At 65.5% G+C, this 55,829-nt stretch carries 51 protein-coding genes, 1 pseudogene and 1 riboswitch (1 of these 53 only partly in view); of the genes and pseudogenes, 32 read left to right on the plus strand and 20 right to left on the minus strand.

The features are described from left to right. Window positions 1-268: the beginning of a UPF0149 family protein gene (locus OU995_RS04435; protein WP_267834267.1), read on the minus strand. Its footprint begins 563 nt before the window's first position; only the first 268 of its 831 coding nucleotides appear in the window; its start codon is at window positions 266-268; its stop codon lies beyond the left edge, outside the window. Window positions 269-463: 195 nt separating this feature from the next. Here OU995_RS04435 and OU995_RS04440 point away from each other — a divergent pair, with 195 nt between their 5' ends. Then, window positions 464-709, plus strand: a complete 246-nt coding sequence (locus OU995_RS04440; RefSeq protein WP_058933298.1) for a hypothetical protein — start codon at window positions 464-466, stop codon at window positions 707-709. Window positions 710-964: 255 nt separating this feature from the next. Here the strand turns inward: OU995_RS04440 and OU995_RS04445 are convergent, their stop codons facing one another. After that, window positions 965-2,836 (minus strand): phosphoenolpyruvate carboxykinase (GTP), encoded by a 1,872-nt coding sequence (locus OU995_RS04445; RefSeq protein ID WP_267834271.1) that lies wholly within the window; start codon window positions 2,834-2,836, stop codon window positions 965-967. Between the two features lie 380 nt (window positions 2,837-3,216). Here OU995_RS04445 and OU995_RS04450 point away from each other — a divergent pair, with 380 nt between their 5' ends. Together OU995_RS04450 and OU995_RS04455 are read left to right on the plus strand one after the other, a co-directional pair. Further along, a complete protein-coding gene (locus OU995_RS04450) occupies window positions 3,217-4,287 on the plus strand; it encodes a type IV toxin-antitoxin system AbiEi family antitoxin (protein ID WP_267834274.1) in 1,071 nt (356 codons plus the stop codon). Next, entirely contained in the window at window positions 4,287-5,150 is an 864-nt protein-coding gene (locus OU995_RS04455) for a nucleotidyl transferase AbiEii/AbiGii toxin family protein (RefSeq protein WP_267836174.1), read from the plus strand. The genes OU995_RS04450 and OU995_RS04455 overlap by 1 nt, the downstream gene beginning before the upstream one ends. Before the next feature lie 72 nt (window positions 5,151-5,222). On the opposite strand, the gene OU995_RS04460 is transcribed toward OU995_RS04455, so the two are convergent. Beyond that, window positions 5,223-5,588: a helix-turn-helix domain-containing protein gene (locus OU995_RS04460; RefSeq protein ID WP_267834276.1), complete on the minus strand. Its 366-nt coding sequence runs from the start codon at window positions 5,586-5,588 to the stop codon at window positions 5,223-5,225. Between the two features lie 100 nt (window positions 5,589-5,688). On the opposite strand from OU995_RS04460, the gene OU995_RS04465 reads away from it, so the two are divergent. Then, window positions 5,689-6,255 carry a GNAT family N-acetyltransferase gene (locus OU995_RS04465; protein ID WP_267834279.1) on the plus strand — a complete coding sequence of 189 codons (567 nt, stop codon included), beginning with the start codon at window positions 5,689-5,691 and terminating at the stop codon, window positions 6,253-6,255. Here the strand turns inward: OU995_RS04465 and OU995_RS04470 are convergent. Next, a complete protein-coding gene (locus OU995_RS04470; protein ID WP_267834281.1) occupies window positions 6,223-6,921 on the minus strand; it encodes a PEP-CTERM sorting domain-containing protein in 699 nt (232 codons plus the stop codon). The two genes, OU995_RS04465 and OU995_RS04470, sit on opposite strands and share 33 nt — an antisense overlap. A 242-nt stretch (window positions 6,922-7,163) precedes the next feature. Beyond that, complete coding sequence (locus OU995_RS04475) at window positions 7,164-8,531, minus strand: voltage-gated chloride channel family protein (protein WP_267836175.1); 1,368 nt, start codon at window positions 8,529-8,531, stop codon at window positions 7,164-7,166. Between the two features lie 109 nt (window positions 8,532-8,640). Then, window positions 8,641-8,717: riboswitch (Fluoride riboswitch) on the minus strand. A gap of 208 nt (window positions 8,718-8,925) precedes the next feature. Between OU995_RS04475 and OU995_RS04480 the strand changes: the two genes are divergently transcribed. Next, window positions 8,926-10,602 (plus strand): GAF domain-containing protein, encoded by a 1,677-nt coding sequence (locus OU995_RS04480; protein WP_267834282.1) that lies wholly within the window; start codon window positions 8,926-8,928, stop codon window positions 10,600-10,602. Then, window positions 10,583-11,152, plus strand: coding sequence for an MOSC domain-containing protein (locus OU995_RS04485; protein ID WP_267834283.1), 570 nt, complete (start codon window positions 10,583-10,585; stop codon window positions 11,150-11,152). The genes OU995_RS04480 and OU995_RS04485 overlap by 20 nt, the downstream gene beginning before the upstream one ends. A 92-nt stretch (window positions 11,153-11,244) precedes the next feature. On the opposite strand, the gene OU995_RS04490 is transcribed toward OU995_RS04485, so the two are convergent. Then, a complete protein-coding gene (locus OU995_RS04490; protein ID WP_267834284.1) occupies window positions 11,245-12,321 on the minus strand; it encodes an alkene reductase in 1,077 nt (358 codons plus the stop codon). A gap of 454 nt (window positions 12,322-12,775) precedes the next feature. Here OU995_RS04490 and OU995_RS04495 point away from each other — a divergent pair, with 454 nt between their 5' ends. Beyond that, on the plus strand, window positions 12,776-14,059 hold the full coding sequence (locus OU995_RS04495; RefSeq protein ID WP_267834286.1) for a hypothetical protein: 1,284 nt from the start codon (window positions 12,776-12,778) through the stop codon (window positions 14,057-14,059). A gap of 88 nt (window positions 14,060-14,147) precedes the next feature. After that, window positions 14,148-15,002, plus strand: a complete 855-nt coding sequence (locus OU995_RS04500; protein WP_267834287.1) for a 23S rRNA (adenine(2030)-N(6))-methyltransferase RlmJ — start codon at window positions 14,148-14,150, stop codon at window positions 15,000-15,002. A gap of 45 nt (window positions 15,003-15,047) precedes the next feature. On the opposite strand, the gene OU995_RS04505 is transcribed toward OU995_RS04500, so the two are convergent. Continuing rightward, entirely contained in the window at window positions 15,048-15,689 is a 642-nt protein-coding gene (locus tag OU995_RS04505) for an NAD(P)-dependent oxidoreductase (RefSeq protein ID WP_267834288.1), read from the minus strand. Window positions 15,690-15,802: 113 nt separating this feature from the next. On the opposite strand from OU995_RS04505, the gene OU995_RS04510 reads away from it, so the two are divergent. Both OU995_RS04510 and OU995_RS04515 read left to right on the plus strand, forming a co-directional pair. After that, entirely contained in the window at window positions 15,803-16,693 is an 891-nt protein-coding gene (locus OU995_RS04510; RefSeq protein WP_324288706.1) for a LysR family transcriptional regulator, read from the plus strand. Between the two features lie 28 nt (window positions 16,694-16,721). Next, on the plus strand, window positions 16,722-17,393 hold the full coding sequence (locus OU995_RS04515; RefSeq protein ID WP_267834289.1) for a CAAX prenyl protease-related protein: 672 nt from the start codon (window positions 16,722-16,724) through the stop codon (window positions 17,391-17,393). On the opposite strand, the gene OU995_RS04520 is transcribed toward OU995_RS04515, so the two are convergent. Beyond that, on the minus strand, window positions 17,375-18,163 hold the full coding sequence (locus OU995_RS04520; protein WP_267834290.1) for a helix-turn-helix domain-containing protein: 789 nt from the start codon (window positions 18,161-18,163) through the stop codon (window positions 17,375-17,377). The two genes, OU995_RS04515 and OU995_RS04520, sit on opposite strands and share 19 nt — an antisense overlap. A gap of 273 nt (window positions 18,164-18,436) precedes the next feature. Between OU995_RS04520 and OU995_RS04525 the strand changes: the two genes are divergently transcribed. The 4 genes from OU995_RS04525 (at window position 18,437) to OU995_RS04540 (ending at window position 22,906) form a co-directional block, all read left to right on the plus strand. Beyond that, complete coding sequence (locus tag OU995_RS04525) at window positions 18,437-19,618, plus strand: amidohydrolase family protein (protein WP_267834291.1); 1,182 nt, start codon at window positions 18,437-18,439, stop codon at window positions 19,616-19,618. A 140-nt stretch (window positions 19,619-19,758) separates the two neighbouring features. Continuing rightward, window positions 19,759-20,226, plus strand: coding sequence for a YiaA/YiaB family inner membrane protein (locus OU995_RS04530; RefSeq protein WP_267834292.1), 468 nt, complete (start codon window positions 19,759-19,761; stop codon window positions 20,224-20,226). Window positions 20,227-20,325: 99 nt separating this feature from the next. Beyond that, the gene (locus tag OU995_RS04535; protein ID WP_267834294.1) at window positions 20,326-20,802 is read left to right on the plus strand and encodes a hypothetical protein; all 477 of its coding nucleotides are present in this window, start codon (window positions 20,326-20,328) and stop codon (window positions 20,800-20,802) included. 160 nt (window positions 20,803-20,962) lie between these two features. Next, complete coding sequence (locus tag OU995_RS04540) at window positions 20,963-22,906, plus strand: MFS transporter (protein ID WP_267834295.1); 1,944 nt, start codon at window positions 20,963-20,965, stop codon at window positions 22,904-22,906. Between the two features lie 120 nt (window positions 22,907-23,026). On the opposite strand, the gene OU995_RS04545 is transcribed toward OU995_RS04540, so the two are convergent. Beyond that, window positions 23,027-23,554, minus strand: a complete 528-nt coding sequence (locus OU995_RS04545; protein WP_267834296.1) for a hypothetical protein — start codon at window positions 23,552-23,554, stop codon at window positions 23,027-23,029. 134 nt (window positions 23,555-23,688) lie between these two features. Here OU995_RS04545 and OU995_RS04550 point away from each other — a divergent pair, with 134 nt between their 5' ends. Both OU995_RS04550 and OU995_RS04555 read left to right on the plus strand, forming a co-directional pair. Beyond that, the gene (locus tag OU995_RS04550) at window positions 23,689-24,186 is read left to right on the plus strand and encodes a MarR family winged helix-turn-helix transcriptional regulator (RefSeq protein WP_267834297.1); all 498 of its coding nucleotides are present in this window, start codon (window positions 23,689-23,691) and stop codon (window positions 24,184-24,186) included. 196 nt (window positions 24,187-24,382) lie between these two features. Further along, window positions 24,383-25,369 (plus strand): alpha/beta fold hydrolase, encoded by a 987-nt coding sequence (locus tag OU995_RS04555; protein WP_267834298.1) that lies wholly within the window; start codon window positions 24,383-24,385, stop codon window positions 25,367-25,369. Window positions 25,370-25,557: 188 nt separating this feature from the next. On the opposite strand, the gene tgt is transcribed toward OU995_RS04555, so the two are convergent. Then, a complete protein-coding gene (gene tgt / locus OU995_RS04560; protein WP_267834300.1) occupies window positions 25,558-26,685 on the minus strand; it encodes a tRNA guanosine(34) transglycosylase Tgt in 1,128 nt (375 codons plus the stop codon). 68 nt (window positions 26,686-26,753) lie between these two features. Here tgt and OU995_RS04565 point away from each other — a divergent pair, with 68 nt between their 5' ends. Together OU995_RS04565 and argG are read left to right on the plus strand one after the other, a co-directional pair. Further along, the gene (locus tag OU995_RS04565; protein ID WP_267834301.1) at window positions 26,754-27,371 is read left to right on the plus strand and encodes an IMPACT family protein; all 618 of its coding nucleotides are present in this window, start codon (window positions 26,754-26,756) and stop codon (window positions 27,369-27,371) included. A gap of 109 nt (window positions 27,372-27,480) precedes the next feature. Continuing rightward, the gene (gene argG / locus OU995_RS04570) at window positions 27,481-28,821 is read left to right on the plus strand and encodes an argininosuccinate synthase (RefSeq protein ID WP_267834302.1); all 1,341 of its coding nucleotides are present in this window, start codon (window positions 27,481-27,483) and stop codon (window positions 28,819-28,821) included. 102 nt (window positions 28,822-28,923) lie between these two features. Here the strand turns inward: argG and OU995_RS04575 are convergent, their stop codons facing one another. Both OU995_RS04575 and queA read right to left on the minus strand, forming a co-directional pair. Further along, on the minus strand, window positions 28,924-29,613 hold the full coding sequence (locus tag OU995_RS04575; RefSeq protein ID WP_267834304.1) for a PEP-CTERM sorting domain-containing protein: 690 nt from the start codon (window positions 29,611-29,613) through the stop codon (window positions 28,924-28,926). A gap of 422 nt (window positions 29,614-30,035) precedes the next feature. After that, the gene (gene queA, locus OU995_RS04580; protein WP_267834305.1) at window positions 30,036-31,076 is read right to left on the minus strand and encodes a tRNA preQ1(34) S-adenosylmethionine ribosyltransferase-isomerase QueA; all 1,041 of its coding nucleotides are present in this window, start codon (window positions 31,074-31,076) and stop codon (window positions 30,036-30,038) included. 267 nt (window positions 31,077-31,343) lie between these two features. Here queA and recG point away from each other — a divergent pair, with 267 nt between their 5' ends. Further along, window positions 31,344-33,371: an ATP-dependent DNA helicase RecG gene (gene recG, locus OU995_RS04585; protein ID WP_267836177.1), complete on the plus strand. Its 2,028-nt coding sequence runs from the start codon at window positions 31,344-31,346 to the stop codon at window positions 33,369-33,371. Window positions 33,372-33,458: 87 nt separating this feature from the next. Here recG and panC read toward each other — a convergent pair whose 3' ends face one another. Next, window positions 33,459-34,292 (minus strand): pantoate--beta-alanine ligase, encoded by an 834-nt coding sequence (panC, locus tag OU995_RS04590; RefSeq protein ID WP_267834306.1) that lies wholly within the window; start codon window positions 34,290-34,292, stop codon window positions 33,459-33,461. A gap of 5 nt (window positions 34,293-34,297) precedes the next feature. Then, complete coding sequence (panB, locus tag OU995_RS04595) at window positions 34,298-35,104, minus strand: 3-methyl-2-oxobutanoate hydroxymethyltransferase (protein ID WP_267834308.1); 807 nt, start codon at window positions 35,102-35,104, stop codon at window positions 34,298-34,300. An 85-nt stretch (window positions 35,105-35,189) separates the two neighbouring features. On the opposite strand from panB, the gene OU995_RS04600 reads away from it, so the two are divergent. The 3 genes from OU995_RS04600 to OU995_RS04610 all read left to right on the plus strand — a co-directional run bounded on the left by OU995_RS04600 (window position 35,190) and on the right by OU995_RS04610 (window position 38,833). Beyond that, complete coding sequence (locus OU995_RS04600) at window positions 35,190-36,110, plus strand: hydrogen peroxide-inducible genes activator (RefSeq protein WP_267834309.1); 921 nt, start codon at window positions 35,190-35,192, stop codon at window positions 36,108-36,110. Between the two features lie 327 nt (window positions 36,111-36,437). Then, entirely contained in the window at window positions 36,438-37,922 is a 1,485-nt protein-coding gene (locus tag OU995_RS04605) for a catalase (protein ID WP_267834310.1), read from the plus strand. A 362-nt stretch (window positions 37,923-38,284) separates the two neighbouring features. Then, the gene (locus OU995_RS04610) at window positions 38,285-38,833 is read left to right on the plus strand and encodes a Dps family protein (protein ID WP_267834311.1); all 549 of its coding nucleotides are present in this window, start codon (window positions 38,285-38,287) and stop codon (window positions 38,831-38,833) included. A gap of 44 nt (window positions 38,834-38,877) precedes the next feature. Here OU995_RS04610 and OU995_RS04615 read toward each other — a convergent pair whose 3' ends face one another. After that, window positions 38,878-39,819: a phosphate acetyltransferase gene (locus tag OU995_RS04615; protein ID WP_267834312.1), complete on the minus strand. Its 942-nt coding sequence runs from the start codon at window positions 39,817-39,819 to the stop codon at window positions 38,878-38,880. A gap of 55 nt (window positions 39,820-39,874) precedes the next feature. On the opposite strand from OU995_RS04615, the gene OU995_RS04620 reads away from it, so the two are divergent. The 3 genes from OU995_RS04620 to OU995_RS04630 all read left to right on the plus strand — a co-directional run bounded on the left by OU995_RS04620 (window position 39,875) and on the right by OU995_RS04630 (window position 43,749). Further along, the gene (locus OU995_RS04620) at window positions 39,875-41,146 is read left to right on the plus strand and encodes an acetate/propionate family kinase (RefSeq protein ID WP_267834313.1); all 1,272 of its coding nucleotides are present in this window, start codon (window positions 39,875-39,877) and stop codon (window positions 41,144-41,146) included. A gap of 181 nt (window positions 41,147-41,327) precedes the next feature. After that, window positions 41,328-41,987 carry an AraC family transcriptional regulator gene (locus OU995_RS04625; RefSeq protein WP_267834315.1) on the plus strand — a complete coding sequence of 220 codons (660 nt, stop codon included), beginning with the start codon at window positions 41,328-41,330 and terminating at the stop codon, window positions 41,985-41,987. Window positions 41,988-42,108: 121 nt separating this feature from the next. Further along, window positions 42,109-43,749 carry a peptide chain release factor 3 gene (locus tag OU995_RS04630; protein WP_267834316.1) on the plus strand — a complete coding sequence of 547 codons (1,641 nt, stop codon included), beginning with the start codon at window positions 42,109-42,111 and terminating at the stop codon, window positions 43,747-43,749. A 57-nt stretch (window positions 43,750-43,806) separates the two neighbouring features. On the opposite strand, the gene OU995_RS04635 is transcribed toward OU995_RS04630, so the two are convergent. Both OU995_RS04635 and OU995_RS04640 read right to left on the minus strand, forming a co-directional pair. Further along, the gene (locus OU995_RS04635) at window positions 43,807-44,352 is read right to left on the minus strand and encodes an outer membrane beta-barrel protein (RefSeq protein WP_267834317.1); all 546 of its coding nucleotides are present in this window, start codon (window positions 44,350-44,352) and stop codon (window positions 43,807-43,809) included. Window positions 44,353-44,514: 162 nt separating this feature from the next. Further along, window positions 44,515-45,471, minus strand: coding sequence for an MBL fold metallo-hydrolase (locus OU995_RS04640; protein ID WP_267834319.1), 957 nt, complete (start codon window positions 45,469-45,471; stop codon window positions 44,515-44,517). Between the two features lie 235 nt (window positions 45,472-45,706). Here OU995_RS04640 and OU995_RS04645 point away from each other — a divergent pair, with 235 nt between their 5' ends. The 5 genes from OU995_RS04645 to OU995_RS04665 are packed head-to-tail and all read left to right on the plus strand — an operon-like array spanning window position 45,707 to window position 50,389. After that, window positions 45,707-46,480 carry an ABC transporter ATP-binding protein gene (locus OU995_RS04645; RefSeq protein ID WP_267834321.1) on the plus strand — a complete coding sequence of 258 codons (774 nt, stop codon included), beginning with the start codon at window positions 45,707-45,709 and terminating at the stop codon, window positions 46,478-46,480. After that, complete coding sequence (locus tag OU995_RS04650; RefSeq protein ID WP_267834322.1) at window positions 46,477-47,190, plus strand: ABC transporter ATP-binding protein; 714 nt, start codon at window positions 46,477-46,479, stop codon at window positions 47,188-47,190. Before OU995_RS04645 ends, OU995_RS04650 begins: the two co-directional genes overlap by 4 nt. A gap of 52 nt (window positions 47,191-47,242) precedes the next feature. After that, window positions 47,243-48,463, plus strand: a complete 1,221-nt coding sequence (locus tag OU995_RS04655) for an ABC transporter substrate-binding protein (protein ID WP_267834323.1) — start codon at window positions 47,243-47,245, stop codon at window positions 48,461-48,463. Window positions 48,464-48,487: 24 nt separating this feature from the next. Then, the gene (locus OU995_RS04660; protein WP_267834325.1) at window positions 48,488-49,375 is read left to right on the plus strand and encodes a branched-chain amino acid ABC transporter permease; all 888 of its coding nucleotides are present in this window, start codon (window positions 48,488-48,490) and stop codon (window positions 49,373-49,375) included. 24 nt (window positions 49,376-49,399) lie between these two features. After that, window positions 49,400-50,389: a branched-chain amino acid ABC transporter permease gene (locus tag OU995_RS04665; RefSeq protein ID WP_267834327.1), complete on the plus strand. Its 990-nt coding sequence runs from the start codon at window positions 49,400-49,402 to the stop codon at window positions 50,387-50,389. Window positions 50,390-50,516: 127 nt separating this feature from the next. On the opposite strand, the pseudogene OU995_RS04670 reads toward OU995_RS04665, so the two are convergent. Continuing rightward, window positions 50,517-51,050: pseudogene (locus tag OU995_RS04670) on the minus strand (IS5 family transposase); the annotation flags it as partial. Between the two features lie 39 nt (window positions 51,051-51,089). Continuing rightward, window positions 51,090-53,564, minus strand: coding sequence for a hypothetical protein (locus tag OU995_RS04675; protein WP_267834328.1), 2,475 nt, complete (start codon window positions 53,562-53,564; stop codon window positions 51,090-51,092). Window positions 53,565-53,976: 412 nt separating this feature from the next. Here OU995_RS04675 and ubiA point away from each other — a divergent pair, with 412 nt between their 5' ends. Continuing rightward, window positions 53,977-54,894 (plus strand): 4-hydroxybenzoate octaprenyltransferase, encoded by a 918-nt coding sequence (gene ubiA, locus OU995_RS04680; RefSeq protein WP_267836178.1) that lies wholly within the window; start codon window positions 53,977-53,979, stop codon window positions 54,892-54,894. A gap of 121 nt (window positions 54,895-55,015) precedes the next feature. Here ubiA and OU995_RS04685 read toward each other — a convergent pair whose 3' ends face one another. Further along, the gene (locus tag OU995_RS04685; protein ID WP_267834330.1) at window positions 55,016-55,633 is read right to left on the minus strand and encodes a DUF4337 domain-containing protein; all 618 of its coding nucleotides are present in this window, start codon (window positions 55,631-55,633) and stop codon (window positions 55,016-55,018) included. Between OU995_RS04685 and OU995_RS04690 the strand changes: the two genes are divergently transcribed. After that, the gene (locus OU995_RS04690; RefSeq protein WP_267834332.1) at window positions 55,626-55,754 is read left to right on the plus strand and encodes a hypothetical protein; all 129 of its coding nucleotides are present in this window, start codon (window positions 55,626-55,628) and stop codon (window positions 55,752-55,754) included. The genes OU995_RS04685 and OU995_RS04690 overlap by 8 nt on opposite strands. Window positions 55,755-55,829 lie beyond the last annotated feature (75 nt).

Genomic DNA, 55,829 nt, shown 5'->3' on the forward strand with positions numbered 1-55,829 from the left:
GGTTCAGCGACGCATAACGGCGCTCCACCAGCGAGCGCACCCGAGCCAACCAGGCGGGGTCCACCGTGTCCGGCAGTGTCTGGCCTTCGAAGTCGAAAATCGGCGGCAGCCATTCTTCGATCGGAATCAGGCGCGGTTGCACCAACACGCCGCACAAATAGCCGTCCAGCATGGACGTGTCCAGCGCCTGCAGGGGCGCGGGAGTCTGGGCAAGAAGGTCGTCGAGTTCGTTGAACTCGGCGTCGGAAAGGTCGTGGGCAATGCTCATGGCGTGATTGTCGCTGCGAATGCTGGCCGCAGCCGCCCCCGCCGCCAGCCGGACGCCTGCCGGTACAAGTTCACGTGATATTCACGCGGCTTATGGAGCCGATTCCCCCCTTTCATTGGCGGGTCGTCTAGGGTTAACCCTAAACTTCGGTCCGTTGGTTCTACAGAGCCATCACCACTCAAAAAAGGAATCGCCATGAGCGTCGCTACTCAAACCTTCGGTCTGCCTGTGAGCCGCACGGTGCGTCGCGGCGGCACGTTTGCCACCATCGGTGCCCGTGTCTGGGCCCGCAGCATCAGCAACATCAAGGCCCGCCTGGAAGCCGCCCGCATCGCCCGTTCGGAGCGCGAGCTGCTGTCCCTGGCCGCCCAATACGAAGAGAGCATGCCCTCCTTCGCTGCTGAACTGCGCGCCGCCTACGCCCGCCGCAACAACGGCTGAACCCAGCCTGGATACCGGTCCGCAGCGGGACAACGGTGTTGTGATGTGAGCACCGGCTCTTGTGCCGGTCGTTGCCTCCGCTGCTAGCTGGTATCCGCCAAATTGAAAAAGCCCGCCATGCGCATGCACGGCGGGCTTTGTTTTTCTGGGCTACGGCGGAAGGCCCCTCTGCCGCCTCCCGTTTGCCTCGGTTGGCCCCTCCATGCAAGCAGCAACTCGCCCGGCGCTCTTCTCCTGCCTCGCCGGGCAGGCGGCTTATTGCTTCGCAGCCAGGCGGGTCTCGATGCGCGCCTTGGTGGCGGGCAGTTCGGCCGGCAGGTGGTGGGCCAACTGCGTGAACAGGTCGTCGTGCAGCTTCAGTTCGGCGGCCCAATCGCTGTCCGAGATGTGGGTCACGGTGTGGAACTGCTCCGGCGTGAAGGCCAGGCCCTTCCAGTTCAGGTCTTCATACCGCGGGCTGGTGCCGAAAGCGTGCTCTTCGCCCTGCCCCTGACCTTCCACCCGTTCCAGCATCCACTTCAGCACGCGCATGTTTTCGCCATAACCCGGCCAAACAAACTTGCCGTCCGCGCCCTTGCGGAACCAGTTCACGCAGAAGATCTTGGGCAGGGTGGCGCCGGACTGGGCCAGCTTGGCGCCCAGGCTCAGCCAGTGCTGGAAATAGTCGCTCATGTTGTAGCCCATGAAGGGCAGCATGGCGAAGGGGTCACGGCGCACCACACCTTGTTGACCCGCAGCGGCGGCGGTGGTTTCGGAGCCCATGGTCGCGGCCATATAAACCCCTTCCACCCAATCACGCGCTTCGGTCACCAGCGGCACGGTGGTCGAGCGGCGGCCGCCAAAGATGAAGGCGTCGATCGGCACGCCGGCCGGGTTGTCCCATTCCGCATCCAGCGCCGGGTTGTTGATGGCCGACACGGTGAAACGCGCGTTCGGATGGGCCGCCTTGGCACCCGTGCTCTTGGCGATCTCGGGAGTCCAGTCCTTGCCTTGCCAGTCCACCAGATGGGCGGGCGGGGTGTCGGTCATGCCTTCCCACCAGACATCGCCGTCATCGGTCAGGGCGACGTTGGTGAAGATCACGTCCTTGTCCAGGCTGGCCATGCAGTTGGGGTTGGTCTGCACATTGGTGCCGGGCGCCACGCCGAAATATCCGGCTTCGGGGTTGATGGCGTAGAGGCGGCCATCCTTGCCGGGCTTGATCCAGGCGATGTCATCACCGATGGTGGTGACCTTCCAGCCCTCGAACCCCTGGGGCGGGATCAGCATCGCGAAATTGGTCTTGCCGCAGGCGCTGGGGAACGCAGCAGCGACGTGATGCTTCTTGCCTTCGGGCGAGGTGACGCCCAGGATCAGCATGTGTTCGGCCAGCCAGCCCTGGTCGCGGCCCATGGTGGAAGCAATGCGCAGGGCGAAGCACTTCTTGCCCAGCAGCGCGTTGCCGCCGTAGCCCGATCCGTAGGACCAGATTTCGCGGGTGGCGGGGTAATGAACGATGTATTTGGTCTTGTTGCAAGGCCACTTCACATCGGTCTGGCCGGATTCCAGCGGAGCGCCGACGGTGTGTACGCAGGGCACAAAGTCGCCGTTGTCGCCCAGCACGTCCAGCACGGCACGGCCCATGCGGGTCATGATGCGCATGTTCACCGCCACATAGGGGCTGTCCGACAGTTCCACACCGATGTGGGCGATGGGGGAACCGATCGGGCCCATGCTGAAGGGCACCACATAAAGCGTGCGACCGCGCATGGCGCCCTTGAACAGGGCCTGTTCGCCGGTCTGCAGCAACTGCCGCATCTCCTGCGGTGCCATCCAGTTGTTGGTGGGCCCGGCGTCTTCCTTGCGGTCGCTGCAGATGAAGGTGCGGTCTTCCACACGGGCGACGTCGCTAGGGTCGCTCCAGGCGAGGTAGCTGTTGGGGCGCTTGGCCGGGTTCAGCCTCTGGAACGTGCCGGCGTCCACCAGTTGCTGGCAGAGACGGTCGTACTCGGCCTGGCTGCCGTCGCACCAATACACGTCCTTGGCTTCCGTCAGGGCAGCGATCTCTGCCACCCAGGCGATCAGACGCTGGTGTTTCACATAAGCGGGCACGTTCAGGCGCAGCCCTTCCATCACGGGTTGGTTCATGGTGTTTCCGATCTGAGGATATGAAAAGCGGGATTGGGTCAGCGCCTGGGGCACCCCTCGTCAACCTGGCTGGAGACCGGTTTTCAGAGGAGAACCCGCGACGCTGACCCAATGCCGCGCACCATGGAGAGGCGTAGGAATGGCTACGCAGCCAATGTAATCACGCCGTAACTCGAATGGGGAGGTTATGTGCAGAACGCATAGATTGATGCGGAAAGTGCGCGTTCGGCGGGAGACGTCCGGCGGGGTTGGGGGGGATGCGGCGGGGTCAGTCCTGTGGATCACGGAATTTCACTGAAAGCAGCCTTTTCAGCGCGCGTTGAAAATGGCGGTTCTGCTGAAATTCGATCGATTTTCAGTAGATGTGCTATGTTCAGCAAATGCTGAACACCCGTAAATTGTTGAACTTTGAAGCCGAGGCTGAATCGCTTCTGCGAGGTGTGCTGGCGAAAGCTCCAGGGCTGAAAGTACAAGCGCTGCGCACATCGCTCGATCTTCCCGACACGGGGATCGACATCGTCTGCAGCATCTCCGTACTAGAACGCCAGCACGAGCTCGTATGCGAAGTAAAGACCACAGGTCAGCCGCGTCACGTTCGAGAAGCGATCTTTCAACTGAAGCGTTACGTTGCGCAGCGCGACGGCATTCCCATTTTCATCGCCCCCTACCTCTCTGAAGACGCCCGGGCGCTGTGTATCGAAAGTGGGGTGGGTTATCTCGACGGCTACGGCAATGCACACATTGCATTCCCGGGCTTCTTTGTCTCATGCACGATGGCTGGAAAGCCGACTGCAGAACGTCGCGACTTGAAGTCGCTTTTCAAGCCGAAGTCCGCGTCGGTACTGAGGACCCTGCTCAGAGAGCCAACCACTCCATGGCGCGTCGCGGACCTCGCAAAAGCTGCCATGGTCAGCGTTGGACACGTCAGCAACGTGCGAAACAGTTTGGTCGAGCGCGGGTGGGCCGAGATCGCCGACGGCGGCGTCTTTCTGTCTAAGCCGAATTCGCTCCTTGACACTTGGCGAGATGAGTACTCACCTCCTGCCGGGGAACGACGTTCCTTCTACACGACGCAACATGGATCCAGGCTGATCGAGACCCTTCGCGACCAGTGGGACGGCCTGCTCCAGCACGGCATCGTCACCTTTGCGTCCTTCTCGGCCGCCAACTGGATTGCCCCCTTCGCCCGCACCGGAACGCACATTTTCTACGCCGATGAAGAGGGCCTCGAGCATCTGTGCGAGATCCTTGGCCTGGCCCCTACCGCCCGCGGCGAGAACGTGGCTGTCACTGTCGTTGACGACCTGGCGCTGTTACGTGACTCGATCGAACCGGCCCCCGGCATTCATTGCACTAGTCCCGTCCAGACTTATCTTGACCTCTACGTTTCTGGAGAACGAGGACGAGAGGCCGCCGAACACCTTCGCCGGGAGACGCTGCAATGGTCATGATGCCCCCGAATGAGCCGCAGCGGGCGGACGACTATGACAGCCGCACAACCGCAGCCGTGAAGTCGGTGCTCCTTGAGATCGGGCAGATCCTGGGTAGCTACAAGGGGAAGTACACCGTTGTGGGTGGTGCCGTCCCGTGGTTGCTGCTGGATCCAGACAGCGAAATGCGGCACGTGGGCACCACGGACGTAGACCTGGGCTTGGACGCAGAAGCGCTTGGCGACGGCGAGTACGCCAGTCTGGTGAGCTCCCTCATGGAACATGGCTACCAGCAACGCGAGAACCTCCGACGGTTTCAATTGGTTCGGCAGATTGCGATGGACGACGGAGGCCCTTCGATCGACGTGATCGTCGACTTCCTCATGCCCAAGGATGCCGTCATCGAGAAGAACAAGCCGCCGTTGGTGGACGCGTTCGCCGTCCAACGAGCGAGCGGCGCCGAGCTCGCCATTCAGTACAACGAACTCATCGCGATCACAGGCGCAATGCCCCGGGGCGGTAGGAATCGCGTCGAGATCTCCGTGTGTTCGATACCTGCGTTGCTCGCCATGAAGGGACACGCCATCGAGAACCGCTACAAACAAAAGGATGCCTACGACATCTACTACTGCATCCGTAACTATCCTGAAGGCATCGACGGCTTGGCCGAAGCATGCCGGCCCCTGATGGCACACAGAGGCGGATTGGAGGGATACACGTATATCGCCGGGAAATTCGATTCGCTGGTCGGTTTCGGGCCTACATGCGTGCGCCGATTTGTCGAAGAATCGCAGGTGCTGGACGGTCGAACGCCGGAACAGTGGCAACAGGATGCCTTCGGTCAGGTGGACGCGTGGTTACGTGCGCTGGGCTTGAGGGAATGAGCGAGAAGCGCAGAGCCAGCAGGCCACGGCTGCCGATCGGGCTCACAACAGCCGATGACCTGGGGCGGGGCCTCACCATGCCCCCGGCGGTACCCCCATCGCGCCTTTGAAGCGACGGCTGAAGTGGCTCGGGTCGGCGAATCCACAAGCGACAGCCACCTCGGACGCACGTTCCCCCGCCAGCAACATCCGTCGCGCCTGCGACAGCCGCACTGCATTTAGCCAGACGGGCGGTGGGACCCCGCACTGGCGCGTAAAGGCGCGGGTGAGGTGCGCTCGGGACAACTGGGTGACGTCGGCAAGCTCCTCAATCGCCACATCGCGATGGAAGTTGGCAGCCAGATAGTCACGCGCCTGCGTCATGCGGCGCTCGCCGGCCCATAGAACGTCACGGGTGGTGGGCGCTGGTTCCGCATACCGACGCACCATCTTGCTCATTGAGCCGACCGGGACACCCAACAGCGGTGATGCGGCCACCGCTGCGCCACGCCGGCTGATCTAATCGGCTCCCATACTCCCTGGGTCGCCGATCACCTGCATGCCTGCCACTCTCCGCCAAGCCGCCGCGCACGACGCCGACACCCTCTCCGCATTGGGGATTCAGGTCTTCTTGGACACCTACGCCACGGACGGCATCCGCCCAGACCTCGCTCGGGAGGCGCTGCAAGAATTCAGCAGCGCGGAATGGCTGGACAGGCTGAGCCAACCCCAGCGGCGGGTGGTGCTGGCCGAGGTGGGTCGCGGGCTGATCGGTTTTGCTGAAGTGCAATTGGCGCCGACCCCTGCGCCGGGCACGGACACCCTGGGCGCAGAGCTGGTGCGGCTGTACGTGCAACCCGCGTTTCAGCGCTCCGGCGTTGGCACGCAACTGATCGCAGCGGCCGAGCAAATGGCACAGAGCGCTCGGCTGCCCTCGCTCTGGCTGACGGCCTGGGAAGGCAATCACCGCGCACTGGCCTTCTACGCCCGACGCGGTTACGCCGACCGGGGCGACACCTTCTACGAGATCGAAGGCCAGCGCTATGTCAACCGGGTGCTCCAGAGGATGCTGGGCAGCCCTCCGTCCCTGGGCTCAGACGGCAGCACCGCTCACCCCGCCGCGTGAGCGGCTCACCCGCCAGGCCGCTACCACCGCCACCAGCCCCACCAGCATCAACGCATAGCTTCCTGGCTCCGGCACGAGCGCAACGGTCCACACGCCGCCCAGCTCACCCGGCGCCACCGACGTGGCACCGGCGTTGCTGTAGTAGGAATTGGCAAAGCGTTCAAGGCTGCTGCCCTGCTGGCTGGAGGCGAGGTGGAAGGACTCGGTGAAGCCGGTCACCTCGAACTGCCGATCCAGCCAGATGTTCCAGGTGGTCGGCAAGCCATTGGCATCGAGCGAGCCCACGGTGAAACCACTGCTGGAGGTGTAGCAGCCCCCGGGGATCGAGCATCCGGACGGCAGCGGTGTCGACAGGCCAAGCAGATTCGCCGGCCCACCGCCCCATATCGTCATCTTGTAGGAAATGATGTCGTCTGCCGTGGCGGGGCCGGTCAGCGGCGTCCAGGTGTAGAACTCGATCCGCAGCTGACCCGGCACATCCCATTCGTTGTCGCCCGGGGCGCGGAACGAGATCGAATGGATGTTGAACACATCCGACATGAAGGTGTATTGATACCAGTCCGCCCTGGCGGGAGAACTGCTGATGAGCATGCCAAGCCCCAGCATGCCGGCCGCCAGATGGCGCAGCCGTGTCGCGAGGAAGGCCATCACTGTGCTGATAGTCATGTTGTCTCTCCCTTGATGCGCCGTGGCCGAGCAATGCCCCGGCGTGCCGATCGGCCCGGAGAGATTAGGTGACGCATCGGCCATGATTCCAGCGGCCAACGCGATGGATTCGGGTGACAGGACTATCCCAAACGGGCATCCCGTTTGACACCGCTGGCCCGCCCTGCCGCTCGCCTGCCCCCGTCTGTGACAACACCTGTGCAGCCCTGCGGCCGCCGCTGGCCGGCGTCAATACAAGACGATCATTCCAGCCCACCGCGAGGGTCGGTGTCATGCGCCGCGCGAGCGGAAGCGGAAGCAGGATCGGACCTCGTCACCGCGCCTCGCTCCGCCGCCTGCTGCCGGAAGGCCGGCACCTCGCCCAGCGTCAGCCCGGACGGCACCAGCGGGTGCTTCGCCTGCCCTACCCGCTGCGACTTGTAGATGCCGGTGTGGCCCGAGCACAGATAGCTCACACCACACGCCACTGCGGCATACACGCCCATCTCGGCGCCAAACAGTTCAATGGCCATCAGCGTGCAGGCCATGGGTGTGTTGGACGCTCCGGCAAACACCGCCACAAAGCCCAGCCCGGCCAGCATGGGGAACGGCAGATCCAGCAGGGGCGCCAGTGCATTGCCCAGGGTGGCGCCGATGAAAAACAGCGGCGTCACCTCGCCGCCCTTGAACCCGCTGGCCAGGGAGCCCGCCGTCAGCGCCAGCTTGGCGGCGAAATCACCGGCCGACAGCGGCTGCAGAAAAGCCTGCTGGATCACCGGAATGCCCAGCCCGGCGAAGCGCCACGCGTCCAGGCCCCAGATGACCAACGCAATCACCACCCCGCCGACCAGCGGCCGGGCCGGTGCATAGGCAATCCGGCGCTTCATGAACGCCTGGCCGGCATGGGTGACCGTGGCAAACACCATCGCCACCAGCCCGAACAGCATGCCTGCCAGCACCACCGCCACCAGCGGCCACCAGGAGAGCGCCGGCAGCAGACCCACCGCATAGTGGGTGTGATGCGCGCCCCAGGCCGTGGTGACCTGGTCCGCCACCACCGCCGCCACGAGGCACGGCCACAGTGCGTCATAACGCAGGCTGCCGATCACCAGCACTTCCATGCCAAAGACCGCACCCGCCAGCGGTGTACCGAAGACCGACGCAAATCCCGCGCTGATGCCCGCCATCAGCATCACGCGCCGGTCCTGGTCGTCGAGCTTGAAACGATGGGTCAGTTGATCGGCCAGGGCGCCGCCCATCTGCACGGCGGTGCCTTCCCGCCCTACGGATGCGCCAAACAGGTGGGACAGCACGGTACTACCCAGAATCAGCGGCGCCATGCGAAGCGGAACCACCTTTTTGGGGTCGTGAATTTCATCGATCAGCAGGTTGTTGCCGGCTTCCACGTCCCGGCCCAGCTTGAGGTAGACCCAGCCCACCGCAAAGCCAGCCAGGGGCAGGCCCCACAGCAGCCAGCGATGGGCTTCGCGGGTCCGGGTGGCCCAGTCCAGGGCCAGAAGGAACAAGGCGGAAGCGCTGCCGGCCAGGACGGCCACCAGACTGGCGAGCACCAGCCAGCGGAGCAGCGAGGGGATGAGGTGGAAAAGTTCGAATTGGCGCAGGCGGTTCATCAGTGACCCAGCAGTTTCAAGAGGGGTGCCGTAGCGGCGGCTCTCGAGGTGCAATAACGACTGGTTGACGAAGGCCAGGGCGAACACCCACACGGCCCTGGTCTCCCAGGACGATGTAGGCATCATCAGCGTCACGACACAGCGTCGTAAGGCGGTTCGCGGAGGAATGCCATCTCCGTGGCGGAATTTTAGCCCCGGGTGTCGGAAATGTCCCGCCGACGTTCCCCGCTGCCCGTCGTTGCGGCAAAGTTGGCACAGCTGCCGATATTCCCGCGCCTGGGGCGTGAAACATGCCCAGAAGCCCCTGATCTGGGGGCCTTCCTTGCCCATGCGTCCTCCACGGCGCGAGGACAATCTCGGGCTCCCCACGCTCCCCTTGTCGAAGGTAAGACTGATGCCCTCCGCCTTGACCGGCCTGTCCATGCGCCATCGCCTGTTACTCACGCTGGCGTTGTCGCTGGTGCTGGTCGCGGCTTCGGCGCTGCTGGGCCTGTGGCAGACCCAGCGCCTGGCCGACACCGCCGAGTCGCTATACGCCGAACGGCTGGTGCCCCTGAGCCTGCTGCGCGAAATGGCGCGGGACCTGGGACCGCAGGGTCTGGGCGGCGTGCTCAACCCAGTGGCGGGCCTGCGCACCCAGGGGTCCGACCGCGATGCCCAACGGCTGGCCGACGGCCTGCGTCGCCAATGGCAGGCTTATCTCGGTACGCGGCTGGACACGACCGAAGAGGCGCTGGCCCAGCGTCTTCAGCCGCAACTCGACACCCTGCTCCAGGCGGTGCCCTCCGCCAGTCAGGCCTCGCCCGAGCAGGTGCGTGCCCTCAACCAGCAGCGCTTGGCCGTGATGCGGCAGATTGACGACCTGGCCGGCTTCCAGCTGAGCCAGGCACAGCTGGATACGGAACGGACCCGGGAAGCCACCGGGGAGGCCGCCCAGTTGGGCGTGCTGCTGGTGTCCATCACCGCCCTGCTCTCCGGGCTGATGATCTGGACCATCTGGCACCGCTATGACGAGGAACGCCGCGCCGGGGACGACGGCCGCGAACGGCTGCACCGGATGTACCAGGCTTTGTCCCGCACCAATCAATTGATCGTCCAGCGCGAGGCCGTGTTGGAGCTGGGGCCGACGTCGGAGCTGACGCTGTTTGACGGCCTGTGCCGCATCTGTGTGGAAACCGGCCACGCTCGAGTGGCTACGGTGGTGCTCCACGAGGGCGGCAGTTACGTGCGGGCTGCGACGGCCGGGGACATCGAGCGCTGGATGCCCGGCGCCCCTCCGCGCTGGACCCATGACTCCAGCTTCGGCCAAAGCTCCATGAGCACACGGGCCATCCTGTCCGGCACGCATCAGATCAGCAACCGCCCGCTGCAGGACCCCAGCGTTGGCGGCCCGGGCGCACCGGTCATTCCGCCCGGGGTGGAAGCGCTGGCGGCGTTTCCGCTGCGTCGCAACGGTCAGGTGGTGGGCGCGCTGAGCATCCGGGCCGACGAGCAGGACTTTTTTGACGACACCGTCACCCGGCTGTTTGACGAGATCACCAACGACCTGTCCTTTGCGCTCGACAACCTCACCCGCGAACGCGAACGCGCACAGGCCCTGCTGCATGCACGGGAAGCCAGTGAGGAGTTGCGCAACCTGATCCAGGCCATGCCCATCCATATGGTGCTGACGCGGCTGCCCGATGGCGCCGTGCTGGTCATCAACGACGCGATGTGCCGCCGCTACGGCATCAGTCACGACGAGGTCATCGGCCGGCGCTTGATGGATCTGGGGGTGGGCATGCTGCCGGCCTATCGCAAGCGCTACTACGAGCTGCTGAAAGATCACAAGGACGTGGTGGGCTTTCCCGTGCAGGCCTCCACACGTGATGGCCGGGTGCTGTCGTCCTACGTCTATGCCCGACGGGTGCGTTATCACGGGCAGGACTGCATGATCGGCTGCAGCGTGGACATGGACGGCAGCACGACCATCCCCGAAGCCCTGGACATCGTTACGAAAGAGATCAGGAAGGCGGAGGCCGGCAGCGAGCAAAGTCCGGGAGAATCGGTGCATGCAGATCCTCAGTCTTAATGTGGCCCGCACCGCCCCGCTGATGGTGGGTGGCAAACAGGTGCTCAGCGCCATCCGCAAGCGTCCGGTGGACGGGGCCGTGGCGGTCGAGGCCCTGGGCCTGGCCGGCGACGAGCAGGCGGACCCGCGCTACCACGGCGGCCAGTCCAAGGCCGTGTACGCTTACCCCGCCGAACACTATGCGTTCTGGCAGACAGTGCGTGCGCAGGCGCAGGTGGCGCAGTGGAATGAGCCGCTGCCCTTTGGCAGCATGGGCGAGAACCTGAGCATCGAAGGCTTGCTGGAAAGCGACGCCTGGATCGGCGATGTGCTGGTGTTTCCGGACTGCGCGCTGGCAGTCAGCGAACCCCGTGAGCCGTGCAGCAAGTTCAATGCGGTGATGGGCTTCAACAAAGCCGCCAAGATGATGGTGCAAAGCGGCTGGTGCGGCTTTTATCTGGCGGTGCGACAGCCCGGCACGATTGCGGCGGGGCAGCACTTCGAGATCCGCCCCGGGCCCCGGGAAGTCTCGATTGCCGAGGTGTTCCGCACGAAAATGTCCCGGGGCTGAATCAAAGCCGCTTCAACGCTGAATCAACGCCGATGCCGTCAGCGTGGCGGCAAGCCCGTGCCCGGCGCAGAGCCGGGCACGAAGACCTGGGCTCAGTCGGCCAGCGCCGGATAGTCGGTATAACCTTGCGCACCACCTCCGTACATGGTGGCCGAATTGGCCTTCTGCAGCGGAGCATTCAGGCGCAGGCGGCGCACCAGATCCGGGTTGGAGATGAAGCTGCGGCCAAAGGCCACGGCATCGGCCTGACCGTCCGCCACCGCCGCCAGCGCCATCTCACGGGTGTAGCCGTTGTTGGCGATGTAGGGGCCCTTGAAGCGCTCACGCAGCGCCGCGTAGTCGAACGGGGCAACATCGCGCGGGCCGCCCGTCTGGCCTTCGATCACATGCAGGAAGGCCAGCTTCAGCGGTGCCAGTTGCTCCACCACGTAGTTGAACAGCGCCTGCGCGTTGCTGTCCTGGCCCGCATCGTTCACCGGGGTGACCGGGGACAGGCGCAGGCCGGTGCGGTCGGCACCGATGGCGTCAGCGATGGCGCGCATCACCTCCAGCAACAGACGGGCGCGGTTCTCGATGGAACCGCCATAGGCGTCGGTGCGGTCATTGATGCTGTCGCGCAGGAACTGGTCCAGCAGATAGCCGTTGGCGCCATGCACTTCCACCGCATCAAAGCCGGCTTCCATCGCCGAGCGTGCGGCATGCACATACGACTGCACGAGGCCCGGCAGCTCTTCGGTCTTCAACGCGCGCGGCGCGGCCACGTCCACAAAACCTTCCTTGGTGAAGGTCTTGCTCTGGGCGGCACGGTCGGTGGAAGACAGCGGCTTGGCACCGTCCGGCTGGAAATCGGCGTGGGAAATCCGGCCCACATGCCACAGCTGCACCGCGATCTTGCCGCCGGCTTCATGGACTGCGTCCGTCACCCGCTTCCAGGCGTCGACCTGCTCCGGCGAATAAATCCCCGGGGTGTCCAGATACCCCTGGCCTTCCGGCGCGATCTGCGCACCTTCACTGATGATCAGACCGGCCGTGGCGCGCTGGCGGTAGTAGTCGACGGCCAGCGGGCCGGGCAGCAAGCCTTGCGAACGGTTGCGGGTCAGCGGAGCCATCACGATACGGTTGGCCAGGGAAACAGCACCCAGTTGCAGCGGGTCAAACAAACTCGGCATGGTTGGTCACTCAAAAATTGGGAATCAAAGCCGCTCCCATCGGGGCCGAGCCACACTGCGAAGTGCCGGCCTCGCCCGATCGGAACCGCGACGGATTGGGGATGTCTGAAGCTTAGCGGCGGGCAAGGACGCTTGCTGAACTTAGGCGACAGCCCGGACTGGGCCTGGGGGCTTGCGCCGTCGTCTGCAAGGCCGGCGCCGCTTGGCTACACTCGCGGGCCCTGGCGGGTGTCCGGTCGGGTGCGCGGTCGGATGCATGGTCGGGCATGAGCCGCCCTCAGCAGTCCTGAGCCGGCATCGCCAGTGAATCACGGCGCGGCTGATGGCTCTTGTTCGTCATGGTGCGCTGTTGTTCGTCCGCAGAGGTCTGCGTCCCTGGGCGCCGATCGGCCGCTGTTGGTGTCGTCCGAGATCGTCTGATAGCGTCGGTGACCCGCGACCCGCCTGACTCACCATGCGCCCATCCCCTCCCGACCGCGCGCCGTTCAACAGCCGTCCATCGGATTCCCCTGCACGTGACGACCGCTCGTTTGCGGGGCCCCTCAGCCGCCGTCGCCTGCTGCAGGCCGGCATGCTGGCCGGGGTGCCGACGGGCAGCTCGTGGATGGCCGACACCAGCCTGGCGCAGCCCCAGCCGCCGGCAGCGGCCATCACAGCGACGGATCGGCAGGTCCTGCGGGTGGGGCCCGGCCTGCGCCTGCGCACGCTGGCGGCTGCGGCCGCCGAGGCCCGGCCGGGTTGCACCATCGAGGTGCTGGCGGGGGACTATCGCGCCGACGTCGCCACCTGGACACAAGACGACCTGACCCTGCGCGCCGTGGGTGGCCGCGTGCGTTTGCTGGCCAACGGCGCCCATGCGCAAGGCAAAGGCATCTTTGTGTGCGCCGGCCAGCGCATGTCCATCACCGGCTTCGATTTCATTGGCGCCCGGGTGCCGGACCGCAATGGTGCCGGCATCCGGCTGGAACGGGGTTCACTCACGCTGCGGGAATGCCGTTTCGAGGACAACGAAAACGGCCTCCTGTCCGCCAACGACCCCGCCATCTCCCTGGACATCGAACGCTGCGAATTCGGCGCGATCGCTCCGGGGGAGGGGCGCACCCACAACTGCTATGTGGGCAGCATCGGCCGATTGCGGGTGGTGGGCAGCTACTTCCATCACGGCCACACCGGCCACCTGCTCAAGACGCGGGCGGCGGTGAACCACCTGTTCTACAACCGCCTGACCGACGAGACCGGGCGCGCCAGTTTCGAGCTGGAGTTTCCCAACGGTGGCCTGGCGCTGGTGGTGGGCAATCTCATCCAGCAGAGCGCAGCGACGGAAAACTACCACCTGGTCGCCTACGGCAGCGAAGGGCTGGTGGGGCCACGGCATGAACTGCATCTGATCAACAACACGCTGGTGGATCTGCGGCCTGCCGGCGGGGTCTACCTGCGCATGGCGGCGGGTGTGCAGAAGGTGCGTTTGATCAACAACCTGCTGTGCGGCAAGCGGGAGCTGCCACCGGGCCCGGGCTGGGAGCAGCACCACAACTACTTTGTTGATCCTGGCGCCCTGGTGGCGCCGGAGCGGTATGACTTCGCCCTGCGGCCGGGTTCGCCACTGCTGGGCCGGGCGGTGGAGCCCGGCGTGGTGGACGGGCAGCCGCTGCGGCCGGTGGCGCAGTACCGCCACCCCTGTGACACCGCCCCGGTGCCGGTGGACGGCCTCTACAGCCCGGGCGCCCTGCAGATCTGAGCCGCCGCCGTGAACTCGGGCCTTCCGGCACTGCGTTGGCGGGCGGGTGGCATGCCTGGGCAGGCGTGATCGCAGGTACAGTGCCGACATGCTCGCTTATCGACACGCTTTCCACGCCGGCAACCATGCCGACGTGCTCAAACACCTGGTTCTGGCCGAAGTTCTCCGCTACATGGGAGAAAAAGACAAGGCTTACACCGTGGTGGACACCCATGCCGGCGCCGGCGGCTATGCGCTGGATGGACGGTATGCCCAGAAGAACGCCGAGCACCTGGGTGGCATTGCGGCGCTTTACCAGCGCAAGGACCTGCCCGAGCCGCTGCAGCACTATGTGCAATTGGTGCGCGACTTCAATGCCGGCGGCCCGCTGGAGCAATACCCGGGCTCTCCGGCCATTGCCCGCCTGCTGATGCGGGAGCAGGACCGTCTGCGCTGCTATGAGCTGCATCCCACCGATCAGCGCATTCTGGAGAGTTACCTGTCGGACCGGCCCAACTCGCAGGTCCAGAACTCGGACGGCTTTGCCGGGCTGAAGGCGGAACTGCCGCCGCCGTCCCGCCGGGGCGTGGTGCTGATCGACCCGCCCTATGAAATCAAGACCGACTATGCCAAGGTCATCGGCGCGCTTCGGGAGGCTCTGCAACGCTTTCCGGACGGCACCGTCGCGATCTGGTACCCGCAGCTGCAGCTGCTGGAATCGGCCCAATTGCTGCAGCGGCTGAAGGCCGTGGGCGAATCCACGGCCAAGAAGGGCTGGCTGCATGTGCGACTGACCGTGGCGCAGCCGGATGAACGCGGCTTCGGCATGATGGGCAGCGGCATGTTTGTCATCAACCCGCCGTACGTGCTGCACGACCGGCTGGCGGCATGCCTGCCGATGCTGGTGGACGTACTGGGACAGTACGACGGCGCGAACTATCTGCTGGAACAGCAGACGGTCTGACGCGTCCCAGCCGCCGCAGCGGCGTCCCCGTGATCGTCCCCGTGATCAATAGCCGACCGTGAAACGGCGGCGAATGTGCTGCGGCCGCTCCAGTTCGTCCACGATGGCCACCGCCAGGTCGGCGGTGGAGACATGGGCGGGGCCGTTGGCATCCATCACCGGTGTATCCAGGCTGACGCGGTAGCTGCCCCGGCGTTCGCCCGGCTCCAGATGCACGGCGGGAGACAGGAAGGTCCAGTCCAGCGAGGTTTCTTCGCGGATCAGGTTGAGCGCTTCACGTGCGGCCAGCGCGCCGGACTTCCACGCCTGCGGGAATTCCGGCGTGTCCACCAGTTGCACGCCCGGTGCGGCATACAGGCTGCCGGCACCGCCCACCACCAGCAGGCGCTTCACGCCCGCCTGACGGGTACCGGCATAGATGGCGCGGGTGCCCGCCAGGAACTGGTCGTAGAGGTCCGGCACGCCCCAGCCCGGGTTGTAGGCATTCACCACGGCATCAGTGCCTTGGACCGCGCCGGCCACCTGAGCGGCGTCCTGCACATCGGCCTGGACCACCGTCAGCCCGGACTGGGCTTCCAGCTTGGCGGGCGTGCGGGCCAGCGCCACGACTTCATGACCACGCGACAGCAGTTCCTTCAACACTTCACTGCCCACAAATCCGGTGGGGCCGATCAAGGCGACTTTCATGGAGATCCTTTCAAGGGTGCCCGGGGGGATGCCGGGGTGGATGAACTTTAGAAACTTCATAATCCGCCGTGAAGTCATCCATTGAAGCTTTCATTCTTTAGAAATTCTTCACAATGTTGGATCAACTCCGCCGCATGGCCGTGTTGGCCACCGTGGTAGACCAGGGCAGCCTGGTCGCTGCGGCACGCCAGTTGCAAACCACCACCTCCGCCGTGAGCCAGCAGTTGCGGGCCCTGGAGCGGGACATGGGGGTGACCTTGTTGCATCGCTCCACCCGTCGCATCAGCCTGACCCCAGCGGGCGAGCGCTTTGTGGAGGGCTGCAAGGCCATGCTGGCCGCCGCGCAGGACGCTCAGGTGCAGTTGCACCGGCTGCGGGATGCGCCGGAGGGGGAACTGCGCATCAGCGCCCCGGTGGGCTTTGCGCGGCAACTGGGGCCGGCACTGGCGCCGCTGATGCATGCGCATCCCGGCTTGCATCTGCATCTGGAGGTGGACGATGGCTTCACCGACCTGGTGGCCAAACGCATCGATCTGGCCGTGCGCTTCGGGCGTCTGCCGGACAGCGCCTGGGTCGCCCAGCGGATCGGCGCCAAGAGCATGGCGTTGTATGGCGCGCCGGCTTATCTCGCGCGACGGGGCGTGCCCGCAACGGCGACGGATCTTGGCCGGCATGACTGGCTCGCGCTGCGGCCCGACACCTCCCCCTTCCAGACCTTGCCGCTGCGCAGTCCTCAGGGGGAGGAGCAATGGCTGCGGGTGACGCCGCGGGCCAGCAGCAACAACCAGCTCAGCCTGCAGCAGTTGTGCGAGGCCGGGCTGGGACTGGCGATGCTGGGCACGGATGATGTGGATGAATCGGTGGCGCAGGGCCGGTTGTTGCCGCTGCTGAGCGACTGGCAGCTACCGTCGCTGCCCGTGCATGCCCTGACCCCGCAGCGGGATGCGCAACCGGCCAAGGTGCGCCATGCCATCGATGCGCTGCGTCAGGCCTTCAGCCAATGACGGGCGCGAATGACGCCACAATCCCGCCATGCTGAATGCCGCCGCGTGGGCACGGATTGTTCCGTTTGCCCTTTTCATGGGTCTCCTTGCGCTGCGAGGAGCTGTTCCTGCTGACAACGCCTGGGGCTGGGACCCACGTTGGCTGTATGCGCTGAACCTGGTGGTGGTGGGTGGCGCACTGGTCTGGTTCTGGAAGCAGTACGGCGAGTTCTCGCGCCAGAACCTGCCGACAGCGCGGGAGGTCGGGCTCAGTGTGGTGCTGGGTCTGGCGGTGTTTGGCCTGTGGATCGCGCTGGACGCCCCATGGATGCAGCTGGGGACACCCACCGCGTCGTTTGTCCCGACACGGCCGGACGGCGGTCTGGACTGGCCCTTGATCGTGGTGCGCTGGCTGGGGGCGGCCTTGCTGGTCCCGGTGATGGAAGAACTGTTCTGGCGCAGCTTCCTGATGCGCTGGATAACCAGCCCCCGGTTCGAAGGGGTGGACCCGCGCGAGTCCGGCCTCAAGGCGCTGATCCTCTCCACCTTCCTCTTCATGCTCGCACACACGTTGTGGCTGGCGGCCATCGTGGCCGGTCTCGTGTATGGGTTGCTGTACCAACGCACCGGCAAGCTCGGTTGCGCCGTGATTGCGCATGCGGTGACCAATGGGGTGTTGGGGATCTGGGTGCTGGGGTCCGGTCACTGGGAGTTCTGGTAACTGCGCTCCGCCGTCATCGCACGTGTCACCGTGGCTGGGCGTTGCAGATGAGCGAATCGCTCGAACAGCCAGCAGCGCATCCCCATCACCAGGGTGAACTGGCGTTTTTCGGCATCGGGCAGCTTCTGGTCCAGCAGATGCTGGCGGGCGAAATCTTCAGCCACACGCTGGAGCCGGTCCCGCAGCTCGCGCGCCATGCCCGGGCTCAATTGGCCATGCACGAGCATCATCAACTCACCGTCACCATCGAAGCCGCCGTTGAAGAAGTCCTGCATGACGCTGTCCCGGAAGAACTGCATCACCGGCCCGTGCGGCCGCCAGCGGAAGGTCTTGGCCACCTGGAGGCGGTAACGGTTCAGGGGCCGCAGTGCGATGATGCCCAGGCGGTCCAGATGCGCCATCGCGCGGGTGGCGTCGGCCTCGGACAGCCGGTAGGTGGCCACGATCTGCTCATAACTCCATTGGCTCAGGCAACAGATCGCCATCAGCAGCAGTTTCTCGTCGGCCACCACCTCCCGCTCCTGCTGCAGGGAGAGCTCCAGCCGCAGCGGCTGGCTTTGCGAGAGCCGCTGGGACAGCTCCGCAAAATCCGTCTTCAGGACCCGGCAGAGTTCATCAATGCGTGACAAGGGCATTTCGCCGCCGGCGGCAAACATCCGCTTCACGCTGGATTCCGACAGGCCCAGCTCGCGGGCGAGCTGGGCATAACTGATGCCGGCGGTCTTGAGCTCCGCCTTGATGAGGTCGATGAGAGTCTGGGTGCTGGCCATGCCACAACGGTAGCGCAGTTTGAGACCGGTCGGGTCGTCCGGCGCTACCGCCTCAGCGGCTTCGCCACTTCAAGCGCCACCACGCCGAGCATCACGCCGTCTTCATCACCGGGCCGCAGCGGCAACGCCATCGGCCCCCACATCGTGCGACGACGTCATTGGCTGTGTTGCGGTGGCCTGGCGGGCGTGGGGCTGTTCAGTGCCCTCGCCGCCCACGAGGCCGGACCTGTGCTGAATCCCTGTCCCCCCCTTGCGCCGGGGTCGGCGGGAGGCTTGGCGCATGCGTCCGTCCGAAGTTCCAGCCCGGAGGGTGTCCCACAGGACTGGCTGGATGCCATCTGGGACGGGCTGGATCCCCCACAGCTCTGGGATGTCCATGCCCATCTGCTGGGCACGGGCGACAGCGATTCTGGTTGTTGGGTGAATCCGCATCTGTCCCAGTGGTGGCATCCCGTGGAGCATCTGCGCAAGCGCATGATCCTCAACGGGGCCTGTGTGTCGCCGGATAGCCTCACGGTCGACCAGGCCTATGTCTCTCGCCTCACGCAACTGGCGGATGCATTTCCCGTGGGCGCCCGCTGGCTGCTGTTTGCCTTTGACGAGGCTCGGGATGCCACCGGCGCCCGGCGCCCCGACTGGACCACCTTCCACGTGCCGGACGCTTATGCCCAGCAGGTCGCGGCCCAACGGCCCGACCGTTTTGGCTGGGTGGCCTCGATCCACCCGGGGCGGGAAGACGCGCTGGAACGGCTGGAGCGGGCGCTTCAAGGCGGCGCACTCGCGCTCAAATGGCTGCCCAGCGCCATGGCGATCGACCTGCGCGACCCGCGCCTCACGCCCTTCTATCAACGCCTGGCGGCCGCCCGCTTGCCGTTGATTGTTCACGTGGGAGAAGAACATGCGGTGCCCGGCGCCGGGCAGCAGGGGCTCGGCAACCCGCTGCACCTGCGCACCCCGCTCAGCCACGGCGTGCGGGTGATTGCCGCCCACTGTGCCTCCCTGGGCATGGCCCTGGACACCGACCTGCCTCGCCCCCGCCAGGTCCCCGCCTTCGAGCTGTTTGCCCGGCTCATGGATGAGCCCGCCTGGGCGTCGCTGCTGCTCGGCGACATCTCCGCCGTGTTCCAGTTCAATCGCCGCCCGGAGGTCTGGCACACGGTGCTGCGGCGGCAGGACTGGCAGGACCGGCTGCTGCACGGTTCCGACTATCCACTCCCCGGCGTGATGCCGCTGGTGCGCCTGCCTGGGCTGGTCCGGGCTGGGGTGCTCGATCCGGCGGACCTGCCGGCGCTGGAGGCGCTGCGCCGGCATCACCCGCTGATGTTCGACCTGGCCCTCAAGCGCAGCGTCCGCTCCGGTGGCGCACGACTCTCCACGGGGGTGTTTGCCACGGCCCGCCATTGGGCCCCCCACGGGTCGGTATCACACCGCGATACCCGCCCCGTCACGGCGTGATACCCCCCGAAAGATGGAAGGGTCGCCGGGCCCTCCGCTCAGAAAATTCGCCTATCGCCTCCCGCCTGGGAACGGCGACACCCACAAAGCCTCAGAGAGGCAAACACCCGGGCGCTTCGACTGTGAGCAAAGGAACTGACATGAACCGCATCCAACGTGACACCAAGGCCTGGCGCTACCAGGTGTGGGCCTCCTTCGGCATCAGCGTGGCCTTGTGCGCCACCGGCCTGGCCTACCTGCCCGGTGCCGATCTGGACCGCGCCTTCATGGTGATGGGTTACGTGTTCTGCCTGACCACGGCCTTCGCGTTGTCCAAGTTCATCCGCGACAACCAGACGGAGCGCCGCGACACCCCGATGTGGGGCCTGGTGGTCTGGAGCGGCTTCGGCCTGGCCATGGGCTTGACCGCCTGGGGCCTGTGGCGCATGGACATCCAGCCGGTGTGGAAGGCGTATCTGCTGGTGTGCTGGCTGTACGTGATCTCCAACGTCTTCACGCTGGCCAAGATGCTGCGTGATGCCCATGACGCCGACGTGCTCGACGCCCGCCTGCAAGGCCGTCGGGAGGCTGCCCGCGGCGCGGTGCAGCCCTTGGACCAGGCGGCTTGATGGCGCAACACGCCTGAACTTCACCCGGGCCGCTGTTCCTTCGCTTTCGTGGATGCGCGGCCCATTTACCCATTGATTGTCTCGACAACGGTTTTCATCATGACGCACTCCCTGCTGATGTCTTTCATCCGTCGGCCGCAACACCTGTTGCTCACCGCCGCCCTGGCGGCCACCTGCACCTTAATGACGCCGCTCACGGCCGCCGCCCACGGTGATGGCGGCAGCGAGGCCAGCGCTGCGTTGTCACTGCTGCCGGTGGCGGTGTCGGTCGCTGCGCCCGTGGCGGTGCTCTCGGCCGGGGCCTCGCTGGTGGTGGTCGCGGTCGAGGTGACGGCGTCCGGGACGGTCTGGGTGCTCAAGCGCGTTTCGGATGGCGTGAAGGTCAGCGTGCGTTTTGCCGGCAAAGTGGCGGTGGGCGCCTCGGTGGCCGTGGGCACGGCGGTGTCAGTGGTCGTGGTGGGCACCGGCGTGTTGCTGTCGGCTGCTGGTGAGGCCATTGCCTTCATCCCCAACGAGGTCGGGGCTTCCCTGATGCACAACGAACGTGTCACCTTGCGAGGGCGGGCCGTGCGCTGAGCGCGGTGCCGTCCAGGCCCCATGGCTCTGGGTTATCCCGTAGGTCCGCGGGGAAGACGCCACAGACAGGCCCTTCACCGCTCTAATCACTCCTTGCGCAGGACGGTCTCTCACCGACACTCCGGTTTGGACGTCCCGATCCCCACCCACACGAAGCCGTATGAGCGAAACCCAACATTCCAGCCAGTTTGCCCTGTTGGGCCAGCGCCGATTTGCGCCCTTCTTCGTCACGCAGTTGGCCGGAGCCTTTAACGACTCGTTCCTCAAGCAGTTGGTGATCCTGTTGGTCACCTTCCATGCGACCGAGTACACGACCCTGTCGGCCGGTTTGGTGGCCAACCTGGCGGCAGGTCTCTTCATCCTGCCCTTCGTGCTGTTTTCTGCCTACGCGGGTCAACTGGCGGACCGCTTTGACAAGGCCCGGGTCATCCGGGCGATCAAGGCTGCCGAAGTGGCCATCATGGTCGTCGCCAGTGCGGGCTTTTACATGAAGAGTCTGCCGGTGCTGCTGGCGTCGATCTTCACCATGGGCTGTCACTCGGCCTTCTTCGGCCCGGTCAAGTATTCGCTGCTGCCCAGGGTGTTGATGAAAGACGAGCTGACCGGCGGCAATGGCCTGCTGGAAATGGGCACTTTCCTCAGCATCCTCCTGGGCACGCTCGTGGCGGGCGTGCTGGCTGCCGTGACGACCCATCCCCTCTGGCTGTCCCTGGCACTCCTCGGGTTCGCGACCTTGGGGCTGATCTCCAGTCTGTTCATTCCGGCCACCGGTGAGGCGGCACCCGACCTGAAGCTGCACTTCAGCGTGGTGTCCGAAACCGTTGCCACGGTGAAAATGGGGAAGCGCGAAGGTGAAGGCGTTTGGAACAGCCTTCTGGCGATCTCCTGGTTCTGGTTCGTTGGCGCGGTGGTGCTGTCTCAGATCCCGGCGCTGGGGAAAGATGTGCTGCACGGCGACACCACGGTGGTGACGGTCCTGCTGGCAACCTTCTCCATCGGCATCGCGGCGGGCTCCCTGTTGTGCGAGCGCCTGTCCGGACATCGGGTGGAAATCGGGCTGGTCCCCATCGGCTCTATCGGCCTGTCACTGTTCACGGCAGACCTGGCATGGGCTTGTGATGCCTTCGCCGCCACCGTCCAGTCCTCGTCCGCGCCCTTGGCCTGGTCACAGTTCCTGGCGATGAGCGGCAGCGTTCGTGTGCTGGCTGACGTGGCGCTGCTGGGTCTGTTTGGCGGCATCTTCATCGTGCCGCTGTATGCCTTTGTCCAGTTGCGCACGGCCCCGGAACGTCAGTCTCGCATCATCAGCGCCAACAACATCCTGAACGCGGTGGCAATGGTCATCGCTGCTGGCATGTCCGCAGGTCTGCTGGCGTATGGCCTCTCCGTGACGGGGCTCATTCTGGTCTGTGCTGGATTGAATGCCTTGGTCGCGATCTACATCTACCGGACCGTGCCGGAATTCTTGTGGCGCTTCCTGAGCTGGTTCGTGGTTCACGCCATTTACCGACTCCGCGCCACGGGCCAGGAGCACCTGCCGGAGGAAGGCCCCGCGCTGATCACCCCCAATCACGTTTCATACGTTGATGCGCTGGTGCTCAGCGCACTGTGCCCGCGGCCCATTCGTTTCGTGATGGACGCCAGCATTTTCCGGGTGCCGGTGTTGTCGTGGTTGTTCCGGCAGGTCAACGCCATTCCCATTGCATCGGCGAAGAAGGAGCCCGCAACCTTGGAGAAAGCACTCGCGGCGATCGACACTGCGTTGCGCAATGGCGAGTTGGTGTGTGTCTTTCCTGAGGGTGCGCTCACGCGCGATGGTCAGTTGGCCGAGTTCAAGCCTGGCATTCGTCGCATGCTGGATGCCAATCCCGTGCCGGTCATCCCTGTGGGCCTCAGTGGCTTGTGGGAGACGGCCTTTGCGCGAAATGGCAAGAGCGTTGGTGGCCGCCTGGTCAGCCTGCGTCCGGGGCGTCGGCTGGATGTTCAGGTGGGGGCGGCGCTGCCCCCAGAGGTGAGCATCGAAGAGCTTCGGGCGAAGGTTCAGGGGCTGATTGGCGCAGCGCCGGTGGGGGGCCAGACACATACGTCGACTGCACGTGGGTAGCGGCCCGCCCCGCATCTGCAGATGCATTGGCCATTTGCTTCACCAGTTCCACAACGGGGGTGCTGGTGGATCCAGGTCGCTTATCCCATTGACCTTGGTCACTGGCCTTTGTGGGCCACCTCACTGCGCGCGTCGCGCTTCGCTGCGGCGCCACACCCGGCTCAAACGCCGCAGGCGCAGCTTCAGGGCGCGGGCCGTGCGCCACACGCCGCTGCTGCGCACCCAGGCCAGCAGGCCCGCCTTCCATTCCACCCATCGCGCATACAGGCGCCGGAACCAGTCCAGACGCAGGAGTGCCGGCTGGGTCAATGCAAACAAATGGGCCACCACCGCCGTGCCCACCAGCTTCGCCGAAAGGATCACCCCCAGCCCCATCGCTGCATGGCCTTGGCCGATCAACCACAGCGCCAGCAACTTCACCGGCAGCAGGAACAGGCTGGGCACCAGCAGCACCAGCAGGGCCAGATAGGGCGGGAGGCGGCGGACCGCAGCTTCCAGATGCCTGATGACCGGCAAGCGCCCGAGGCGGGCCATCACCCGCTGCAACGGCTCCCATCCCCATTCTTCGAAGAGGATGACCAGCGCCAGGACAAATCGAAGGGTCCATCGCAGCGGCGATAGCAACAGCTTGAGCATGGCAGCGATCATCTCCCCTCAAACCAGCATGTGCAAACTGATGCTGAGGCGGAACTGGTTCGAAATTTACGAACTTTTGGCTCAAGCTTCGTGCTCGTCACTTATTTTGCTTGCAATTAGTTCGCGTGCGAGTTAAATTCTCGTCCATGGCACACAACAACACTCCCACCCCTGCGAAGCCCACTGGCGGCACCGCTGATGCGTCGGCGTGTGTGGCTCTGGATATCGACCAGCAGCTCTGCTTCGCCGTCTATTCGACGATGCTGGGGCTGAACAAGATCTACCGCGATCTTCTGAAAGAGCTGGGCATCACCTACCCGCAGTACCTGGTGCTGCTGGTGCTGTGGGAGCGAGATGGCCTGACGGTCGGCGAGATCAGTGAGCGTGTGTTCCTGGATTCGCCCACCCTCACCCCCCTGCTCAAGCGGCTGGAAGCGGCCGGCCTGCTCATCCGTACGCGTTCGGCGCAGGATGAGCGGCAGGTGCTGATCACCTTGACCGATGAAGGGCGCGGTTTGCAGCAGCGTGCCTCGCATGTGCCGCAATGTATTGCGGAGGCGGCGGACACCGACATGGCCGAGATCATCGACCTGCGGGACCGGTTGCTGGCCCTGCGTGGCCGGATGGCGCGTCACGCCGGCTGAGCCCGGCACGACCGGAACTGACCCATCCCATCCGATCCCATCCCCATTGACTGAACGATTTTTGCCCCCATGCCACACGCCAAATACCTCGCACACGAAGTACTAGCAAGCTAATCAAACCACTTCCAACAAGCTGTTCTTTTCATTGGTCGTTCACCCACCCTGCCCTTTCTCACCCACCACCAAGGAGCCACTCATGTCCACACTCTCGACCCTCGCTCGTTCCTCGCGTCGTCAACTGCTGGCCATCTCCACACTGGCCATTGCCGCCGCCAGCGCCATCGCGACACCGGCCCTGGCCGCTGATGCCGCCAAGCCTGCTGCGGCCCGCGTGTCCGCCGCCCAGCCCTCGGGCAGCTACATCACCACGAAGGACGGCGTTCAGCTCTATTACAAGGACTGGGGTCCCCGCAACGGTCAGCCCATCGTCTTCAGCCACGGCTGGCCGCTCGATTCGGACAGCTGGGAATCGCAGATGATCTTCCTGGCCGACCACGGCTACCGCGTGATCGCCCATGACCGCCGGGGTCACGGCCGTTCCAGCCAGCCCTGGGAAGGCAACGACATGGACCACTATGCCGACGACCTGGCCACCGTCATCGAGACGTTGAACCTGAAGAACGCGGTGCTGGTGGGCTTCTCCACCGGGGGCGGTGAAGTGGCGCGCTACATCGGCCGCCATGGCACCTCGCGAGTGGCCAAGGCCGTGCTGGTGTCGGCGGTTCCGCCGATCATGGTGAAGTCGGAACAGAACCCGGGTGGCGTACCCAAGGAAGTCTTTGACGGCCTGCGGGCCGGCCAACTGGCCAATCGCGCCCAGCTCTACAAGGACATCGCCTCCGGCCCGTTCTACGGCTTCAACCGGCCGGGCGCCAAGGTGTCCCAGGGCCTGATCGACAACTGGTGGCAGCAAGGCATGCTGGGCGGCCACAAGAACACCTATGACTCGATCAAGGCGTTCTCGGAAACCGACTTCACCGCCGACCTGAAGAAGTTGGACAAACCCACGCTGGTGATCCATGGCGACGACGACCAGATCGTGCCGCTGGACATCTCCGGCCGCGCTTCCGCCCGCCTGATCAAGGGTGCGCAGCTGAAGGTGTATGAAGGCGCCCCACACGGCCTGACCGATACCCACAAGGACCGCCTGAATGCGGACCTGTTGGCCTTCATCCAGCAATAAGTCCGGCAATCAGCCGGGCAATCCGTCCGTCGGTCCGGCAATCGGCCCGCCAGACAGCCCGCCAATCCGCACGGCGTGCGGGAGCGGGATGCAAAAAAGGGAGCGCCTTGGCGCTCCCTTTTTGAATGGCCCAATCAGAGGGTTGACGACGGTTGACGGCGGTTCGCCACGATTCCGACGACGAAACGTCAGACCCCGCGCGCCCGGTCCGCCTGAAAGCGCTGACGGAAGCCTTCGAAGTCCCCGGCATCCAGCGACTCCCTCACTTCCTTCATCAGGTTGAGGTAGTAATGCAGGTTGTGCACGCTGGTGAGCATCGGGCCCAGCATTTCGCCGCAACGGTCCAGGTGATGCAAATAAGCGCGGCTGAAGTTCTGGCAGCAGTAGCAGCTGCAGGTCTCGTCCACCGGCCGCTCATCCGACTTGTAGCGGGCATTGCGCAGCCGCAGGTCGCCAAAGCGGGTGAAGAGGTGGCCGTTGCGGGCATTGCGGGTGGGCATGACGCAATCGAACATGTCCACACCCTGGCGAACACCTTCCACCAGGTCTTCCGGTGTGCCGACGCCCATCAGGTAACGCGGCTTCTGGTCTGGCAGTTGGTGGGCGATGTGATCCAGCACGCGCAGCATGTCAGCTTTGGGCTCTCCCACCGACAGCCCGCCGATGGCGTAACCCGGCAGATCCAGATCCTTCAGCCCCTGCAGCGATTCGTCCCGCAGGTGCTCGAACATGCCGCCCTGCACAATCCCGAACAGCGCATTGGGGTTGTCCAGCCGGGCGAATTCGTCCTGGCAGCGTTTGGCCCAGCGCAGGCTCATCTCCATGGACAGCCGTGCTTCCTTTTCCGTGGTGATGTGGCCCTTGGTCTCATAGGGCGTGCATTCGTCAAACTGCATGACGATGTCGCTGTTGAGCACGGTCTGGATCTGCATCGAGATCTCGGGGGTGAGGAAGAGCTTGTCCCCGTTCACCGGAGAGGCGAACTTCACCCCCTCTTCGCTGATCTTTCGCATCTCGCCCAGGGACCAGACCTGGAAGCCGCCGCTGTCGGTGAGGATCGGCTTGTTCCAGCTTTCAAAGCGGTGCAAGCCGCCGAACTGCTTCATGATGTCCAGGCCAGGACGCATCCACAGATGGAAGGTATTGCCCAGAATGATCTGTGCGCCCATCTCTTCCAGCGAGCGCGGCATGACCCCCTTGACCGTGCCGTAAGTGCCCACCGGCATGAAGATGGGCGTCTGCACCACGCCATGGTTGAGCGTCATCCGGCCACGACGGGCCCGACCTTCGGTCTTGAGCAATTCGAACTTCAACATGGCGCGGATTGTCGCAGGCCCGGCCACTTCACGGTTCGGGCCGCCGAACCAGCCGCAATAATCCCGCCATGCCCTCGAGTCTCGCCGCGCCGGTCCACGCAGAACTGATCATCAAGAAAAGCCGATTCATCGCCTGCGTCGAGGCGGTACCCGATCGGCCGGCCGCGCTGGCCCGGGTGGAGCAACTGCGGGCCGCGCATCCCGGGGCGGCCCATGTCTGCTGGGCGCTGATGGCCGGCGGGCAGTCGGCGGCCAATGACGACGGGGAGCCGGGCGGCACCGCCGGCCGGCCGATGCTGGAAGTGCTGCGCCATCAGGACCTGGAAGGCGTCCTGGCCACGGTGGTGCGCTACTTTGGCGGCGTCAAGCTGGGCGCTGGCGGCCTGGTGCGGGCCTACACGGACGCCGTGGCCCAGGCCCTGCTGACCGCCGACAAGGTGCCAATGGTGCGCCTGCGCCGGCTGCGCTGCACCCTGCCCTACGCCCAGGAAGGCCTGTTGCGCCGGGAAGCGGAACGCTTTGGGGCGGTGCTGGGCGAGGTGGTGCATGGCGCGCTGGTGGACGTCACCTTGCGCCTGCCGGACGTGGTCGCGGCCGATTTCATGCACCGGCTCAACGAGGCCGGCCAGGGCCGGATCGGTTGGTTGACGCCCGACGAAGGCAGCCCCGGCGAATCCGGCAACTGAGCCGGGAGCCTGGCGGCCTAGAATTGGCGATTGCCTCATCGCCGGAGCCCTTTCGGTTCCGGTCGGTTGGGGCGGCATCTTTTCCCCCTTAACTGCGCGAGACGTCCCCGTGGCCGCAACCATCCTCCAAAAGATTCCCGCCGGCGAGCGCGTCGGCATCGCCTTCTCCGGCGGCCTGGACACCAGCGCCGCGGTCCACTGGATGCGCGGCAAGGGTGCCATCCCCTGCGCGTACACCGCCAACCTGGGCCAGCCGGACGAAAGCGACTACGAAGACATTCCCCGCAAGGCCAAGGCCTACGGGGCGGAGATCGCCCGGCTGGTGGACTGCCGCGCACAGCTGGTGGCCGAAGGCATTGCCGCCATCCAGTGTGGTGCCTTCCACATCAAGAGCGGCGGCGCCACCTACTTCAACACCACGCCGCTGGGCCGGGCCGTGACCGGCACGGCGCTGGTGGCCGCCATGCGTGAAGACGGCGTGAACATCTGGGGCGACGGCTCGACCTTCAAGGGTAACGACATCGAGCGCTTCTACCGCTACGGCCTGCTGGCCAACCCGTCGCTCAAGATCTACAAGCCCTGGCTGGACCAGACCTTCATCGACGAGTTGGGCGGCCGCAAGGAGATGAGCGAATACCTCATCGCCAATGGCTTCGACTACAAGATGAGCGTGGAGAAGGCCTATTCGACCGACTCCAACATGCTGGGTGCGACGCATGAGGCGAAGGACCTGGAGTTCCTGAACAAGGGCATGAACATCGTCAACCCGATCATGGGCGTGGCCTTCTGGAAGGAAGACGTCGTGATCAAGCCGGAGACGGTGTCGGTGCGCTTCGAGGAAGGCGTTCCGGTGGCCATCAACGGGCAGATCTACACCAACCTGGTGGATCTGTTCATGGAAGCCAACAAGATCGGCGGCCGCCACGGGCTGGGCATGTGCGACCAGATCGAGAACCGCATCATTGAGGCCAAGAGCCGCGGCATCTACGAGGCGCCGGGGATGGCGCTGCTGCACATCGTGTACGAGCGTCTGGTGACCGGCATCCATAACGAGGACACCATTGAGCAGTACCGGATGAACGGCATGAAGCTGGGCCGGCTGCTGTATCAGGGCCGCTGGTTCGACCCGCAATGCCTGATGCTGCGCGAAACCGCCCAGCGCTGGGTGGCAAGCGCCATCACGGGTGAAGTGACCCTGGAACTGCGCCGGGGCAACGATTACACGCTGCTGGACACGGTGAGTGCCAACCTGACGTATGCGCCGGAGCGTCTGTCGATGGAGAAGGTGGAAGACGCCGCCTTCACCCCGGCCGACCGGATCGGCCAGCTGACGATGCGCAACCTGGACATCGCGGATACGCGGTCCAAGCTGCAGGTCTACAGCAACACCGGCCTGCTGGGCGGACAAAGCGCCGGCAGCATCGGGCTGCTGATGCCGCCGAAGGAATAAGGGCACCTCGGGTCGTGGGCCGCAGGGCGGCCCACCCCGCAAAAAAGGCCGCTGAATCGTTTCAGCGGCCTTTTTGTTGGCAACTACACGCCAGTGGTGAGATCAGCTCCGGCGACGAGCCAGGAAGCCCAGGGCCGCGATGCCGGCGATCATCAGCGCATAGGTCTGCGGTTCCGGCACAGGGCTGGTCAGCGGCGTCGTGCTGGGCAGCGCGTTGGCCACGGCGCTGGCAAATTCCACGCGCACACCGGTGTAGTTGTAGACCGAGTTCGCATCGTCCGTCACCACAAAGCTCAGCGTGTTCACGCCGGTGGTGAAGTAGCTGGTGATGCTGCTGAAGTCGGTCCAGCCGGTGTAGCCATTGCCTTCAATCGTCGAGATGGCCTGGCCATTGAGCAGCAGCACACCGCTGTTGTCCGACGCCCAGCGACCGGTGATGGAAGCGCTGGAGATGTCGTAGCCGGTCAGGTCAAAACTGAGCGACCAGGTGACGACACTGTCCGAGCTGGAGCTGTAGTTGGTCTGCTGGTCACCCCCCAGAATCAGCCAGGACGACGATTCGGTGTTGGCAATCCAGTGCGGGAACGGATCGGTCGAGCCGCTGCTCACCACCCCATAACCGGTCTGACCGGAATAGTCGCCGCCCGACACGGTGTAGGCGTAGTTCTTGTCCGTCGCGCCAGAGCTCAAGCCGCTGCCGGTATTGACCAGGCCTTCAATCGTGTCGGCCATCGCCACACCGCCCATCAGGGTGGCGGCCAGCGCGAAGGGGGTAAGTGCAAGCAGCTTCATGAAGTTCCCGAATGGATGGATGTGCGAAACCTGGCAAGCGCCTGGCCCGTTGTTCTGCAGTCCATTGTTCCAAAATGCGTGACTTATTGCCCCCCGTGGCCGTGGGGGTCAGGTCTGTTCTTTGGTAACGCTGGGGTAACGACCGTAGCGGCCCCCTCAATTCGGGCGACCATCGCACCAATAGGTTGGCGTTCGCACACAACAGGTGCAGCCCCTCACGATGCGGGGGATAGGCGTCGGCATGCCGCGCGGGGGGCTGGTCCACGCCAGCCCAACGTCACCCGCCTTCGGCGGCAAGGTCCGCCGCTTCCGCCCGGGAAGCGAGCATGCAAGACGCCTGCGACCGCCACCGGCGCGGCCTGCCCACGATCAACGCGCAGGGCGGCCCGTTCGGTCGGAGATGGGTGGCCCCGTTGCGCCGCTCAGGCGCGCCGATCCAGCAACATCGCATCCCCATAGCTGAAAAAGCGGTACCGCTGCTCGATGGCATGCCGGTACAGCGCCATGATGTGCTCATACCCCGCCAGGGCCGACACCAGCATCATCAAGGTGCTCTTGGGCAGATGGAAGTTGGTGATCAGCCGGTCCACCACCTGAAACTGGAAGCCCGGGGTGATGAAGATGTCCGTCTCGCGGGCCCCGGCCTGCAACGCCCCCCCCAGCGCCGCCGATTCCAATGCGCGCAAGGTGGTGGTGCCCACGGCCGTCACCCGCCCACCGGCTGCACGGCAGCGCTCGATGGCGGCCACGGTCTCTTCCGGCACCTGGAACCACTCGCTGTGCATCTTGTGCTCGGCCAGCGTTTCCACCCGTACCGGCTGGAAGGTGCCGGCGCCGACATGCAGGGTGACATGCGCGGTCTGCACACCACGGGCCGCCAGGCGTTCCAGCAGCGCTTCATCGAAATGCAGCGCCGCCGTCGGCGCCGCCACCGCACCCGGCTCGCGGGCAAAGACGGTCTGGTAGCGCCGGACGTCATCGGCCGAATCGTCGTGGGCGATGTAGGGCGGCAGCGGCACATGGCCGTGCCGCTCCAGCAGGTCAAACGGCTCTCCGGACAAGCGCAGATGGAACAGGCCGTTGTCCGGCCCGCAGCGGCCCAGCACCTCGGCATCAAATGCATCGGCAAAGCGCACCATCGCCCCCGGCTTGGGACTCTTGCTGGCCCGCATGTGCGCCCAGACCTCCTGTGTGCCGGGCAGCACCCGCTCCACCAGGGCCTCCACGGCCCCGCCGCTGGCCTTGGCGCCATACAGCCGCGCCTTGATCACCCGGGTGTTGTTGAACACCAGCAGGTCTTTGGGATCCAGCAGCTCGGGCAGTTCACGGAACACACGGTCCACCGGTTCCACCGCGCGGCCGTCCAGCAGGCGGGAGGCACTGCGTTCAGCGGCGGGATGCTGGGCGATCAGTTCGTCAGGCAGAGCGAAGTCGAAGTCGCTCACGGAAAAGAGTCGGGACATGGGAAACGAGGGCCGGACAGACCCGTGCCGATCAGAATGAGGAAGGTCTGAATTCTCCCACCCGGAACGGAGGCAGAATTCCGACCCATGTCCGAGGTCCCGCCCGTGCCGTCCGCCCCCCCACCTGCGACCCCGCCTGCGTCCAAACCAGCGCGCAAGGCCGCCGCCAGGAAAGGAACGGCGGGGGCGGCCGCTTCCTCCAGCGGCGGCTCCTCCACGGGCGCGACGGCCACGGGTGCGCCGCCCAAGTCCGCACCGCAAAAGGCCATGGAACGGATGGGCCTGACCCGGGACATCGACCTGGCCCTGCACCTGCCGCTGCGTTATGAGGACGAAACCCGGCTCACGCCGCTGGAAGCCGCGCGTGATGGCGACACCATCCAGTGCGAAGGCGAGGTGATCGAAAGCCGCATCGAGATTCGCGGCCGGCGGCAGTTGCTGGTGAAGCTGCGCGACGACCACGGTGGGCAGGTGCAACTGCGCTTCCTGCACTTCTACCCGGCCCATCAGAAGACCCTGGCCGTCGGCGCCCGGGTGCGCGCCCGGGGCGAGATCCGGGTGGGGTTTTTCGGCCGCGAGATGGTGCATCCCAACTTTCGCAAGGTGGACGGCGACACCCCGCTGGCCACCTCGCTGACGCCGGTCTATCCCACCAGCGCCCAGTTGCCGCAGGCCTATCTGCGCAAGGCGATTGCATCGGCCCTCAAGCGGGCGCCGCTGGAGGAGGTGCTGCCTGCTGCGCTGCTGCCTGCAGGCCTGCCCAGCCTGCGCGAGACGCTGAATTTCCTGCACCATCCGCCCCCGTCGGCCGGCCACTCGACACTGGAAGACCACACCCATCCCGCCTGGCAGCGATTGAAGTTTGAAGAGCTGCTGGCCCAGCAGCTCAGTCAGCAGCGCGCGCAGCGGGAGCGAGCCCATCTGCGCGCCCCGGTGCTGCGCGGCGCCAAAGGCGGCCTGCATGAGCGGCTGCTGGGCGCCCTGCCCTTTGCCCTCACCGGCGCGCAGCAACGCGTGACCGAAGAGATCGCCGCCGACCTGGCATTGCCCCAGCCGATGCACCGCCTGCTGCAGGGCGATGTGGGCTCCGGCAAGACGGTGGTGGCGGCCCTTGCCGCAGCCGTGGCCATGGATGCCGGCTGGCAGTGCGCGCTGATGGCGCCGACTGAAATCCTGGCCGAGCAGCATTTCCGCAAGCTGATCGGTTGGCTGGAACCGCTGGGGGTTCAGGTGGCCTGGATCACCGGCAGCGTCAAGGGCAAGGCCCGCCAGAAGATGCTGGATGCGGCTGCTTCGGGCGAGGCCCGCCTGGTGGTGGGCACGCATGCGGTGATCGAGGACAAGGTGAAGTTTTCCCGCCTGGGGCTGGCGATCATCGATGAGCAGCATCGCTTCGGTGTCGCCCAGCGGCTGGCCTTGCGCAAGAAGCTGGCGGACAGCCTCGTGGACGAGTCCCCCGGCGCGGTGCCCATGGAGCCGCATCTGCTGATGATGAGCGCCACGCCCATTCCCCGCACGCTGGCCATGACCTACTTTGCGGACCTGGCCGTTTCCACCATCGACGAGCTGCCTCCGGGGCGCAGCCCCATCGTGACCCGCGTGTTCGCCGACGGGCGGCGAGACGATGTGATCGAGAAGATTGCCAGTGCCGTGCAGGACGGCCGGCAGGTCTATTGGGTCTGCCCGCTGATCGAGGAATCCGAGGCTCTGGACCTGAAAAACGCCACCGAGACCCATGAGGAACTGAGTGCCGCCCTGCCCGGCCGCAGGGTCGGCCTGCTGCACGGGCGCATGCCCCCGGCGGAAAAGGCGGCGGTGATGTCCCTCTTCAGCAGTGGCGAGATGAGTGTGCTGGTGGCCACCACCGTGATTGAAGTGGGTGTGGACGTGCCCAACGCCAGCCTGATGGTGATCGAGCATGCCGAGCGCTTCGGCCTCTCGCAGCTGCACCAGCTGCGGGGTCGGGTGGGCCGGGGGTCGGTGGCCAGCGTCTGTGTGTTGCTCTACACCGGGCCGCTGTCGGACACCGGCAAGTCCCGGCTGCGGGCGATGGCGGAGACCACGGATGGCTTCGAGATCGCGCGCCGCGATCTGGACATCCGCGGTCCCGGCGAATTCATGGGCGCCCGCCAAAGCGGCGCGCAGCTGCTTCGGTTTGCAGACCTGCAGGAGGATGCGCCGTTGCTCAGCGCTGCCCGGTCCCTGGCGCCGCGCCTGCTGGATCAATATCCGCAGGCGGCCGAGCGCCAGGTGGAGCGCTGGCTGGGGCACAAGACGGAATACCTCAAGGCCTGACCTTCAAGGCATGACCGCCGAGGCCTGGGCCTTGCCGGTCCAGGCCCGTCCCCACCGGCCAGTCCGGTGAGAGACGGTGGGCCGCCATCAGGCTTCCAGGTTGTCGATCAAGCGCGTCTGGCCCAGCTTGGCCGCGCCCAGGGCCACCAGCGGTTCCCCGTCACGCGGGGTGCCCAGGTCGTGCTGGCGGCGCAACGTCATGTAGTCCGGCAGCCAGCCGGCGTCGCGCAGGGTCAACATCGCAGCGGCTTCCAGGCGCTCGATGTCACGCGCCCCGCCCTGCCACGCCTGGATCAGGCCGCGCAGGGTCTGGGACAGCAGCAGGGCACGCTGTTTTTCAGCGTCGCTGAGATAGCCGTTGCGGCTGGACAGGGCGAGGCCGGTGTCGCTGCGACGGGTTTCACCGGCCAGGATGCGGATGGGCAAGGCCATCTGATCCACCATCCGGCGGATCACCATCAGCTGCTGATAGTCCTTCTTGCCAAAGACCGCCACATCCGGCTGCACGATGTTGAACAGCTTGGCCACCACGGTGCAGACACCGATGAAGAAGCCGGGACGGAAGTGCCCTTCCAGGATGTCCGCCAGCTCGACCGGCGGATGCACCTTGTAGCCTTGCGGCTCGGGGTACATCGTCGCCTCATCCGGCGCAAACACCAGGTCGCAGCCGACACCGGCCAGCAGCTCCGCATCACGCTGCAGGGTGCGCGGATAGCGGTCGAAGTCTTCATGCGGCGCGAACTGCAGCCGGTTGACAAAGACCGACGCGACGATGCGCCCGGTCGGGCCCACCGCTTCGCGCGCCTGGGTGACCAGGGCCAGATGGCCGTCATGCAGATTGCCCATGGTGGGCACAAAAGCCACCGGTGCGTCCCCCTGGAGGGCGGCGCGCAGGCCGGCGATGTTGTGATGGATCTGCATGATGCTCAATAGGTGTGTTCAGGGGCCGGGAAGGCGCCGGACTTCACATCGGCCACATAACGGCCCACAGCCTCCTGGATGGACGCTGAGCCCTGCATGAAGTTGCGGACGAAGCGCGGACGGCGGCCCGGGGTCACATCCAGCATGTCGTGCAGCACCAGCACCTGGCCGGAGCAATCCGCCCCGGCGCCGATCCCGATCACCGGAATGCCCAGGCTCCGGGTGAGCTCGGCGGCCAGCGCGGCCGGCACCATCTCCAGCACCAGCATTTGTGCACCGGCATCGACCAGTTCGCGGGCATGCGCCTTGAGCTGGGCAGCCCCCTGCTCGTCGCGGCCCTGCACCTTGAAGCCGCTCAGAGCGGTCACCGTCTGCGGCGTCAGCCCCAGGTGGGCGCAGACCGGAATGCCGCGTTCGGTGAGAAAGCGCACCGTCTCGTTGGTCCAGCCCCCGCCTTCCAGCTTCACCATATGGGCGCCGGCCTGGGCCAGCTGCATGGCGTTGTGCCAGGCGTCCTGGGGCGAGGTGTGATAGGTGCCAAACGGCAGGTCGGCCACGATCCAGGCATGGCGCCGCGCGCGGGCCACACAGCGGGTGTGATAGACCATTTCTTCCAGGCGCACCGGCACGGTGGTCTCCTGCCCCTGCAGCACATTGCCCAGCGAATCGCCGATCAGCAGCGCGTCCACACCGGCCGTGTCCAGCAGATGGGCGAAGGCTGCGTCATAGCAGGTAAGCATGGCGATTTTCTCGCCGGCGGCATGCATATCCAGCAGCCGCTGAAGGGTCATGGGTTTTCTGTCAGTCGTCATGCGTCTCCCCTGGTGATGTCCCACGGGTGGGGCGGCAGTGTACCGGGCGCTGCCAGGATGCCTGCTTTCTGAGGACAATGGCGCCATGACCCTGACCGAACTGCGCTACATCGTTGCCGTGGCCCGCGAACGCCACTTCGGCCGCGCCGCCGAGGCCTGCTTCGTCTCCCAGCCCACCTTGTCGGTGGCGATCAAGAAGCTGGAGGAGGAGCTGGACGTCAAGATCTTCGAACGTGGTGCCAACGAAGTCACCATGACGCCGCTGGGCGAAGACATCGTCCGCCAGGCCCAGTCGGTGATCGAACAGGCGAGTGCCATCAAGGACATTGCCAAGCGCGGGAAGGACCCGCTGGACGGCCCGCTGCGCCTGGGCATCATCTACACCATCGGACCCTACCTGCTGCCGGAGCTGGTGAAGCACTGCATTGAGCTGTATCCGCGGATGCCCCTGATGCTGCAGGAAAACTTCACCACCAAGCTGCTGGACATGCTGCGCACCGGGGAACTGGACTGCGCCATCATGGCCGAGCCCTTCCCCGATGCCGGCCTGGCGGTCGCCCCGCTCTACGACGAGCCGTTTGTGGTGGCGGTGCCCGCCAGCCATGCGCTGGCCAAGCGGGAGCGGATCTCGGCCGAGGAGCTGAAGGCCGAAACCATGTTGCTGCTGGGCAACGGTCACTGCTTCCGGGACCACGTGCTGGAAGTGTGTCCGGAGTTCGCCCGGTTTTCGACCGACGCCGAAGGCATCCGCAAGAGCTTCGAAGGCAGTTCGCTGGAGACCATCAAGCACATGGTGGCCTCCGGCATGGGCGTCACCGTGGTGCCCGCCTTGAGCGTGCCGGCCCAGGTGCCGGACCATCTGCGCTACATCCCCTTCGAAGCCCCCGCACCCACCCGTCGGGTGGTGCTGGCCTGGCGCCGGACCTTCACCCGCTATGAAGCGGTGGCGGCCCTGCGCAATGCGGTCTACGCCTGCAAGCTGGACCGGGTGACGCTGCTGTCCTGAGGCGGCCCGTCGGTTCAGCGGCACGGCCGCACGGCAGCCCCGGCAGCACTTCCACCAGGCTCACCGGTGCGCTGGCAGCGGGGACTGCGGATCAGCGCGGCTGCCGGCATCCCCCGAAGTACCGCCCCTTGGGCCCTCCATTCGGCACCCACCCGCTATTCCGTTTGGGGAATCGTTTTTTTCTATCGCCGCGCTTAAGCTATTTGCGTTGATCTATTGGCTGGCGGTTTTTACAGTCTCCTCCACGTCGCGAAACGACAAAGACCAAGCGCCAGCGCCGCCCCGGGCCTGGCCCGGTTTTGAATGTTCCCCCGAGGAGTTGATCCCATGAGTGCGAAACCTGCCCACCCCGCCCAGTGCCCGGTCATGACGACCACGGCTGGTGCCCCCATTGCCGACAACCAGAATTCCCTCACCGCCGGCCCCCGTGGCCCGGTGCTGATGCAGGATTACCAGCTGATCGAAAAGCTGGCCCATCAAAACCGCGAGCGCATTCCTGAGCGCGTGGTGCATGCCAAGGGCTGGGGCGCCTTCGGCACGCTGACCGTCACCCACGACATCAGCCGTTTCACCCGCGCCAAGCTGTTTGGCGAAGTGGGCAAGAGCACCCCGATGCTGGCCCGTTTCTCCACCGTGGCCGGCGAACTGGGTGCGGCGGACGCGGAGCGGGACGTGCGCGGTTTTGCGCTGAAGTTCTATACCGAAGAAGGCAACTGGGACCTGGTGGGCAACAACACGCCGGTGTTCTTCATCCGCGACCCGCTGAAGTTCCCGGACTTCATCCGCACCCAGAAGCGCCATCCGGTGAGCCATCTGCGGTCGGCCACCGCCGCCTGGGACTTCTGGAGCCTGTCGCCGGAAAGCCTGCATCAGGTCACCATCCTGATGAGCGACCGCGGCATCCCGGTGAGCCCGCGTTTCATGAACGGGTACGGCTCCCACACCTACAGCTTCTGGAACAACAACGGTGAGCGCTTCTGGGTGAAGTTCCACTTCAAGACGCGGCAAGGCCACCGCACCATGAGCAATGCCGATGCCGCCAAGGTGATCGGCGAGACCCGCGAAAGCTATCAGGAAGACCTGTTTGGCTCGATCGACCAGGGCGACTATCCGCGCTGGACGATGTTCGTGCAGGTGATGCCGGAGCTGGACGCCGACAAGACGCCCTACAACCCCTTCGACCTGACCAAGGTGTGGCCGCATCAGGACTACCCGCTGATTGAAGTGGGCGTACTGGAGCTCAACCGCAACGCGGACAACTACTTCGAAGAGATCGAGCAGGCCGCATTCTCGCCCAGCAACATCGTGCCGGGCATCGGTTTCAGCCCGGACCGCGTGCTGCAGGCTCGCATCTTCAGCTATGCCGACGCCCACCGTTACCGCCTGGGCACCCATTACGAAGCCCTGCCGGTGAATGCGCCCAAGTGCCCGGTGCATCACTATCACAAGGACGGCTCGATGAAGTTCTTCCGCACGCCGACCGGCAATGCCAACGCCTACTACGAGCCCAACAGCTTTGGCGGCGCCACGCAGGACCCGTCCGTGGCCGAACCGCCGCTGCGTCTGCAAGGCGACGCCGACCGCTACAACCATCGGGACGGCAATGACGACTACAGCCAGCCCGGCGCGTTGTTCCGCATCCTCGGTGCGGACCAGCAGGAACGACTGGGACGCAATATTGCCGCGTCGATGAAGGGCGTGCCGGCGTTCATCATCGACCGCCAGCTGGGCCACTTCGACAAGGCAGATCCCGACTACGGCCGCGTGGTGCGCACCGCCCTGCGCGAGCTGGACATCGAGTTCACGGCCTGAGGCGACAGCCTTCGGACATCCTCACGGGGCACTTGTGGCCCCCCTCACAACAGGAGAACACACCATGACGCTCAGAACAGGCCAACGACTGCTGGGACTGGTCCTCGTCGCCGCGGGGGCCGCACTCAATGCCCAGACCTTGGTGGACTGGATGCGCCACGGCACTGCCTGAGCGCCATCCGGTTCCATCCCTTGCGCAGGCGGGGCCAGGCAACGCCTGGCCCTTTCTGCTTGGCGCGTCCACTGACCTCCCCCATGCCACTGACACCCGAATCAGTTAGGCTTGCGCTATTGCAAGGGCGCCGCCAGCGCCCATCTATTTCATTGCCTCATCGCTTTACCGACACTCCAGGAGTCCGCAGATGGCCAAGAAGTCCCCCGTCGCACCCGTCACCCCCGTGGCCCCCACCTCCACCAAGGGGTCCAAGGGCCAGCCCTCCATCAACATCGGCATCAGCGACAAGGACCGCGCCGCGATCGCCCAGGGCCTGTCCAAGCTGCTGGCGGACACCTACACGCTGTACCTGACCACCCATAATTTCCACTGGAACGTGACCGGGCCGATGTTCAATTCGCTGCATGCGATGTTCATGACCCAATACACCGAGCTGTGGAATGCGGTGGACCCGATTGCCGAGCGCATCCGTTCGCTGGGCCATGCGGCCCCGGGCTCCTACGCCCAGTTCGCCGCGCTCAGCTCGCTGCCGGATGCCCCCAGCACCCCGCCGAAGGCGCTGGACATGGTGCGCATCCTGGTGGAAGGCCATGAAGGCGCCGCCCGCACCGCCCGCTCGCTATTCCCGCTGCTGGACAAGGCCAGTGACGAGCCCAGCGCCGACCTGCTGACCCAGCGCCTGACGGTGCATGAGCAGACCGCCTGGATGCTGCGCAGCCTGTTGGAAGATCGTTGATCCTCTGCTGATCTTCTGTTGATCAGCCGTTGATCAACCGCTGATCAAGCCACGGCCTTGATGCGCCCGGAGCGGCGCGCCTGCACCAGCATCGTGGCCAGTGCGCAGGACGCCAGCCGGGCGGCCTGCGAATCGGCCCGGCTGGTGAGGATGATGGGCACCTTGGCGCCCAGCACCACACCGGCCGCATAGGCCTTGGCCAGGAAGCTCAGGCTTTTGGCCAGCATGTTGCCGGCGTCCAGGTCCGGCACGATCAGCACATTGGCCCGCCCCGCCACCGGGGACACGATGCCCTTGATGCGGGCCGCCTCGGCATCGATGGCGTTGTCCATGGCCAGCGGCCCGTCCAGCACCGCACCGGTAATCTGGCCGCGGTCCGCCATCTTGCACAGCGCCGCTGCCTCCAGGGTGGACGGGACCTTGGGGTTGACCGTCTCCATCGACGACAGCAGCGCCACCCGCACCTCCGGCAGGCGCAGCGCATGGGCCAGATCGATGGCGTTCTGGACGATGTCGACCTTCTCTTCCAGGGTGGGCACGATGTTGATGGCCGCATCCGAGATGATCAGCGGCTGCGGATGACCGGGCACATCCATCACGAAACAGTGGCTGATGCGCCGGGCTGTGCGCAGGCCGCCTTCGCGGCGCACCACCGCGCCCATCAGCTCATCGGTGTGCAGGCTGCCCTTCATCAGCGCATCCACCTGCCCACGCAGCGCCAGCTGAACCGCCAGGTCGGCGGCGGCATGGCTGTGGGGCACGTCATGCTGTTCAAAGGGGGAGATGTCCACCCCGGCCTGGGCTGCCGCTTCGGCCACCTTGGCCGCCGGCCCGACCAGCACCGGCTGCATCAGGCCCAGCGCGGCGGCTTCCACAGCCGCGTGGATCGCCACATCGCTGCAGGGGTGCACCACCGCCACCCGCAGGGGCGGACATTGACGAACCGCATCAATCAGGCGGTCGTAGTGGGGGTGCGCGGACAACATGGATCGACTCCCTGGCTGGACCCAGGCATCCTACAGGTGGGCGCAGCTCCAGCAGATGAGCAAGCGCAAGAAGGAAGACATGGATCCAAGACTGGAAGGTGAATTCATTGCGGTGGTGAATGCGGGGTCGTCCAGTGTGAAGCTGTCGATGTTCTCGCTGCATGCGGGTGGGGCGCCGGCGGGCACGCCGCCCTTGCGACTGGAGCTGCATGCGCAGGTGGAAGGCCTGGGTGGGCCGGGCACCACACCGCACTTCGAGGCCCGCCATGCCGACCGCAGCCCGGCAGGCACGCGGGACTGGCCGAGGGAGCCAATCACCCATGAACGGGCCATCGACCATCTGGCGGCGTTCATCCAGCACGAGTACCCGCAGATCGAGATGCTGGGCATCGGCCACCGGGTGGTGCATGGGGGCACGGGATTCCACCAGCCGGTGGTGGTCACACCCGCCCTGCTGGAACAACTGGAGGCGCTGGTGCCCCTGGCCCCGCTGCATCAGCCGCACAACCTGGCTCCGATCCGTCGGGCGCTGGAGGGCTTGCCCGGCCTGCCGCAGGTGGCCTGCTTCGACACCGCCTTCCACCAGTCACAGTCGGTGGTGGCACAGACCTACGCGCTCCCCTACGAGCTGTATGACGCTGGCGTACGGCGATATGGCTTTCATGGCCTCAGCTATGAATACATCGCCTCGCGGCTGCCCCACGTGTCGCCCGCCCTGGCCGACGGGCGGGTGGTGGCCCTGCATCTGGGCAATGGCGTCAGCGCCTGCGCGTTGCGGGCGGGGCGCAGCGTCGCCAGCAGCATGGGGTTCACCGCCGTTGAAGGTCTTCCGATGGGGACCCGCAGCGGCTCGGTGGATCCCGGGGTGCTGCTGTATCTGATGGACGAGCGCGGCATGGGCACCCGGGCGCTGGAGCGGCTGCTGTATCAGCAGTCGGGATTGCTGGGGCTGTCTGGCGTCTCCAGCGACATGCGAACCCTGCTTGCCAGCGAGGCCCCGAAGGCGCAACTGGCCATCGACGTATTCGTTCACCGCATTGCCCGGGAAATCGGCGCGCTGGCCGCCGACCTGGGCGGCTTGGACGGATTGGTGTTTACCGCTGGCATCGGCGAGCATGCGCCGCTGATCCGGCAACGTGTCATGGAGCGCTGCGCCTGGCTGGGCCTGGTGCCGGATGACGCGGCCAATCGTCTCGCCTCGTCTGGCCCCCAGGGCGAGCGTCGGATCAGCGCCAGCAGCAGCCGCTGCGAGGCTTGGGTGATCCCCACCGATGAGGAGCTGATGATGGCTCGCCATACCTATCGGGCGCTGGCGGGTCGGGACTGACCGCGCTGCGGGCGCTGGGGGCGAGCGACCCATGGCAAGGGCTTTGGCGGGCAGTTGGGCGAGGGGCTGAGCGGACGGTTGAGCCGGCGGCTCGGCTGGTTTTTTGGCGGGATTTCTGGCTGGGTTTTGCTGGTTTTGCTTGGGCCCGGAGCCGGGCAGCGCTACATTTGCCGCAGACGCCATGCATATCGCCATCCTCTCCTTCGATGGGTTCAATGAGCTTGACTGCTTCGTGCCGCTCGGCCTGCTGAACCGTCTCAAGCCGATGGGCTGGTCCGCCGAACTGTGCGGCCCGGGCGGCATGGTGACGTCCATGAATGGCGTCAACGTCCAGTTGCAACGCCCGCTGGAATGGGCCAATGAAGCGGATGCGGTGTGGTTTGGCTCCGGTCTTTACACCCGTGCCATTGCCGAAAACTCTGCCCTGCTGGACCGTCTCCAGCTGGACCCCACCCGCCAGCGGTTTGCCGCCCACGGCGCCGGCGCATTGCTGCTGGCCCGGCTTGGCCTGCTGGGGGAGGTCCCGGCCTGCACCGACGGGGCCGCCCGGCCGTGGCTGGTGGAAGCCGGAGTGCGGGTGCTCAGCGAGCCGTTTTATGCCCGCGGACCGGTGGCGACCGCCGGTGGCGGGCTGGCGTCGCTGTATCTGATGGCCTGGATGATCTGGAACCGTGCGGGGGAACCGACCGCCCGGGACGTCCTGGGGCATGCCGCCCCGGTGGGGCAGAAAACCGAGTACATCGACAGCCTGCTGGCACAGGTTCGACCCTTCATGGCAACGCTCACAGCTTCGGGGCCGCCCACCAGTCCGCCCCCCAGTCCGCCCACCAGTCCGCCTTGACCTGCGGCCATCGTCGATAATCGCGGGTTCGCCGCTTCGGCACCCCTTCGGCCATTGATGGCCTGTCCAGCGCGCCTGACCGGGACACTCCCGGCCCTAGGTGCGAGTTCTCATTCGCGCCATGTCCACCGACCAACCCAGCCGAATCCAGTCCGAAGTGCGCCGTCGTCGCACCTTCGCCATCATTTCCCACCCTGACGCGGGTAAAACCACCCTCACCGAGAAGCTGCTGCTGTTCTCGGGCGCCATCCAGATCGCCGGCTCGGTGAAGGCCCGCAAGGCCTCCCGCCATGCCACTTCCGACTGGATGGAAATCGAAAAGCAGCGGGGCATTTCCGTGGCGTCCTCGGTGATGCAGATGGAATACCGCGACTGCGTCATCAACCTGCTCGACACCCCCGGCCACCAGGACTTTTCCGAAGACACCTACCGCGTGCTGACGGCGGTGGATGCGGCCCTGATGGTGATCGATGCCGCCAACGGTGTGGAACCGCAGACCCGTCGCCTGCTGCAGGTCTGCCGGGCACGCAACACGCCGATCCTGACCTTCGTCAACAAGATGGACCGGGAGGTTCAGGAGCCCCTGGCGCTGATGGACGAAATCGAGCGGGAATTGGGCATGACGGTGGTGCCTTTCACCTGGCCGGTGGGCATGGGCAAGCATTTCCACGGTGTGATGGACCTGCGCCAGAAGCGCATGCGGGTGTTTGCGCCGGGTGAGGACCGGGTGGCAGGCACCGAAGAGGTGCTGGATGGCCTGGACAATCCGGCCTATGCCGAGCGCTTTGGCATGCAATATGAGAACGCCCAGGGTGAAATCGAACTGGTGAACGAGGCGGCGCCCACGTTCAAGCTGGACGAATTCCTCGATGGCCGCCAGACGCCGATGTTCTTCGGCTCGGCCGTCAACAACTTCGGCGTGCAGGAAGTGCTGGACGCGCTGGTGGAGCTGGCGCCGGCCCCGGCGGAACGTGCGGCCATGCAGCGTGTGGTGCAGCCGGAAGAGCCCAAGTTCACGGGTGTGGTGTTCAAGATCCAGGCCAACATGGACCCGGCGCACCGGGACCGCATTGCCTTCCTGCGGGTGGCGTCCGGCCATTTCGAGCGCGGCATGCGGCTGAAGGTGGTGCGGTCCGGCAAGGAGCTGCGGCCCAACACGGTGGTGAGCTTCCTGAGCCAGCGGCGCGAGCTGCTGGACGAAGCGTTTGCCGGCGACATCATCGGCATTCCCAACCACGGCGTGCTGCAGCTGGGCGACACCATCACCGAGGGCGAAGCGCTGCAATACACCGGCCTGCCCTTCTTTGCGCCGGAAATGTTCCGGTCGGTGGAAGTGGCGGATCCGCTCAAGACCAAGCAACTGCGTGAGGGCCTGCGCCAGTTGGGGGAAGAAGGCGCGATCCAGGTGTTCCGTCCGGAGGCGGGCAGTGTGCTGCTGCTGGGCGCGGTGGGCCAACTGCAGTTTGAAGTGGTGGCGCACCGCCTGGAGCACGAATACAACGTCAAGGCCCGCATCACAGCGGCGCGCTACAACGTGGCGCGCTGGGTGACCTGCGACGAGGCCGACGGTGGCGAGAAGGAACTGCGCCGCTTCATCGACCACAACGCCCACCGGGTGGCGTGGGACGCGGTGAACGCGCCGACCGTGCTGCTGGAATATGCCGGCGAGCTTCGGGCCATGCAGGAGAACTGGCCCAAGATCAAGTTCCACGCCCTGCGGGAACATGCGGGGCTTGTGTTCCAGAAGCAGATGGACGCTTGATTCCTTGCTTCCGACTCCGCCGAGCGCGGGAGCGCCTGGCGGTGGGTCAGCGTGGAGTCAGTACCGCAACTCCCACCCCAGATTCCACACGTCCACATGGACCCCGGTGTAGCGTTCATACCCGGTGGTCAGTGCCATGTGGCTGCCCAGTTGAAGCGCCAGGCCGACACCGGCCGACACATTGGTACGGCTGGAACTGGGGCCGTTGTCGCGCTTCAGCGTGGTCTGGCCAACGCCAACCCGTCCGGTCACGTTGAACAGGCTGCTGATGGGCAGCGAGCCCGTCAGGGCCACGCCTGCGTGGCGGTCCGGATAGGCGTACTCACGATCCGGCGCAAACAGGTTGAGGTCGAAATTCAACCCGCGAAGAAAGACTTCCGCCCCCAGGTTCGGGGTGAAACGGTAGCCCAGCGCCCATCCCACCGACAAGGTGCTGCTATTGTCGTAGTTGGGGTTGCCACCGTGGGCAGCGCCCACCACGAACTGACCATACAGCCCTGGGCTCAGGGTGGGGGCCGGCTCATCCGCGCGCGCCGCGCCACAGGCAGCCACAGCCGCCATCAGCACCAGTGCAGACGCCTTGGTGGTCAAAAAAAGTCTCATGCTGCTCCCTTCCGTGGTGGATATCCGCCCCTCTCAGGCGGTGGTGCAGCATAACGATCTCCCGTCGCGGTGACACCACGCGCCCCCCCGTTGGCAGGAAAGACCCTGAGCATCGGCCAGGGTGCCGCCGGGGCGGGCGGGTGCAGCAGCGACGTCAAAGGGTCAGGGCTTGATGCTGTAGTTGATCGGCACCCACACGTAGCCCTTGCCCTCGGCCCGCAGGTGTCCGATGCCGGGGAAAGACAGGTGGGCGGCAGCCACGTAGTAGCCCTTCTTCGCCGCATCGGCAAACACCTTCTCACGCTGCGGCACCGCCTGCTTTGAGTCGCTATCGAAGTTGATGGCCACCGACGGCGTGGGGAACTGGACAGCCGCCACATGCATCAGGTCGCCCCACAGGGCCAGTTGCTGCCCCTTGCTCTCCACCATGTAGAGGGTGTGGCCCGGCGTATGGCCAGGTGCGGGCACGGCGCGGATGCCCGGCAGCAGGTCGGTCGCTCCACCAAAGGGCTTGACGCGGCCGGCGTCCTGGTACGGCTTGAGGGCGGCGATCACGCCCGGGAAGAACCCGCGATGGCCTTCCGGTTCCTTGGTGGCATTGGCGGCGTTGAGCCAATGGTCCGCGTCATGCTGGTCCATGCGCACCACGGCGTTGGGGAACACCGGCTTGCCATCCTGGGTGAGGCCACCGGCATGGTCCGGATGCAAGTGGGTGATGTAGATCTCATCCACCTGCTCCGGCTGGTAGCCCGCCGCCTTCAGGTTGGCCAGCAGACGGCCGGCCGTGGGGCCGAACAAGCCAGCGGCGCCGGTGTCAACGAGCACCAGCTTGGTGCCGGTGTTGATCAGGTAGCCGTTGACCGAGGTTTCCACCGGCGGCTTCAAATAGCTCTTTTCCAGGGCCTTCACCACCGTGCCAGGTTTGGCCTTGTCCATCAGCTGGTCCACCGGCAGGTCCAGCGTCCCGTCGTTCAGCGCGGTGATTTCGAAGTCACCGAGCATCATGCGGTAGTAGCCGGGAGCCTGGGTCTTGATCTGCGGCGCGGCGGCTTGCACGCCAGCCGCCGCCAGGGCGAAAGCGAGGGCGATGGGTGCAAAACGGGGGGTCAAACGAATCATGGCGACGCTCCTGATCGGGATGTTGCGAGGGATGGGCGCGGAGCATAGCCACATGCGGCGCGCTATGCCTTCTGGTGCACTCAAGTGCCTCTCCTTTGGCGGTGAGTTCCATCCAAGGGTTAGCCCTTGCGCAATGCTACGTAAAGGGTTTTACGCTCGCCGCTGCGGCGGGCCGCACCCTAAATTCCCCACTCCACTACAGAGGCACCGGACACCGGTGCCCGCCCTTGCGCCGATGAGCACACTCATCCTGGAGACACGCAAACTGACCAAGGAGTTCAAAGGCTTCACCGCCGTGGACTCCGTGGACCTGCAGGTACAGCGGGGGCATATCCATGCCCTCATCGGCCCCAATGGGGCTGGCAAGACCACCTGCTTCAATCTGCTCACCAAGTTCCTCACCCCCACCCGGGGCGCCATCCTCTTCAACGGCACCGACATCACCCGCGAGAAGCCCGCTCAGATCGCGCGCCGCGGGGTCATCCGGTCCTTCCAGATCTCGGCCGTCTTCCCCCACCTCACCGTGCTGGAGAACGTGCGCATCGGGTTGCAACGATTCACCGGCAAGAGCTACCACTTCTGGCGCGGCATGACCGCCCTGCGCGCCCTGGATGACCGCGCGCTGGCGCTCCTGGAACTGGTGGATCTGCGCGATGCCGCCGGCCTGCGCGCCGCCGACCTGCCCTACGGCCGCAAGCGCGCGCTGGAGATTGCCACCACCATGGCCATGGAGCCCGAGCTGATGCTGCTGGACGAACCCACCCAGGGCATGGGCCACGAGGATGTGGACCGTGTCACCGCGCTGATCAAGCGGGTGGCCGAAGGCCGCACCGTGCTGATGGTGGAGCACAACATGAAGGTGATCAGCAGCATCGCGGACCGCATCACCGTGCTGGCCCGCGGCGCCGTGCTGGCCGAAGGCGACTACGCCACCGTCTCCCGCCATCCGGCCGTGCTGGAGGCCTATATGGGCACCGACAGCACCGAGCTGCAGGGAGCCCACGGATGACCGCCCCGGCGCTGGAGATCCAGGGGCTGCAGGCCTGGTATGGGGAGAGCCACATCCTTCACGGGGTGAACCTCGCCGTTCCGCAGGGCCAGGTCTTGACGCTGCTGGGCCGCAATGGCGCCGGCCGCACCACCACCCTGCGGGCCATCATGGGCCTGACCGACCGCCGCAGCGGCTCCATCAAGGTGCATGGGCAGGAATGCGTGCATCTGCCCACCCACCGGGTGGCGCGGCTCGGCCTGGGCTACTGCCCGGAAGAGCGCGGCATCTTTGCCTCGCTCAGCACCGAGGAAAACCTGCGACTGCCGCCACCGCTCAAGGGCGGGCGCGGCAAGCAGATGTCCGAGCAGGAGATCTACGCCATGTTCCCCAACCTGGCGGAACGGCGGCACAGCCCCGGCACCCGGCTGTCCGGCGGCGAGCAGCAGATGCTGGCGGTGGCCCGCATCCTGCGCACCGGCGCCGACATCCTGCTGCTGGACGAAATCTCCGAGGGCCTGGCCCCCGTCATCGTCCAGGCCCTGGCGCGCATGATCCGCGCCCTGAAGGCCCAGGGCTTCACCATCGTCATGGTGGAACAGAACTTCAGGTTCGCTGCACCGCTGGCGGACCACTTTGTCGTGATGGAGCACGGGCAGGTCGTTGAGTCCTTCCCGGCGGCCGAGCTGGAGGCCAAGCGGGCCCTGCTCGACCAGTTGCTGAGTGTGTGATTCCCATCCCCAACAGGCCACCTCCCACAAGGCCGAGAACCAGGAGACAAGCATGGAAGTCCGGAAACAAGCCTCCCTCCAACCGCTGGCGGCGGCACTGCTGCTGGCGGGTGCCGTCGGCGGCGCGCAGGCCCAGATCTCGGGGGATGTCGTCAAGATCGGCATCATCACCGACATGTCCAGCGTGTATGCCGACATCGATGGGGCCGGGGGCGTCGAAGCGGTGAAGATGGCCATCGCCGATGCAAAGGGCATGGTGGCCGGCAAGAAGATCGAATTCGTCTTCGCTGACCACCAGAACAAGGCCGATGTGGCTGCCTCCAAGGCCCGCGAATGGTTCGACACCCAGGGGCTGGACCTGCTGATCGGGGGCACCAACTCCGGCACCAGCCTGGCCATGGCCAAGGTGGCCGCGGAGAAGAAGAAGCCCTTCATTTCCATCGGTGCCGGGACCTCGCGCCTGACCAATGAGGAATGCACGCCCTTCACCATCCACTATGCCTACGACACGGTGGCGCTGGCCAACGGCACCGGGGCTGCGGTCACGAAATCCGGCGGCAAGACCTGGTACTTCCTGACGGCCGACTACGCGTTCGGCACCTCGCTGCAGGCCGACACCTCCGCCGTGGTGGCCAAGTCCGGCGGCCAGGTGCTGGGCAGCGTCAAGCATCCGCTCAATGCCAGCGACTTCTCCTCGTTCCTGCTGCAGGCGCAGAGCTCCAAGGCCCAGATCCTGGGCTTGGCCAATGCGGGCGGCGACACCATCAATGCGGTGAAGGCGGCCAACGAGTTCGGCATCACCAAGACGATGAAGCTGGCCGGCCTGCTGATGTTCATCAACGATGTGCATTCGCTGGGGCTCAAGACCACCGAAGGCATGTACCTCACCGACAGCTGGTATTGGAACCAGAGCCCCGAGGCCCGCGCCTGGAGCCGTCGTTTCTTCGAGAAGATGAAGCGCATGCCCTCGTCGCTGCAGGCGGCGGACTATTCCGCCACCATGCACTACCTCAAGGCGGTGGAAGCGGCCAAGACGGATGACGGCGACAAGGTGGTGGCCCAGATGAAGGCCACGCCCATCAATGACTTCTACACCAAGGGCAGCATCCGCAAGGAGGACGGCCGCGGCGTGCACGACATGTTCCTGCTGCAGGTGAAGTCCGCCAAGGAGTCCACCGAACCTTGGGACTATTTCAAGGTGGTCACCCGCATTCCTGGCGAAGAGGCCTTCACCAAGCTGGCCGATTCGAAGTGCCCGCTGGTGAAGAAATAAGGTCGCAGCTCACAGGTCCGTGCAATGACTGACATCTTTGGCGTTCCCCTGCCCGCCTTGCTGGGCCAGTTGCTGCTCGGGCTTGTGAATGGCTCGTTCTATGCGATGTTGTCGCTGGGGCTGGCCGTGATCTTCGGCATGCTCAACATCATCAACTTCGCGCACGGCGCGCTCTACATGATGGGGGCGTTCCTGGCGTGGATGGGGCTGGAGTATCTGGGCATCAACTATTGGGTGATGCTGGTGCTGTCGCCCTTGGTGGTGGGGGTGTTCGGGCTGGTGATCGAGCGGCTGCTGCTGAAGTGGCTGTACAAGCTGGACCATCTCTACGGCCTGCTGCTGACCTTCGGCATCACGCTGGTCATCGAGGGTGTGTTCCGGTCGTTCTACGGTGTGTCCGGCCAGCCCTATGCGGTGCCGGATGCCCTGGCCGGTGCCACCAATCTGGGCTTCATGATCCTGCCCAACTACCGCGCGTGGGTGGTGGTGGCCTCGCTGGTGGTCTGCCTGGGGGTGTGGGCGCTCATCGAGAAGACATCGCTGGGCGCGACGCTCCGGGCGGGCACCGAGAACCCGCGGCTGGTGCAGGCCTTCGGGGTCAACGTGCCCCGCATGGTCACGCTCACCTATGCCGGCGGGGTGGCGCTGGCCGCCTTTGCCGGCGTGCTGGCTGCGCCCATCCTGCAGGTGAATTCGCTGATGGGGTCCAACCTCATCATCGTGGTGTTTGCGGTGGTGGTGATTGGCGGCATGGGGTCCATCCTGGGGTCCATCCTCACCGGCCTGGGCCTGGGCATCGTGGAAGGCCTGACCAAGGTGTTTTATCCGGAGGCCTCCAACACGGTGGTGTTCGTGGTGATGGCGCTGGTGCTGCTGGTGCGACCGGCAGGCCTGTTCGGCAAAGAGAAGTAAACCCCAACCAGGACACGGCGGGCCATGGATAAAAAGACTTCGGGCTATGTGGCGTTGGTGGCGGCGGTGGCGTTGCTGCCCTGGCTGGGCGTGTATCCCATCTTCGCGATGAAGGTGATGTGTTACGCGCTTTTCGCCTGCGCCTTCAATCTGCTGATTGGCTTCACCGGGCTGCTGAGCTTCGGCCATGCGGCTTTTTTGGGAACGGCGGCCTATGCGGCCGGACACGCGCTGAAAGTGTGGGGCTTTCCACCGCTGCTGGGCATTGCGTTCGGCACGGCGATGGCGGCGGTGGCGGGGCTGGTGTTCGGGCTGCTGGCGATCCGACGCTCGGGCATCTACTTTTCAATGATCACGCTGGCCCTGGCGCAGATGCTGTTCTTCTTCTTTCTGCAGGCCTCGTTCACCGGGGGGGAAGACGGTCTGCAATCGGTGCCGCGCGGCTCCCTGCTGGGGCTGCCGCTGGAGAATGACACCACGCTGTTCTATCTGGTCCTGGCCATCTTTGCGCTGGCCTTCTGGCTGATCTACCGGACGGTGCACTCGCCCTTTGGCCAGGTGCTGACGTCGATCCGTGAGAACGAAGCGCGGGCGATCTCGCTGGGTTATGACACCGACCGGTTCAAGCTGCTGGCCTTTGTGCTGTCGGCGGCGCTGGCCGGGTTGGCAGGCGCTACCAAGACCCTGGTGCTCGGATTTGCCACGCTCACCGATGCGCTGTGGACGACCTCGGGCATGGTCATTCTGATGACGCTGGTGGGTGGCATGGGCACGATGGTGGGGCCGATCATCGGCGCGCTGCTGATCATTGCCCTGGAAAACAAGATCGGCGACCTGGGCCAATGGCTGGCCGAGGTCACCGGCATCCAATGGTTTGCCGGGCTGGGGGAATCGGTCAGCCTGGTGACCGGGCTGATCTTCATCGTCTGCGTACTGGCCTTCCGCCGGGGGCTGGTGGGCGAAGCCGGTGCGCTGTGGGAGCGTTGGCGTCGGTCCGCTGCAGAGGTACGTTAATTCGATCATGCAGGAAGCTCTGCATAACCCGTTCGGCAGCTTGCGCTGAGCACGCCGTGAGCTCGGGCGCGATCAACGGATCCGTCGATCAACCTGCTGGACGCTCTCAACCCTTCTTCCGGCGCACTCATCCCCGCATTTCCATCAGCGGCCTTCGCGCCGTCCACACATTGGACAGCGCGAACAGCGTGACGATCTGACAGGGGTTCTTGAACAGCCGGCGGTATCGCACTTTGGTGAAGCCGAACTGTCGCTTGGGTACCCGGCAGGGATGTTCCACCGTGGCCCGGATGCTGGCCTTCATCTTCTCGGCCCGCTCGGCGATGAAGTCCGGCTCGATGAACGGGTTGAGCTGCCGTCGCTTGCCTGGACGCATGGCCACATGCCACGTCGGGCCTGCTGTTTCGGGGCGCTTGGGAATGCCTTGGTCGCCCGCGTCGCCGAACGCAAGCTCTTCATCGCCGTGCAGCAGCGCTGCGGCCACGTGGATATCGGCGACATTGCCCGACGTCGCCACCACCGTGTGCACCAGCCCCGAGGTCATATCCACGCCGATATGCGCCTTCAGGCCGAAGTCATCGTTGTTGCCCTTCTTGGACTGCTTCATCTCCGGGTCGCGCTCGCCCTCCATGTTCTTGGTCGAACTCGGCGCCGAGATCACTATGGGATGGGCCCGGAGTGATGCAGACCTTCCTTCGCTCTATTGCGTCAGCGCTTCCAGCTGCTTCAGCAGGGCTATCCATTTTTCCCGGAACGCGCGGCCGAACGATGCCGGATCGCCATCTTTGGGACGCAGTCCTGTCGAGTCGCCCAGGGTCGCCTTGGGCGCCGTGCCCACACGATCCTCAATGATGCGGCGCGTCACATAGTCGGCGAGCAGCGGAGGAAGATCGAACGCCATGGCGACAAAGGCGGCAATGGCCACCTGATCATCGGTCGCCAGATCAACACCACCAGTCGCCTTGCCCAGGTAGGCCGGCAGCACCCCTGCGGAAGCTTCGGCACGGCTGCGGCTCGGTGTCAATTGATCGTTGCCCACGACGGTGGGGCCCAGTGACGATATGACAGGCGCCATCGCCTTCTCCTTGCCGGTCACACGGGCGGCCTGCGCGCCAATCACTTCCAGGCTGGTACCGTCGTCCCCTCGTAGTCTCAGATTCAGGGTGGCGGACGGCTGCAGTGCCGCCAAAGGCTCCAGCCCGTCAAGCGCCACCGCAATGGCCTCAATTGCCTTGGCGACCACCTCGGGCTCGCGTTCGATCCGTTCCCTGCCATACCAGCGCTCCAGTGCAGCTTCAAGCTTTTCCTTCACGGGCCCTGCAGCGAGTTGCACCTCTTCCCGTGTTCTCTGCTGCTCCTCAGTGCCCCCAATGGACGCTGGCTGCGTAAATCGATGGTCCGCATCCGGAATGTCAGCATCCTTGTTTTCCAGCGCCGCCTTCAGCCCAGCATCCAGCGCCCCCGACGCCGATTCATCGGGGCCGACGGCGTACACGAGGTAGTCAAACGTTGAGTCGGGTGCGTCGGAAGCCTTGAGCACACGCTGCACGCCGGCTTGCGTCAGGATATCGGCCACCTTCTCGGTGTACCGGTCTTTTCCAGCGGTCACCGTCACCCCCTCAGTCACCCCCACGCCCGTCCGACGTTGGTAATCACCAAAGTAGGCCAGCACCACAGTCAAGTTGCTGGTCCTGATCTTGAAGTTCGCGAAGCCCTCGACCCAGGCAGGTTGGCTTGCCGCGAACCAGGTCACCTTGATGTCTGCCTTCGTGGCGCTGTAGGCCACATCCACCCCGGCGTTGGGCCCTGCCAGAACGATGCTGAAATCGGCCCCGCGTTGGCTCCTGACCCTGTTCAATTCGGAGTCCGGCTTGCCCAGTTGACGGTGGAACTCGTCCATGTCCAGCACGCGGACGTTGCCTCCGCTGGCCTGCCGACTCTCGAAGTCAGCCGCGTCGAGCGGCGGCTTGTGCTTGCCAATCCCCAAGGCAGAGACCAGGTGCCGCGCCCGGAAAGTCCCCCGGCCGGTCTCGACCTCGTAATATGCCTGGCCCGCTTCGGCCTTGCGGACGCCGCCACTGCGGATGTCCGTATCGATCTGCAGCACGCTATGGGCCTTCAACACCTGGGCCACCTCTACAGAAAAGTCTCCGGTGTCGGCGAAGCTTTCCGGGTCGTCCGCCCGGCCCCGCTTGGGGCTGATCCAACCCAATGGGTGGTTCACCGACTTGAAGGCGCGATCATTCCTGGAGCCCGGTTCCCAGGGCTGAACACGCCCGATCACCAGGGTCTGCAGCGGGTCGCTTCCCAGCCGGTTGGCCACCATGTGGTAGGCCACTGCCGGCCCCGCGCCCAGATAGACCGTGTCCCAGATGCGCTCGCGCCAGGTGGCTGAGGCGCCCGGCCCGTCCTTGGTTGACGACTCCCGCTGCTTTCTCACCAGCGCCGTGTAGACCTTCTTCAGGTGTTCCAGATTGTCCAGCGCGACCGGTGTGTCCCCACCCCGCGCCGTCTCGCTCTTGCCTTGGGGCCGCAAACCCACGGACCGCACGGCGTCGCGCACCCACATCTCATTGAAGGCACCACCCACCGCCTTGACCAACTGCGTGTGTTCGCCCGGGTTCACCGGGGGGCTCAAATCCGGCGCCGACAAGGCAACACTGCCAAGGCGGCCGAATTCCTTGGCCAGTTCAGTACTGAAGTCGTACGCATCCAGGCTGTGCCGCTCCAGCGCCATCACTTCATGGAACAAGGCCATCACGTGCTGGTCATTGTCCAGGTCCACCTCGCCATGCTCTGTGGCGTCGTGCGCCAGTTCAATCAGCCGGTGCCCCAGCGACAGGTTGTCGGGGTCCTCTCCAAACGCAGACTCAAACGCTTGCTGATCTTCCTTGGCAAGACGGGTCTTGATACGCTGAAACGCCGCTCGCACCCTTGGCTTCACATCCGCGTGGCGAGGCCGGCTCTCCAGACTGGCGCCCACATAGTCGATGCGACGCTGGTGGACACCCTGAACCACCTGCCGCTGCGCGAGCATGCGCGGAGACCGGTCCACCAAGTCTTGCAACGCCCCAAGGCGGAGCACCCCTTGGGACGCGATTCCCAGCGCTGGCTCGTGCTCGTGAGACAGGGGCGAAGGCTCATGCTGCTTCGGGGCTGGCGCTTGAATGCTCATGTCTGTCCTCAGGGAAGCTGCTTTCCGATGCGCTGATTTCAGCTCCTGACGCCTGACCCCACCGGCCCATCGCCTGCAAGCAGTTGACCGATCCGCAGGAGCATGGACGCCCGATGGGAGGAGCTGATGTCCATCAGCGTAGGAACGCTGTTGACCCTGCGCCATCAGCACGCATCGGAGATGAGGCGGACGAATCTCCCAGGAAAGCTCTGCAAAACCCCGAGTCTTTCTCCTAGGGAACCGCGACAACATCTCCGTCAGCAATGACGACGATCACTTGCGCCATCACGGCTGTCTCCGGGACGCGAGCATGGGAGGCTGGCACCTCTGTCCGCTCTACGACGTCTCCACCTCGGAGCTCCGTCGCAAGCTGGCCTCAGCAGAGCGGCAGCGCAACAACGACAATGGCGCCATGAATGCCCCCGCTCCTTCCCCGGCCCTGCCCTCGCGGCTGTCGCTCTATCTCAACCTGATCCGCTGGGACCGGCCGGCGGGCACCTATCTGCTGCTATGGCCCACCTTGGCCGCCCTGTGGATGGCGGCCGATGGATGGCCGGGGTGGCATCTGCTGGCGGTCTTTGTGCTCGGAACCTTCCTCATGCGCAGCGCCGGCTGCGCTGTGAACGACGTGGCCGACCGCGACTTCGACAAGCATGTCAAACGCACCGCCCAGCGCCCCGTCACCACAGGGTTGATCACGGTCAAGCAGGCGCTGACGCTGGCGGGAGTCCTGTCGCTCGTGGCGTTCGGGCTGGTGCTCACCACCAATGCGCCGACCATCCTGTTGTCCTTCGCCGCGCTGGCCGTCACCATCCTCTATCCGTTCACCAAGCGCTGGGTGTCGATGCCACAGGCGGTCCTGGGCGTGGCGTTTTCGTTCGGCATCCCGATGGCGTTTTCCGCCGTGCTGGGCGGGCGTGAATGGTCGCTGGAAGCCGTGCAGGCATCCGTGCCACTGGCCGCCTGGGGACTGCTGCTGGGCAATCTCTTCTGGGTGCTGGCCTACGACACGGAATACGCCATGGTGGACCGGGACGATGACATCCGCATCGGCATCCAGACCTCCGCCCTCACCTTGGGCCGCTTCGATGTGATCGGCGTGATGGGCTTCTATGGGGTCTTCCTGGCCTTGTGGGCGGCCCTGGGGCTGCAGCTGGGCATGGGCCATTGGTACCTCGCCGGCCTGGCCGTCGCCGCCGCCCAGGTGGTCTGGCATTACCGGCTCATCAAGGACCGCAGCCGCGAGGGTTGCTTCCGCGCCTTCCGCGAGAACCACTGGGTCGGACTGGCGATCTTCGTCGGCACCGTGCTTGATCTGAGCCTGCGCTGAGCCTGAATGAGCGGCGGCCTGCCATTGCGCCTGGCGGCCGGACCGGTGGCAGGGCAGCTGCGGTCGATGGCAGTGGCGGTGGCGGTGGCGGTGGCGTCAGGACAATAACCGGACGATGGCGTCAGGACAGTAACCGGACGATGGCGTCCGGGTGCAGCCCCCACCCGGCCAACCCCGCCACACCCATCATCACGCCCAAGGCCGTGGGCACCAGCGCCGCCGCATACAGCAGCCACAGCTGCGTCAGGGCGGTGATGGCCAGCATGGCGATGGCAATCGCCAGCAGCGCGTCCGACAGGTCGAACTGGTCATCCCGGTAGTTGAGCGCGTCATAGGTCTGCTGGTCCGCCTGGGCCTGCTGGCGAAGCTCTTCCTTCTTGACTTTCTGCTCCTCCGCCAGCGCCCGGTAATGGTCGATGGCTTTCTGGTAACCCTCGGCCGCCGGCGCAGGCGCCGACAACGCCTGCAGTTCCAGCTGCACCAGCGTCGAGCGGGCCACTTCTTCCCGCATGTTGCGGGCCTGGTAGAAGGCCCAGTGGTCGATGCGGTCCGCCTCGGCCTGCTGCATGGCCTGAACGATGTTGTCGTCCTTCACCTTGCAGATGCCCATGAAGGTGGCCAGGATCGCCACCGTCACGGCCACCGTGGCATTCAGCCGAGATCGTGGTTTCTCCGGCTCCAGGGGCAGGTCATTCACCTGCCGGGCGTTTTCAATCAGCTCTTCGGGATCGATGTCCATCGGGATCGTCGGCCAGGGGCCGCAAAGTCATGGTCAGCACAACGAGAACTCGGGGCCGGTGGTGGACCGGCACGCCCGCAGTGTAGGCATGCCGGCGGACGAAGAGCGCACGCCGATGTGAGCGTTACAGCCCATCTGCCCGTGCCAGCGGGGCCGCCCGCTCCGGCGGCGTCAGCACGATCTCCCGGCGCGTCTC

Origin of the sequence: Roseateles sp. SL47, from assembly GCF_026625885.1 — a bacterium.
GTDB lineage: Bacteria > Pseudomonadota > Gammaproteobacteria > Burkholderiales > Burkholderiaceae_C > Roseateles.

Excerpts from the sequence above, each read along its gene's own strand:
- OU995_RS04445 (WP_267834271.1), bottom strand. The coding sequence starts at position 2,836 with ATGAACCAACCCGTGATGGAAGGGCTGCGCCTGAACGTGCCCGCTTAT.
- OU995_RS04465 (WP_267834279.1), top strand. The coding sequence starts at position 5,689 with ATGCCTGCCACTCTCCGCCAAGCCGCCGCGCACGACGCCGACACCCTC.
- OU995_RS04645 (WP_267834321.1), top strand. The coding sequence starts at position 45,707 with ATGAGCACACTCATCCTGGAGACACGCAAACTGACCAAGGAGTTCAAA.
- OU995_RS04450 (WP_267834274.1), top strand. The coding sequence starts at position 3,217 with ATGCTGAACACCCGTAAATTGTTGAACTTTGAAGCCGAGGCTGAATCG.
- OU995_RS04515 (WP_267834289.1), top strand. The coding sequence starts at position 16,722 with ATGCTGAATGCCGCCGCGTGGGCACGGATTGTTCCGTTTGCCCTTTTC.
- OU995_RS04490 (WP_267834284.1), bottom strand. The coding sequence starts at position 12,321 with ATGCCGAGTTTGTTTGACCCGCTGCAACTGGGTGCTGTTTCCCTGGCC.
- OU995_RS04480 (WP_267834282.1), top strand. The coding sequence starts at position 8,926 with ATGCCCTCCGCCTTGACCGGCCTGTCCATGCGCCATCGCCTGTTACTC.
- OU995_RS04545 (WP_267834296.1), bottom strand. The coding sequence starts at position 23,554 with ATGATCGCTGCCATGCTCAAGCTGTTGCTATCGCCGCTGCGATGGACC.
- OU995_RS04440 (WP_058933298.1), top strand. The coding sequence starts at position 464 with ATGAGCGTCGCTACTCAAACCTTCGGTCTGCCTGTGAGCCGCACGGTG.
- panC (WP_267834306.1), bottom strand. The coding sequence starts at position 34,292 with ATGCAGATCCATCACAACATCGCCGGCCTGCGCGCCGCCCTCCAGGGG.
- OU995_RS04540 (WP_267834295.1), top strand. The coding sequence starts at position 20,963 with ATGAGCGAAACCCAACATTCCAGCCAGTTTGCCCTGTTGGGCCAGCGC.
- OU995_RS04455 (WP_267836174.1), top strand. The coding sequence starts at position 4,287 with ATGCCCCCGAATGAGCCGCAGCGGGCGGACGACTATGACAGCCGCACA.
- OU995_RS04625 (WP_267834315.1), top strand. The coding sequence starts at position 41,328 with ATGCATATCGCCATCCTCTCCTTCGATGGGTTCAATGAGCTTGACTGC.
- OU995_RS04530 (WP_267834292.1), top strand. The coding sequence starts at position 19,759 with ATGAACCGCATCCAACGTGACACCAAGGCCTGGCGCTACCAGGTGTGG.
- queA (WP_267834305.1), bottom strand. The coding sequence starts at position 31,076 with ATGTCCCGACTCTTTTCCGTGAGCGACTTCGACTTCGCTCTGCCTGAC.
- OU995_RS04605 (WP_267834310.1), top strand. The coding sequence starts at position 36,438 with ATGAGTGCGAAACCTGCCCACCCCGCCCAGTGCCCGGTCATGACGACC.
- OU995_RS04640 (WP_267834319.1), bottom strand. The coding sequence starts at position 45,471 with ATGATTCGTTTGACCCCCCGTTTTGCACCCATCGCCCTCGCTTTCGCC.
- OU995_RS04500 (WP_267834287.1), top strand. The coding sequence starts at position 14,148 with ATGCTCGCTTATCGACACGCTTTCCACGCCGGCAACCATGCCGACGTG.
- OU995_RS04675 (WP_267834328.1), bottom strand. The coding sequence starts at position 53,564 with ATGAGCATTCAAGCGCCAGCCCCGAAGCAGCATGAGCCTTCGCCCCTG.
- OU995_RS04685 (WP_267834330.1), bottom strand. The coding sequence starts at position 55,633 with ATGGACATCGATCCCGAAGAGCTGATTGAAAACGCCCGGCAGGTGAAT.
- OU995_RS04635 (WP_267834317.1), bottom strand. The coding sequence starts at position 44,352 with ATGAGACTTTTTTTGACCACCAAGGCGTCTGCACTGGTGCTGATGGCG.
- OU995_RS04550 (WP_267834297.1), top strand. The coding sequence starts at position 23,689 with ATGGCACACAACAACACTCCCACCCCTGCGAAGCCCACTGGCGGCACC.
- OU995_RS04555 (WP_267834298.1), top strand. The coding sequence starts at position 24,383 with ATGTCCACACTCTCGACCCTCGCTCGTTCCTCGCGTCGTCAACTGCTG.
- OU995_RS04620 (WP_267834313.1), top strand. The coding sequence starts at position 39,875 with ATGAGCAAGCGCAAGAAGGAAGACATGGATCCAAGACTGGAAGGTGAA.
- OU995_RS04610 (WP_267834311.1), top strand. The coding sequence starts at position 38,285 with ATGGCCAAGAAGTCCCCCGTCGCACCCGTCACCCCCGTGGCCCCCACC.
- OU995_RS04650 (WP_267834322.1), top strand. The coding sequence starts at position 46,477 with ATGACCGCCCCGGCGCTGGAGATCCAGGGGCTGCAGGCCTGGTATGGG.
- OU995_RS04575 (WP_267834304.1), bottom strand. The coding sequence starts at position 29,613 with ATGAAGCTGCTTGCACTTACCCCCTTCGCGCTGGCCGCCACCCTGATG.
- OU995_RS04535 (WP_267834294.1), top strand. The coding sequence starts at position 20,326 with ATGACGCACTCCCTGCTGATGTCTTTCATCCGTCGGCCGCAACACCTG.
- OU995_RS04615 (WP_267834312.1), bottom strand. The coding sequence starts at position 39,819 with ATGTTGTCCGCGCACCCCCACTACGACCGCCTGATTGATGCGGTTCGT.
- OU995_RS04665 (WP_267834327.1), top strand. The coding sequence starts at position 49,400 with ATGGATAAAAAGACTTCGGGCTATGTGGCGTTGGTGGCGGCGGTGGCG.
- OU995_RS04495 (WP_267834286.1), top strand. The coding sequence starts at position 12,776 with ATGCGCCCATCCCCTCCCGACCGCGCGCCGTTCAACAGCCGTCCATCG.
- OU995_RS04470 (WP_267834281.1), bottom strand. The coding sequence starts at position 6,921 with ATGACTATCAGCACAGTGATGGCCTTCCTCGCGACACGGCTGCGCCAT.
- OU995_RS04460 (WP_267834276.1), bottom strand. The coding sequence starts at position 5,588 with ATGAGCAAGATGGTGCGTCGGTATGCGGAACCAGCGCCCACCACCCGT.
- OU995_RS04690 (WP_267834332.1), top strand. The coding sequence starts at position 55,626 with ATGTCCATCGGGATCGTCGGCCAGGGGCCGCAAAGTCATGGTCAGCAC.
- OU995_RS04600 (WP_267834309.1), top strand. The coding sequence starts at position 35,190 with ATGACCCTGACCGAACTGCGCTACATCGTTGCCGTGGCCCGCGAACGC.
- recG (WP_267836177.1), top strand. The coding sequence starts at position 31,344 with ATGGAACGGATGGGCCTGACCCGGGACATCGACCTGGCCCTGCACCTG.
- ubiA (WP_267836178.1), top strand. The coding sequence starts at position 53,977 with ATGAATGCCCCCGCTCCTTCCCCGGCCCTGCCCTCGCGGCTGTCGCTC.
- OU995_RS04565 (WP_267834301.1), top strand. The coding sequence starts at position 26,754 with ATGCCCTCGAGTCTCGCCGCGCCGGTCCACGCAGAACTGATCATCAAG.
- OU995_RS04510 (WP_324288706.1), top strand. The coding sequence starts at position 15,803 with ATGTTGGATCAACTCCGCCGCATGGCCGTGTTGGCCACCGTGGTAGAC.
- OU995_RS04475 (WP_267836175.1), bottom strand. The coding sequence starts at position 8,531 with ATGAACCGCCTGCGCCAATTCGAACTTTTCCACCTCATCCCCTCGCTG.
- OU995_RS04505 (WP_267834288.1), bottom strand. The coding sequence starts at position 15,689 with ATGAAAGTCGCCTTGATCGGCCCCACCGGATTTGTGGGCAGTGAAGTG.
- OU995_RS04485 (WP_267834283.1), top strand. The coding sequence starts at position 10,583 with ATGCAGATCCTCAGTCTTAATGTGGCCCGCACCGCCCCGCTGATGGTG.
- OU995_RS04520 (WP_267834290.1), bottom strand. The coding sequence starts at position 18,163 with ATGGCCAGCACCCAGACTCTCATCGACCTCATCAAGGCGGAGCTCAAG.
- panB (WP_267834308.1), bottom strand. The coding sequence starts at position 35,104 with ATGACGACTGACAGAAAACCCATGACCCTTCAGCGGCTGCTGGATATG.
- OU995_RS04660 (WP_267834325.1), top strand. The coding sequence starts at position 48,488 with ATGACTGACATCTTTGGCGTTCCCCTGCCCGCCTTGCTGGGCCAGTTG.
- OU995_RS04655 (WP_267834323.1), top strand. The coding sequence starts at position 47,243 with ATGGAAGTCCGGAAACAAGCCTCCCTCCAACCGCTGGCGGCGGCACTG.
- tgt (WP_267834300.1), bottom strand. The coding sequence starts at position 26,685 with ATGTTGAAGTTCGAATTGCTCAAGACCGAAGGTCGGGCCCGTCGTGGC.
- OU995_RS04630 (WP_267834316.1), top strand. The coding sequence starts at position 42,109 with ATGTCCACCGACCAACCCAGCCGAATCCAGTCCGAAGTGCGCCGTCGT.